Source organism: Bradyrhizobium sp., assembly GCF_047605465.1.
In the GTDB taxonomy this organism is placed as follows: Bacteria; Pseudomonadota; Alphaproteobacteria; order Rhizobiales; family Xanthobacteraceae; genus Bradyrhizobium.
The window spans coordinates 1-55495 of record NZ_JASGFS010000032.1; the positions used below are offsets into that span (position 1 = coordinate 1).

The following is a 55495-nucleotide window of genomic DNA, read 5'->3' on the forward strand; positions in this document are numbered from 1 at the left end:
TCCTGGACCATGCCGGCGACCATCGAGGACCCCAAGGTGCTGGACGAGATCGGCGAGGCGCTGAAGGGAAGGGTGTGAGGTCCGGTGGCGGCAAGGCGCGACGACGCCTCGCGCTCTCAGGCTGTCATCGCCCGCGCAGGGCGGGCGATCCAGTATTGCGCGGCAGTCATCTGTTGCACGATCCTCCCCGTGGCGTGCTGGATGTCCCGCCTTCGCGGGGCATGACCGCGGGAGAAAACCGGGCCTTGTCGACTTACATTCTCCTCATTCCGCGCTAAACAGGGACGATCAACAGGGGATTTCGTATGCCACTCGCCGCCGCGCCGCGTTTGCTTGCAGCCGTACTGCTTGCCATCGCTCTCTCGGCCTGCTCCGCGCGTTACCAGACTCCGGTGGCGATGGGCAGTGACGATGACGATGCGGTCTGCCAGAGCCGTGGCTACGCGCAGGGCTCGCCGGAATACGTGGCCTGCCGCAAGGACCGCGATGTGCAGCGCAACGCGGCCACGGCCCGCTCCGACCGTAGGCAGCGCGATCTCGGCGAATACATGCTGAACAATCCCGTGCGCCCGTGACGCGCGGGCGCGGAATTATCCTGCTGCGCCACTCGCATCTGCTGCACGTTTCTCGTGACACATCTGCAACGCCGCCGCCAAATCGTGGCGCGCTGGTCCTGATTTGATCGGCGTCAAATCCTTCACCATCCCCTTTCTGCTCTGACGCAGATGCCACGCAAATTTTGCGCGGACATGGCTGAAGGGGAATGCAATGGACGGAACGACAAGACACCCGGCGCGATTGGCGACGCTCGGCATGATACTCGGTGCGATGCTCGCAGGGACCGTTACTTCCGCGCTGGCCGCGGATCTGCCGGTCTACAAGAAGGCGCCGCCGCCGGCAGAGGCGTTCAATCCCTGGATGGTGCGCCTGCGCGTGCTCGGCGTCCTGCCTGACGCCGGCGGCAGCACGGTCAATGTTGCGGGCGTGCCCTCGCTGTCGTCGTCGAACTCCGGCCTGTCGATCAGCAATCAGGCCGTGCCCGAGCTCGACATCAGCTACTTCTTCACGAAGAACGTCGCGGCCGAGCTGATCCTCGGTGTCACCAGGCACTCGATCAGCGGCACCGGCTCGCTCGCGAACTTGCCGATCGGCAAGACCACGCTGCTGCCGCCGACACTGACGCTGCAATATCACTTCGACAATTTCGGTGCGTTCAAGCCCTATGTCGGCGCCGGCGTGAACTACACGGTGTTCTTCAACAATTCCGCGGCCAACGTTCCGGCCGCCATCGCCGGGCCGCCCGCGATCGTTGCCGGCGCCACGAGCTTGCACGTCAGCAACCAGTGGGGCGCTGCGGTTCAGTTCGGCTTCGACTACATGCTCGACCGGCACTGGGGCCTCAACGTCGACGTCAAGAAGCTCTGGCTGCGTCCGGACTACAGCGCGATCGTCGGCGGACTGCCGGTCAGCGGCACCGCGCATATCGATCCGTGGCTGGTCGGCGGCGGTGTGACATACAAGTTCTGAGAGGGGCGAGGTGCGGGACGCGCAACTGCTTAGGTTGCGTCGTCCTGGCGCAAGCCAGGACCCATATCGCGTGATCCATCGATTGGGCGCGGTCGGAATACCGGCTGATCCGTCGTCGCCAGATTGCTCCCGGGGGTAACGGGTCCTGGCTTGCGCCAGGACGATGCCGGGCAGATCACGACACAAACAAAAAACGCGGCGGGATTTCCGCCGCGTCTTGATTCCGTTCGATAGCGGGAAAGAGAGGACTACTCCTCCTCTTCGTCCTGCTTCTTGCCGCCGAGCGTCTTGAGCTTGGCGAACACGGCGTCGACGTTGAGGTCGTCGCTCGACTTCTCCGCCGGCTCGAACTCGTCCTTCCGGGTGGTCTCGGAGGCCGGCAGCAGGGTGGCGCCGCCATAGGCCGCGTCGATCGGCTTTTCCTTTGCCGCGCGCGCGACTTCGAAATCGAGCTCGATCTGCGAGCAGAGGCCGAGCGTGACCGGGTCGATCGGGGTCAACTGGGACGTGTTCCAGTGGGTGCGGTCGCGCACGCTGGCGATCGTGCTCTTGGTTGTTCCGACCAGGCGCATGACCTGGGCGTCCTTGAGCTCGGGATGGCTGCGCAGCAGCCACAGAATGGCGCTGGGGCGCTCATGCCGGCGCGAGACCGGGGTATAGCGCGGGCCCTTTCGCTTGGGCTGGGGCGGCAGCACCACTTTGCTCTCCTGGAGGCGGAGGCGGTAGTCCGGGTTCTTTTCGGCCTTTTCGATCTCCTCACGGGTCAGCTGGCCGTTGGAAATCGGGTCCATGCCCTTGATGCCCTGGGCAGCGTCACCATCGGCGATCGCCCGGATCTCCAGGGGATGCATCTTGGTGAAATCGGCGACCTGGTCGAAGGTCAGCGCCGTGTTATCGAGCAGCCAGACGGCGGTCGCCTTGGGCATCAGAGGTGCGTTGCTCATGGCAAATCTCCTTTGTGCTTCGCCCACCCCTTTGGAGGCGAAGCCGGTGGTCATCAGCGATGACTGGGAATTCGCGCTATATAAGCCCTGAGGGGGTAGCCACGCAATGGTTCTGCTATAGATAGTGCCTTGACAGCGCCCGAAAGGGGGCCCAATTCCTAGCCAACAGGCCCAGCCCATCAATCGACCGATCCCGCCCATTTGGCGAGGTGATTCGGTCCCGAGACCGCTCAATGTCAGCCAAACCAGACCTTAAGATCGTGCTTTGTTCTCCCCGCGGCTTCTGTGCCGGGGTGGTCCGGGCTATCGACACCGTGGAGCGAGCGCTCGATAAATACGGCGCGCCCGTCTATGTTCGCCACGAGATTGTGCACAACAAGTACGTCGTCGACGGGTTGAAGAAGAAGGGTGCCATTTTCGTCGAGGAACTGGCCGAGATCCCGGAAAACACCACCGCTCCGGTGGTATTCTCGGCCCATGGCGTGCCGAAATCGGTTCCGGCGGACGCCCAGTCGCGCAACCTGTTCTCCCTGGATGCGACCTGCCCGCTGGTGACCAAGGTGCACCGCGAGGCCGCGATCCACTTCAAGCGCGGCCGCGAGATCTTCCTGATCGGCCACTCCCACCACCCCGAGGTGGTCGGCACCCTCGGCCAGCTTCCGGTCGGCGCCGTGACCCTGATCGAGACCGCCGAGGACGCCAAGACCATCAATCCGAAGGACCCGAACAACCTGGCCTTCGTGACCCAGACCACGCTGTCGATCGACGACACCGCTGAGATCGTTGCGCTGCTGAAGGAGCGCTTCCCGAACATCAACGGTCCCCACAAGGAAGACATCTGCTACGCCACCACCAACCGCCAGCTTGCGGTGAAGAAGGTGGCGCCGGTGGTCGATGCCCTGATCGTGGTCGGCGCGCCGAACTCGTCGAACTCGCAGCGTCTGCGCGAGGTCGCCGAGCGCGAGGGTTGCAGGATCGCGGTGCTGGCCCAGCGTGCGACCGATATCGACTGGGACAAGTTCGGCAACATCTCGAGCCTCGGCATCACCGCGGGTGCGTCCGCGCCGGAAGTGATCGTCGAGGAGATCATGGACGCGTTCGCCGAGCGCTACACGCTGCATGTGGAGACGGTCTCGGCCGCGGAAGAGAACGAGTTCTTCCCGCTGCCGCGCTCGGTGCGCCCCGAAGCCGCCGCCGAGTAGACCTTTATGGCGGTCTACACCGACGTCGCCGCCGACGAGCTTGCGGATTTCCTGAAGCAGTACGACCTCGGCGAGCTGTTGTCCTACAAGGGCATCGCCGAGGGCGTCGAAAACTCCAACTTCCTGCTGCACACGAGCACGGGCTCGTTCATCCTCACGCTCTACGAGAAGCGCGTGGCGAAGAACGATTTGCCGTTCTTCCTGGCGCTCATGACGCATCTGGCCGAGCACGGCATCAGCTGCCCGCTGCCTGTGAAGGCGAGAGACGGCGAGGCGTTGCGCGAGCTGTCGGGGCGGCCTGCCGCGATCATCACCTTTCTCGAAGGCATCTGGCCGCGCAAGCCGAACGCTGCGCATTGCGCCGGCGTCGGTGAAGCCCTGGCAAAGATGCATCTGGCGGGCGCGAATTTCGCGATCCGGCGCGCCAATGCGCTGTCCGTCTCGGGCTGGCGGCCGCTGTTCGATGCGGCGGCGGGTCGCGCCGACGAGGTGCAGCCGGGCCTGCGCGCGTTTCTCGCCGCCGAGCTCGATCATCTCTCGAGCGGCGTCTGGCCGAACAACCTGCCCGAGGGCGTGATCCACGCCGATCTCTTCAACGACAACGTCTTCTTCCTCGGCGACCGGCTCTCCGGGATCATCGACTTCACCTTCGCCTGCAACGACATGCTGGCCTATGACGTCGCGATCTGCCTGAACGCCTGGTGCTTCGAGCCGGATCATTCCTTCAACGTCACCAAGGCGCGCGCCTTCCTCAATGCCTATGGTCGCGTGCGCAAGCTGACCGAAGCCGAAGAGACCGCGCTGCCGCTGCTGGCGCGCGGCGCCGCGATCCGTTTCCTGCTGACGCGACTGGTCGACTGGCTCAACGTGCCGCCCGGTGCCCTCGTCCGCCCGAAGGATCCGCTGGAATATGTCCGCAAGCTGCGCTTCCACCAGAGCGTCGCGAGCGCACGGGATTACGGGATGATGCCGTCGGGACTGGTCGCGTGAGCGAGCGTCCCAACGTCACGATCTATACGGACGGTGCCTGCTCCGGAAATCCCGGACCCGGCGGCTGGGGCGCGATCCTGAAGTTCGGCGACAAGGAGAAGGAGCTGAACGGCGGCGAACGCCACACCACCAACAACCAGATGGAGTTGATGGCGGCGATCTCCGCGCTCGAAGCGCTGAAGAAGCCGTGCGTCGTCGATCTCTACACCGACAGCCAGTATGTGCGGCAGGGCATCACCGGCTGGATCCATGGCTGGAAGCGCAACGGCTGGCGCACCGCTGATAAGAAGCCGGTGAAGAATGTCGAGCTATGGCAGCGCCTCGATGCCGCGCTGAAATCGCACGAGGTCCGCTGGCACTGGGTCAAGGGCCACGCCGGGCATCCCGAGAACGAGCGCGCCGATCAGCTCGCGCGCGACGGGATCGTGAAGGCAAGGACGCAGCAGCGGGTGGGGGAATAGGGGGCGCAGCGTCTTCAGCGGCGCCGCTTCATTCTCCACTGAATCGCCCGGCTTGACCGGGCGATTCAGGATTCCCTTGACCGGGCGATTCAGGATTCCAGAGACGGTCGTGATTGAGCCGGGAGGCCTCGGGGTACTGGATGCCCCGCCTTCGCGGGGCATGACAGTTGTGGTGAGGCTTGAGGCCGATGCGCCTTACAGCTGCCCGAGCAGCGTATCGCCGCCGGAGACCTCGACCTTGCCGGGCATGGCTTCGAGGTTCAGCTGCTTCACAACGCCGTCCTCGACCAGCATCGAATAGCGCTTGGAGCGGATGCCGAGGCCGTTGCCGGAGGCATCGAGCTCCATGCCGATCGCCTTGGTGAAGTCGGCATTGCCGTCGGCGAGGAAGGTCGCCTCGTCGCGCTGGTCGGTGTCGCGCTTCCAGGCGTTCATGACGAACGCATCGTTGACGGAGACGATGGCGATGGTGTCGACGCCCTTGCCCTTGATGGCGTAGGCGTTGAGGAAGATGCTCGGCAGATGCATCTTGTGGCAGGTGCCGGTGTAGGCGCCGGGCACCGCGAACAGCGCCACTTTCTTGCCCTTGAAGATGTCGTCGGTGGTCTTCACCTGCGGGCCTTCCGCCGTCATCACGCGGAATTTCGCCTCGGGCAGCTTGTCGCCAGTCTGGATTGCCATCGTCAGTCTCCCTGAAAATCGGTCCCGCTTTTTAGACCGTGACGCGGACGTGCACAATATTGCCGGAGGGGGGTGTCGCGAGCGCGGCGGCTTTTCACCGTTATGTCATCAACCGGCGAAGCCGCCGCTGTCGAGGAAGCTCTGCTCTTCCCTGGTGCTTTCGCGGCCGAGGACACGGTTGCGGTGGGGAAAGCGGCCGAACCTGCGGATGATGTCGGCGTGCTCCCGGGCGTATTTCAGGTTCTCGGCATTGGGGCCGTCTTCGAAAAGCGCGACACAGCGCAACTGGTCGGACATGTGCTCCGAATGCATGAACGGCATGTAGAGGAATTCGAGCAGGACGGGATCCACCCTGCGGTCTGCGCCCCTGTCGATCGCTCGGCGGGCGACGTCGCGCGCGAGCGGGTCGCTCGCGAAGGCTTCCGGCGAACCGCGAAACATGTTGCGGGGAAACTGGTCGAGCACGATGACGAGCGCGAGCGCCCCTTCGTCGCTGGCTTCCCACGCCGCAAGGTCGCCGGCCGCCGCCTTCTGCCACAATGCGAGAAAGCGGCGCCGCACCTCCGCGTCGAAATCGTCGCTGGGCTTGTACCAGCGGTCATCGCCGGCCTCGCGCCAGAACGCGAGAATGCCGGCCGGGCTGATGCCGCTGGCGTCAGCCACCGACGAACGGCCCGCCTTATGCCGCCTCGGCCTTCTTTTCGTCGCGGAGCTGCCGGCGCAGGATCTTGCCGACATTGGTCTTCGGCAGGTCGTTGCGGAATTCGATGTGCTTGGGCACCTTGTACCCGGTGAGCTGCTGCTGGCAGAACTTGATGACGTCTTCGGCTGTGAGGTTCGGGTCCTTCTTCACGACGAAGGCCTTCACCGCTTCGCCCGACTTCGAATCGGGGATGCCGATCACGGCGCATTCCAGCACGCCCGGATGGCTCGCGATCACTTCCTCGATCTCGTTCGGATAGACGTTGAAGCCGGAGACCAGGATCATGTCCTTCTTGCGGTCGACGATCTTGGTGTAGCCCTTGTCGTCCATCACGCCGATGTCGCCGGTGCGGAAATAGCCGTCCGCCGTCATCACCTTGGCGGTCTCCTCAGGCCTGTTCCAGTAGCCTGTCATCACCTGCGGGCCCTTGGCGCAGATTTCGCCGGGCTGGCCGAGCGGCACCTCGTTGCCGTCGTCGTCGCGGATCGAGATCCAGGTCGAGGGCACGGGGATGCCGATGGTGCCGTTGAACTCGGCATTCGTCGCGGTGTTGCAGGTCAGCGTCGGCGCCGTTTCCGAGAGGCCGTAGCCTTCCGCGATCGAGCATCCCGTGATCGCCTTCCACTGCTCGGCGACCGGACGCTGGACCGCCATGCCGCCGCCGTTGGAGATCTTCAGCTTGGAGAAGTCGAGCTTCTTGAAATCGGGATGATGCATCAGGCCGTTGTAGAGCGTGTTCACGGCCGGGAAGCTGTTGACCTGGTACTTCGCCAGCTCCTTGATGAAGCCGGGGATGTCGCGCGGATTGGGGATCAGGAGATTGCAGCCGCCGGCGCGCACCGCGAGCAGGTAGCACGCGGTCAGCGCGAAGATGTGGTAGAGCGGCAGCGCGCAGACGATCATGAGCTGGTCGACATGCGGCGGCGCGGCCAGTGCCGGCTGCAGCCAGGCATCGTTCTGCAGGACGTTGGCGACGATGTTGCGGTGGAGCAGGGTGGCGCCCTTGGAGACGCCGGTGGTGCCGCCGGTATATTGCAGGAAGGCGACGTCGCCCGGCGACAGCTTCGGCTTGTTGAAGGTCATGCCGCGACCTGCCGACACCGCGTCGTTGAACGACACCGCGCCGGGCAGCGACCAGGCCGGCACCATCTTCTTGACGCGGCGGACCACGAGATTGACGATCACGCCCTTGAAGCCGAGCAGGTCGCCCATGCTGCCGACGATGACGTGCTTCACCGCCGTCTTGGCGATGACCTGCTCGACGGTGCGCGCGAAATTCTCCAGCACGATGATGGCTTCGGCGCCGGAATCCTTGAGCTGGTGCTCGAGTTCCCGCGGCGTGTAGAGCGGGTTGACGTTGACCACGGCGAAACCGGCACGCAGCACGGCGGCGGTGGCGACCGGATATTGCAGCACGTTCGGCATCATGATCGCGACGCGGGCGCCGCGCTGCAGGCCACGTCCCTGCAGATAGGCACCGAGCGCAGTCGACATCTGGTCGAGGTCGCGGTAGCTGATCGACTTGTCCATGCAGATGAACGCCTTGCGGTCGGCGAACTTGGTGAAGCTCTCCTCCAGGAGGTCGACCAGCGAGGCGTATTGCGTCGGCTCGATATCAGCGGGCACGCCGGGCGGATATTGCTTGAGCCAGATACGCTCCATGGAAACTCCCCTCTCTTGGACCAGAGCCCGCTGTGTCGCGGGCTTGCCTCATTGCCGGCAGTATCGAGCCTGCCGGAACGGGTGGCAAGCCGTCGAGGCTTAGGGCAAAGGTCGGGGCGTAGCTACTGGAATCGTCGCAAACCGCGCTGCCGCAGGTGCGAAGCGCGGACGCGTCTTGCGCGGCAGCGGTTCGTCAACTGTTGTTGGGCGCGGGCTTCGCTGGCGGCTTGGTGGCGGCCTTTGGCTTGGCCGGCTTCGCGGCCTGATCGCCGCTCGCGGCCGGCTTGTCAGCGGATTTTGCCGATGCGTCGGGCTTGACGGCGGCGTGCTTGATCGGCTTCGGCTTCGCCGCGGTCTTCGTATCACCCTTGCCGTCGGGCTTGGCGTCTGGCTTGGCACCGGGCTTCGCCGCTGCGGTCTTGGTATCCTTGCCCGCGTCCTTTGGCTTGTCGGCCGCATCGGGTTTCTTGGCGACACGCGACTTCTTGCCACGCGCCTTCGGAGGCGTCTGCTGGTCGGCGTCAGCCGCCACCGCCGCGATCAGGGCCGTGCCGGTGCGCGTGGGGCCGGTATAGACCGGCACCGGCTCGGTGGCTGCGGCAGCCGAGGCCATCAGATCGGAAGCCTTCATCAGGGGCGGCTGAAGGCCCGCCGTGAAGAAGGTCACCTGGGCTTCGCCGCCCGTGGCCGAGGCCGACCCGGAGGCGCCGTTGGTGGCGATCAAAGCGTCGTCATCGTCGCTCGCGGGCCGCTTGCGATGACCGCCGCACATTTCTTCGCGCAGGTTCGGCGGCGAGGCGTCGACCGGCACGAGGTTCTCGACGGTGCCGAGCGAGGGTCGCAGCCACGACAGATTGTCCTGGCTGAAGCCGCGCTCGAGAAGCTGCGCCGCCTTCACCGCGCGCGCGGTGCCGGAATTGGCGCCGAGCACCACTGCGATCAGCCGGCGCCCGTTGCGGGTGGCCGATGCCACCAGATTGTAGCCGGAAGCGCAGATGAAGCCGGTCTTGAAACCATCGGCGCCGGGATAGCGGCCGATCAGCTTGTTGAAGTTCGGGGTGATGCGCTTGCCGAACCGGATCGCCGGGATGTGCACGAAATATTCGTATTCCGGCAGGTCGCGCAGGAACGAGCGCGCGAGAATGCCGAGGTCGCGGGCCGAGGTGATCTGGCCGTCGGCGGGCAGGCCGTTGGGATTGACGTAGCTCGTCTGGGTCATGCCGAGCTTCTGCGCGGTCTGGTTCATCATCGCGGAGAAGCCGTCGATCGAGCCGCCGACGCCTTCGGCGAGGACCACGGCCATGTCGTTCGCCGACTTGACCAGCATCATCTTCAGTGCGTTGTCGACGGTGAGCTGTGTTCCCGGACGGAACCCCATCTTCGACGGCGACTGCGAGGCAGCCGTCGGCGACACCGTGAGCAGCGTGTCGAGCGTGATCTTGCCGTCCTTGACCGCCTTCAGCGTCACATAGGCGGTCATGATCTTGGTGACGGACGCGGGATACCAGGGAATGGTCGCGTTGTCGGCCTGCAGCACCTTGCCGCTGTCGGCTTCGATCAGCAGAAGCGCCTCGGCGCTCGCTGCGCGCGGCGCAAGCAGCGCCGCCAACGCGATGGCTACAGCGGACAGGTGGAACAAAGAGAAGCGAAGCAGCGGGCGAAGGGCGTGCACTATCCGATTCCGGTCCTTGGAGAGCCGTCGCGTCCTGACGGTTCTCATGATCTGAGCTTCGGGTTTGAAATCCGGCGCCGCCGCTTGCGGCGTCGCAAACCTATACCGGCTCGTGCGTCGAGAACAGGGGTTTCCCCGGGGTATTCAGCGATGAAATAGGCTGAATTTCGACGGTGCTATGGGGACTTGGCCGCCGAGGCCGCGGCTTCCGCCGTCACCGCTCCGGGCCGCGCGCTCGCCTGTGCCTGATCCTGCACCATGAACTGCGCCCTGGCGAGCTCGGCGAAATGGCCGCCTTTGGCCACGAGTTCATCGAAAGTTCCGCTTTCGATCACCCGGCCGTTCTCGAACACCAGGATCCGCGTGGCGTTGCGGATAGTGGAGAGGCGATGGGCGATCACGAAGGTGGTGCGGCCCTTCATCACTTCATCGAGAGCGGCATTCACCTTGGCCTCTGTGACGGCGTCCAGCGCGCTCGTGGCTTCGTCCAGGATCAGGATCGGCGGGTCCTTGAGCAGTGCGCGCGCGATCGAGAGCCGCTGCCGCTCGCCGCCGGAGAGCATGCGGCCGCGTTCGCCGGCATTGGTCTCGAAGCCGCCGCTGCGCTCGATGAATTCGAGCGCCTGCGCGCGCTCGGCGGCCTTGCGCATCTCCGCCTCGGTCGCATCCGGCTTGCCGACGCGCAGATTCTCCGCGATCGAGCGGTTGAACAGCAGTGCCTCCTGGAACACCACGCCGATGTTCCGCCGCAGCGACGTCAGCGTCACGCCGCGCACGTCCATGCCGTCGATCTTGATGAAGCCGGATTGCGGATCGAAGGCACGATGCAGCAGCGCGATCGCGGTCGATTTGCCGGCGCCGGTCGGGCCGACCAGCGCGATGGTCTGCCCCGGCAGCGCGGTGAAGGACAGGTCCTCGATCGCCGGCCGCTTGCCGTCATAGGAGAATGTGACGTCGTTGAACTCGACGAGGCCGGACAGCCGTCCCGCGTCGATGGCGTCGGGCCGGTCGTGAACGGCGGGGACGGCGTCGAGCACGTTGAAGAATTCGCGCAGGCGCGGGGCTTCCATGAACACGTTGTTGATGAAGCTCACGACCTGCTCAAGCTTCTGGATCAGGAGAGTGGCGAAGCTCACGAACATCACGATGTCGCCGACCGAGGTGAGGCCCTGGTCGTGCAGCGCGATGCCGAGCGTGAAGATCGCCAGCACCGTGATGGTGGTGGAGGCCCGCGTGATCACGGTGACGAGCGCCCACCACGACAGCACCGGCATTTGCGCCGCGAGCAGCTGGTTGGCGACCGAGCGCAGGCCCTGCACCTCGGACTCGACGCGGACGAAGCTCTGCACCAGCGCGACGTTGCCGAGCGCGTCGGAGGCGCGCGCGGACAGTTCGCTGTAATGCTCCTCGACCGCCATCTGCATGCCGAAGGTCCGGCGCACGACGAAGGTCGTCAGCGCGGTGAAGACGATGCAGAGCACGAACAGCAGGATGGCGAGCCGCCAGTTCAGGTAGAGCGACAGCGGCAGCAGCACCAGGACGGAGAGGATCGCGGCAAAATGCTCGCGGAAGAAGCCGAGCCACAGCCGCCACAGCGCATCGGTGCCGTTCAGCATCACCTTCATCAGCCGGCCCGAATGGGTGCCGGAGTGGAAGGTCAGCGGAAGCTGCAGGATGTGCTCGAAATAGCTCGTCAGCACCGCCTGGCGCTGGCGATGCGCGAGCCGGTCGGCGTGCAGGGCCACGAGCGCGCTGCAGGCGATGGTGAACAGTCCGAACGCCACCCACGCCAGCAGAAACGGCCATGCCGAGTTCGAGCCCGCGACCGTCTTGCCGGACAGCACATCGACGATGCGGCCGAACAGCACGGGCTCGGCGAACTGCGAGCCCGCGAGCAGGAGATTGGCGACCGCGAGCAGCCAGCCGAGCCGCGCCTCCTTGCCGAGCAATTCGAGAACGCGGGTGTAGAGGCGGAGAATGGACATGAGGGCGAGGAACTCGGGCGGATCACGGAGCCCTCATTCTAATCCGGGATCGCCCGCGAGATACAGCGGAAGCTGCCGGTTTTGCTCAATTGATGAGCCGCCCCTCGACCGGGGGCAGGAAGCGGCCGTCGAAGACGTCGCTGGCCGCGGGCCGTTTGCGGAATTTGAAGTCCTGCGCGATCTGGTCGATCGACCGCTCCAGGCGCGCAGGATCGACGCCGCCGAGGCCGTTGCGCTTGACCTCTTCGGTCAGGACGTTGTCGGCGAGCACGGTGCGCAGGCGCAGGCGCTCGAGCTCGAGCTCGCCATCGTCCTTGCGGCTCATCACCTCGTCCACCGCGCGCGCAGGATCCCGGACGGTGGCGTTGATGCCGGCGATCAGGGCGCGCACGAAGCCCTTCACGGCATCCGGTTTGGCTGCGGCGAATGCGGGATTGGCCACCACGGCAAAGCCGTAGGCCTCGCATCCGTAATCGGCGAAGCGCAGCACCGTGAGATCGCTCGCCGGAACGCCGCGGTCGCGCAGGTTCACCGCCGAGAGATAAGTGAAACCGGTGATCGCGTCGACCTGCCCCGCGGAGAGGATCGGTTCACGCACCGCCGCGCTGATGCCGTGGAATTTCACGCGCGAGGTGTCGATCCTGTTCTGCTGCGCCAGCGCCGGCCACAGCCGGATCGACAGATCGCCGTCGGCGACGCCGACGGTCTTGCCGTCGAGATCGGACAGCAGGTGGATGCCGCGGCTCCTGCGGGCGATGATGGCGTAGGGCGCGCGGTTGAACAGCACGAAGACCGCCTTGATCGGCGCCGCATCGGCCTTGTCGCGAAAGCGGATCAGTTCGTTGATGTCGACGAGCGCGAGTTCGCTCTCGCCCCTGGCGACACGTGCCAGCGCCTCGGGTGAGCCGGCCGCAGTCTTGAACGACACGGCGAGATGCTCGCCGCCGAAGCTGCCGTTCTTCGCCGCGACGAAGAACGGCGCCATGCTGGCGTCGAGCGGACGATCGAAGGTGAGCTGGACCGGGACGGACGGCGTCGCCGTCTCGGCCGCGTCGCATGCCATCGGCGCGCAGTGCCAGATCGAAAGCGCGAGCAGGCCGCGGATGGCGATCGTCTTGAATCCGAACATCGCGCCGGTCCCGCTCTTTTGTGGTTTCGTGACGCGTGCTGCGCCGGCAGGAAGCCATTTTGTTCCCGCCAAGATGAACCTTCGATGAGCGGGGTTGCGGCATGATCACGCAACCCCGTTCAGCTTCTGTTGGGGTTGAGGAACCCAACATGGGATGCGCGTGTTTGAGAGACATGAGCTTGTCTCAAGGCACCAATGAAGGTCCCAAGGAGGGTCCAAGCAATGTTTGACCGATTTTCGAAATTCGCGGGCCGCAAGGCCGTTCTCGCCACCGCAGCGGTGCTGGCGCTGACCACCGTCGCCCCCACGGCATCGTTCGCGGGCGGCCGCCACTGGCATGGCGGCGGCGGCGCGGCCTTTGCCGGCGCAGCCATCGCCGGCGCCATCGGAACTGGCCTTGCGATCGCGGCGACCCGCGATGCCTACGCCTATGACGCCCCGGCCTATTACGGTGGCGGCCCCGTCTACTACGATGAAGGCCCGGTCTATTACGGCGGCGACTCCTATATCGGTCCGCGCCCGTTCCACCGCTGCGGCGGCCCTTATCAATCCGCGCAAGGCGGGCAGGGCTACGCTTCGAGCTGCTACTGAGCCCGGCTACGAATGATTGACCAAAATAGGCCGTCGCGCTTGCCGCGGCGGCCTATTTCGCTTTTTATCGTCGCGCGTTAACACGCTTGCCATTGCTTTAGAGTAATTTTGAGTACCATGAGTGATTCGCTTGAGCGGCTATATCTGGCTGTGCTCGCGGCCAGGGACCTTGATCCGGCTATATCGCGCACCGCGCGATTGTTTCAGCGCGGACCGTCCAAAATGGCGAAAAAACTGGCCGAAGAGGCCATCGAGGTCGTGATCGACGCGGTCAACGGCGATAGCGAGGCCGTGGTCCGGGAAAGTGCCGATCTGCTCTACAATCTCACCGTGCTCTGGGCCTCGGCCGGGGTGCGTCCCGAGGACGTCTGGCGCGAGATGACGCGGCGGGAAGACATGCTCGGCATCGCCGAGAAGCTGCCGAAATCGCCGATGAAACTGCCCAAAGTCGCCACGCCGCGCATGTCTGCCCGGCGGCCAATTGTCGCGCTCGAAGGCCGCGCGGCGCGCAAGCGCCACTAGAAGCCGCCCAATCCGGCGTCACAAATCGCTTAAAAACTGGCGATGGACAAATCCGCCCCATGGTGCTTCATCGCGGCGCCATGCTGAAACGTATCTACGATTGGTGCATCGACGCCGCCCACAAGCCTTACGCGCTCTGGATCATGGGCGCCGTGGCTTTCGCCGAAAGCTCCTTCTTTCCGGTCCCCCCGGACGTGATGCTGATTCCGATGTCGCTGGCGCGCCCGCAGCGCGCCTGGGTCTATGCGACGGTCTGCACCGTCACCTCGGTGCTCGGCGGCCTGTTGGGTTATGCCATCGGCGCGTTGTTGTTCGACTCGGTCGGTCATTGGCTGATCCAGGTCTACGGCCTCGGCGACAAGGTGGACGCCTTCCGGGCCTCCTACGCCGAGTGGGGCGCGGTGATCATCCTGCTCAAGGGGCTGACGCCGATTCCCTACAAGCTCGTCACCATCACGTCGGGCTTCGCGGGCTACAACATCGGATTGTTCATCCTGTGCTCGATCGTCGCGCGCGGCGGGCGCTTCTTCATCGCGGCGATCCTGCTCAATCGTTACGGCGACTGGATCCGCGTCAGGATCGAACGTCATCTCGGATTGTGGGTTGCGCTCGGCGCCGCCGTGCTGGTGCTCGGCTTCGTGGTGGCCATCAAGCTGATCTAAATCGCGGCGCTTTGCCGCTGCACCGGCTTCGGTTACGGTTGGTGTCATGATGGCTCGATCCGGCAATCCGGTCATGCGCTTGGGGACGCTGGTTTCGGCGGTGCTGGTGCTCCTGCTCGGCGGGGGCGCGACCGGATGGCCGCAGTCGAGCGCGCCCGCGCTCGGAATGCAGGAGCAGGGATCGCAGGCCGCGCCGCTGCCGCCTGCGACGCCCGCCTCGCCGGCGCCCTCGGCGGGCGAGGAGAATCCCGGGCTGATCAACGAGATGGGCAAGCTGTTCGGCAAGCTGCCCACGATCCTGCCGCCGCTCAAAAGTCCCAGCGAGACGATGAACGACCTGTCGCGGCTGGCGAAGCCCTCCACCATGATCTCGGGCCGCATGGCCTGTCCGGTTTCGTCCAACGGTGCGCCCGACTGCAAGCAGGCCGCGAACCAGCTCTGCCAGAGCAAGGGCTATCGCGAAGGCAAGAGCCTGAACGCCGACTCCGCCGAGAAATGCTCGGCCAAGGTTCTGATCCCGGGACGGCAGCGCAAGCCGGACGACTGCCGCACCGACACGTTCGTCACCAGCGCGCTGTGCCAGAACTGATTGACGGAGCAGACGCGAGCATCATCAAGGAGCGCCCATGAGCCGTACGGAGCAGGACTTCCTCGGACCGCGTGAGATCGCCGACGACATCTACTACGGCGTCCAGACCATCCGCGGGAAGGAGAACTTCCACATCACCGGCATCCCGATGAGCCAGGAGCCCTACTTCGTGAAGGCGCTCGGCTACGTCAAGAAAGCCGCCGCCATGGCCAACCGCGACCTCGGCGCGCTCGATGCGAAGGTCGCCGATGCGATCATCCTCGGCTGCGACCGCGTCATCGCCGGCGACATGATGGATCAGTTCGTGACCGACTTCATCCAGGGCGGCGCCGGCACCTCCACCAACATGAACGCCAACGAGGTGATCGCCAATCTCGCGCTGGAATCGCTCGGCTTCGCCAAGGGCGATTATCAGCACGTCAGCCCGAACGACCATGTCAATTACGGCCAGTCGACCAACGACACCTATCCGACCGCCTTCCGCCTCGCGCTGATCCTGCGGCTCGAAAGCTACATGACGGCGCTGCGCCAGCTTCAAGAGGCCTTCTTCACCAAGGGTCGCGAGTTCGACCGCGTGCTGAAGATGGGACGGACCCATCTGCAGGATGCCGTGCCGATGTCGCTCGGCGCCGAATTCCGCGGCTGGGGCACCACGATCGGCGAGGAGGTGGACCGCATCTCCGAAGCCCGCGCGCTGCTGCGGGAGATCAATCTCGGCGCGACCGCGATCGGCACCTCCGTCACGGCAGCGGTGGGTTACCCCAAGCTCGCGGTCCGCCATCTGAGCGCGCTGACCGGAGTTGATTTCGTGCTGGCGGGCGATCTCGTCGAGGCGACCTCGGATACCGGCGCCTATGTGCAGCTCTCCGGCGTGCTCAAGCGCACCGCGAGCAAGCTCACCAAGATCTGCAACGACATCCGTTTGCTCGCCTCCGGCCCGCGCGCCGGCTTCAACGAGATCAACCTGCCTCAACTGCAGCCGGGCTCATCGATCATGCCGGGCAAGGTCAATCCCGTGATTCCCGAAGTCGTCAACCAGACCAGCTTCCTCGTCATCGGCCTGGACACCACGGTGACGCTGGCGGCAAGCGCCGGCCAGCTCCAGCTCAACGTGATGGAGCCCGTGATCTCGTTCGCGCTGTTCTTCTCGATCCGCACCATGGAGCGCGCCGTCAACAGCCTGCGCGAGAACTGCGTGCTCGGCATCACCGCCAACGAGGAGCACACCCGCAACATGGTGCTCAACTCGCTCGGCATCGTCACGGTGCTGAAACCGCTGCTCGGCTACAGGCAATGCGCCGAGATCGCGCGCGAAGGCTACAAGAGCGGCAAGTCGCTGCATCAGATCGTCGTCGTCGAGCGTCAATTGCTGACGCAGGAGAAATGGGACGAGATGTTCTCGTTCGAGCGGCTGATCAATCCCGATCTCATCGGATAGGCGCGGGTTTCTCCTCCCGTCATTCCGGGGCGCGAACCCGGAATCCATCTCACCATTCGCGCTGCGGCCCGGTGGATTCCGGGCTCGACGCGGCGCGTCGCCCCGGAATGACGAAGCAAGGAATTCCGTGCGTTGGAATTGCGGCGGAGCGCGATCGGCGGCGTGCAAACGCAATACTTGACAGTGGAAAGATTGCCTTGTTGGTATGGTCTCCAACCTTCGATGTGACTGCCAATAGAGGATCGTTCCGCGATGTCCATGCCTGCCTTGTTCAAGGGGCGCCTGTCGATCCCCGTGATCGGCTCTCCGCTCTTCATCATCTCCGTGCCCGATCTCGTGATCGCACAGTGCAAGGCGGGTGTGGTCGGCTCGTTCCCGTCGCTGAACGCGCGGCCGCCGGAGCTGCTCGACGAGTGGCTGGCGCGCATCACCGAGGAGCTCGCCGCCTACGACCGCGCGCATCCCGACAAGCCGTCGGCGCCGTTCGCGGTCAACCAGATCGTGCACAAGTCGAACAACCGGCTCGACCACGACATGCAGCTCTGCGCCAAGTACAAGGTGCCGATGATCATCTCCTCGCTCGGCGCGCGCGAGGAGCTCAATCAGGCCGTGCACGGCTGGGGCGGCATCGTCTTCCACGACGTGATCAACCAGAAGTTCGCGCACAAGGCGATCGAGAAGGGCGCCGACGGCCTGATCCTGGTCGCCGCCGGCGCCGGCGGCCATGCCGGCACCATCTCGCCGCTCGCCTTCGTGGCGGAAACGCGCAAATGGTTCGACGGCCCGATCGCGCTGTCGGGTGCCATCGGCAACGGCAAGGCGATCCGCGCCGCGCGCATTCTCGGCGCCGACTTCGCCTATATCGGCTCGGCCTTCATCGCGACGAAGGAAGCCAATGCGGTCGAGAAGTACAAGGAGATGATCGCAGGCTCGACGGCCGACGACATCGTCTATTCCAACCTCTTCACCGGCGTGCACGGCAATTATCTGAAGCCGTCGATCGTTGCCGCCGGCATGGATCCCGAAAACCTGCCGACCTCCGATCCCTCGAAGATGAACTTCGGCACCGACGCCTCCGGCGAACGCGCCAAGCCGAAAGCCTGGAAGGAGATCTGGGGCTCGGGCCAGGGCATCGGCAGCGTCGAGGGCATCTTGCCCGCCGCCGAGTTGATCGCGCGCTTCAAGAAGGAATACGACGAAGCGATCGATCCGCCGCTGTGATGATTGTTGTGTCCCGGACGCGCGGCAGAGGGCAACATGGCTGCGCTGTGCCGGGATCCATCGCCGCAACACGGGCCCCGGATCGGTATCGCACCGCGCACGCGTTGCGCCGCATCCTGGGAACGCCAACCGAGACTGTTCGAGCATGACCTCCATCTACCGCGTCGACGGCAACCGCGTCGTCACCAGTCCGGACGCCGCGGGTCCGTGGGACCGGCGCATGCAGCACGGCTCGGCGCCGTCTTCTCTGGTGACATGGGCGGCGGAGCGCATCCCGACGCCGGTGCCGATGGAGATCGCGCGCGTCACCATCGACCTGATGCGGCCGGTGCCGGTGGCGCCGCTCACGATCGAGACCGAAGTCCTGCGTGAGGGCCGCAAGATCCAGCTCTGCCAGCTCAGGTTGCTTGCCGACGGCGTGCAGGTCGTCGGCGCCACCGTGCTGAAGATCAAGCGCCAGGCGCTGACGCTGCCGGACGACGTCAAAGAGCTGCCGGTCACGTTGCCGTCGCCGGAGGATTCCCTGGTCGAGGACGGCCACGCCGCCACCAGCCCCTTCGCGGGAATGGTCTCGATGCGCGCCGCGCGCGGCCGCTTCGGCAAGGCTGGAGCCGGCGCGATCTGGTTTCGCGTCGACCATCCCCTGGTCGAGGGCGAGGCGATTTCGCAGGCGATGCGCGCTCTCGCTGCCGCCGACTTTTCCAACGGCACCGCCTCGTCGCTCGATTTCCGTGCCTGGACCTACATCAACGCCGATCTCAACGTGAACTTCTCGCGCCAGCCGGTGGGCGAATGGATCCTGGTCGACGGCGAATCCTGGATCGGCCCCGATGGCGCCGGCCTCGCGATGTCGCGGCTGGCGGACAGGCAGGGCTATTTCGGCCGCGCGGTGCAAAGCCTGGTGATCGAGAAGCGCTGAGGCGTACTCCTGGCCGTCATGCCACCGCCGAAAGCGGGGCATCCAGTACGTCGCGGTCTCTCGGTGATCCCGGTCCTCTCGAAATACCGGATCGCCCGATCAAGCCGGGCGACGACACCGATCGTGTGTTTGCTTCACCGATAGAACATCGACGGCGGAATACCGAAATGCCGGCGGAACATCGCGGTGAAGGCGCTCTGGCTGGCGTAGCCGCAATCGAAGGCGACATCGATGATCTTCTCACCGGAGGCGATGCGGCGCAGTGCGTGCAGCAGCCGCGCCTGTTGCCGCCATTGCGCGAAGCTCATCCCCGTCTGTTTCGCGAACAGGCGGTGAATCGTCTTTGCGGTGACGCCGACGCGCTCCGCCCAGTCCTCGGCGGTCGAACTGGCCGAGGGATTGTCCACGATGGCTTCGCAGATCGTCCTGAGCCGGGCGTCGTCCGGGAACGGAAGGTGGAGCGGCAATACGTCCGACACGCGGAGTTCATCGAGCAGGAGCCGCATCAGGCGTCCGTCGCGACCCGTATCGTCATAGTCGACCGGAATGCGCGTGGCCGCGACGATCAGCTCGCGCAGCAGCGGCGATACGGCGATGACGCAATTTTTCTCGGGAAGGTGGGTCGCCGCGCGTGGATCGACGAAGACGGTGCGGATGCGCACCCGTCCTGACATCACCGTCTCATGGTTGAGATCGGGCACCAGCCACACCGCCCGGTTCGGCGGCACGACCCACGTGCCGGCGGCTGACCGCACCACCATGACGCCCTCGATGGCATGGAGAAGTTGCGCGGTCGGATGCGCATGCACGCCGGTGGACGCACCGTCGGGATAGTCGATCTCCATCGCGATCAGGGCGCGATCGGTGGCGTGAAACGCCAGGTGGCGGGTCGTGAGCTCGTCGAGCATGTCTCAATCTCGATAGTTTCGGTCATTCTAGAGCGATACGGACGCGTCCGGAAGCGATACGTCCGGGCTTCATCACTCGAGATCCACGGTTGAAGCCATGACCAACAAGGCCGCTTTGCTCTATCCCTTCTTCGCCATCGTGCTCTGGGCAGGAAACGTCATCGTCTCGCGACTTTCCGCCCACACGATCGGGCCCGAGGCGATCACGTTCTATCGCCTGCTGCTTGCGGTCGCATTGATGAGCCTCTTCGTCGCCGGGCCGGCCTGGCGCAACCGCGCGGTGATCTGGCCGCATCTCGGCCAGTTCGCCATTCTCGGCTTCCTCGCGATGTGCCTGTTCCAGAGCCTGTCCTATCTCGCGGCGGAAACCACCACCGCGACCAACATGGCCGTCTTCACCGCCCTGACGCCGCTGCTCACGGTGCTGTTGAGCGCGGTCCTGCTGCGGGAGACGCCGACCGTGGGCATGATCGGCGGCGGCGTGCTGTCGCTCGCAGGTCTCGTCTATCTCGTCAGCGCCGGCGATCCGGCCGCATTGCTGCGCAACGGCGTCCATCTCGGCGATCCCCTGATGTTCGTTGCGGCCCTGGTCTATGCGCTCTACGGCGTCCTGCTGAAGCGCTGGGACCTGCCTGTCGCAAGCTGGCAATCGACCTATATGCAGGCGCTCTGCGCGCTCACGATCATGTTTCCCGCCTTCCTGGCGACGCCGGCGCCGATGCGGGCGCTGAACGCGGAGACGCTGCCGCTCATCGCCTATGCCGGCGGACTTGCCTCGATCGTGTTGCCGTTCTTCTGGGTTCGCGGGGTGCAGATCCTCGGTCCCAACCGCTGCGCGGTCTTCATGAACCTGCTGCCGGTGTTCACCGCGCTCGGTGCCATCGTACTGCTCGGCGAGCCCGTTCGCGCCTTCCACATCGTCGGTGGCGGTGTCACGCTTGCCGGCGTCGCCTGCGCCGCGATCTTCCGACGGCCGCTATGGGCAGCCTCGTCGTCGCCAGTCGCGATTCGGAGTTGAAAGGCAGGCTTCCGCCGCCGCGGAAGGGATGCTTGGTCGTGAGCCTCTTCTCGTCGGAGGCCTCTTGTTCGACGCAGGCATCCTGCCTGTTCAAATGCCGTAGAAGATCTTGATCTCCCACAGCAGGACGACGATAGCCGTGATCAACGTGACCGCAGCCAATGCACTTTCAGAGGAAGCGACTCTCATTTCACACTCCGCTTCCAGCCCCGTCAGCGGTCTAGTTGATTCCCCGATTCGCCGGCAATTGCGCGGCCGGCGTTGACGCTCACTCCGTCGCGCGTTGTTGTTCGGGAGCCACAATGACACCGTAAAACCCCGGGGATTTTCACCCCACCATGCGGTCCCGCCCGCTCCAGAAGCTCGCGCGCAGCACCTTCTTGTCGACCTTGCCGACGCCGGTCATCGGCAATTCCTTGACGAACTGGATCTGCTTCGGCGTATGCGCCGAGCCCTTTCGCGTCTTCACGAGGTTGATCAGCTCGTCGGGGTCGGGCTGGGCGCCCGCGCGCGGCACGATGATCGCCGTGACGGCCTCGCCCCATTTCTCATCGGGGATGCCGACGACCGCGACCATCGCGACGTCTGCATGCTGCGACAGCACGTCCTCGACCTCGCGCGGAAATATATTGAAACCGCCGGTAACGATCATGTCCTTCTTGCGATCGAGGATGAACATGTAGCCGCGCTCGTCCTTGCGCGCGATGTCGCCGGTGTGGACCCAGCCGTTCTTCAAGGTCTCGGCGGTGATGTCCGGGCGCTTCCAATATTCCGCCATCACGTGCGGCGCGCGCACGCAGATCTCGCCGGCATCACCCGTCTTCACTTCCTGATCATTGTCGTCGAGAATCCTGACCTCGCAGGCCGAGACCGGGAAGCCGCAGGACAGGAACAGTTCCGGCGTCTTGGGATCGTGATCCGCCTTGCGCAGCACCGAGATCGGATAGCATTCGGTCTGACCGTAGAGCTGCGAGAACACCGGCCCGATGCGTTCGATGCCCTCGATCAGCCGGCTCGGCGACATCGCGGAGGCACCGTAGAGCACGAGCTCGAGCGAGGAGAGGTCGGTCTTGCCCAGCGCGGGATGATCGAGCAGCACGTAGATCATGGTCGGCACGAACAGCGTGAAGTTGATGCGTTCGCGCGCGATCGTCGCCAGCACGGCTTCGGGATCGAAGCCTTTCAGCATGTGCACGGTGCCGCCGCGCATCAGCGTCGGCAGCACCTTCGTGCCGGCGACGTGACTGATCGGTGCGACGGTGAGGTAGCGCGCGGCCTCCGGAATCTCGAAATCGGCAAGGATGACACCGGCCGCGCCGGCGTTTTCGCGATGATGGCGAAGCGCGCCCTTGGACTTGCCCGTCGTGCCGCCCGTGTAGTTCAGCGTGGCGAGATCGTCGAGGCTGGCGAGACACACCGCGCTGGCGTGGCCTCCGGTCTCGATCGCCTGCAGGAGATCGACGCCGTAGTCGGCTGGTCCCATGGTGAAGACCGACTTCAGCCCGGCCGCCTTCGCGGCGAGTTCGGCGCCGCGATCGCGGAAGGCGGCCACATCGACCACCAGCAATTCGGCTTCGGAATCCTCGAGCTGGAACAGCTGATCCGCCTGCGATCCCAGCGGATGCAGCCAGGTGTTGCAGAACCGCGATAATTGCGCGGCGACACCGGCGCACCATGTGTCGGCGCGGTTCGCGGTGAGGAAGGCGACGCGCGCTTCGGGTTGCAGTCCGAGACGCATGAACACGCGTTGGATGCGTCCGATCAGGTCGATGGTGCCCTCATAGCTGAGCGATCCGCCGGGCCATGCGAACGCGGTGCGGCCGGGATAGCGCGACAGTGCCTGCAGCGTCTGCGCGCAAGCCGGGGACGATGCGTGGAGCAGATCGGGCATATGTTTCCTCGTTGCTTTGTCATCGGCTTCTGGCGTGCCAATGTTTGCCCGTAACGCTAGCACAGAGAATACGGGATGGAACGACAAAGCCCGTGCAGGGAGGCAGATGTGATGTCCGATCGGCTGCAACATCTTCGCGATCGTCTCGCTTTGCCGCTGATCGCGGCGCCGATGTTTCTGGTGTCTGGCGTCGAGCTCATGGTCGCGGCCTGCCGCAACGGCGTGATCGGCAGCTTTCCCACGGTGAATTGCCGCAGCACGGAACAGCTCGACGCATGGCTCACCGAGATCGAGACGCGGCTGCGCCAGCACGCGGATCAAACCGGCCGCAAGGCGGCGCCGCTCTGTCCGAACCTGATCGTGCATCGTTCCAACGCGCGGCTGGAGCAGGATCTCGCCGTGCTGCTGCGGCACAAGCCGGAGATCGTCATCACCTCGGTCGGCTCGCCCGCGCCGGTCTTGAAGCCGCTGCATGACGCAGGCGCGCTGGTGCTGGCGGATGTCGCCTCGATCCGCCATGCCGAGCGTGCGGCGCACGCGGGCGCGGACGGACTGGTGCTGCTCACCGCGGGGGCCGGCGGTCAGACCGGCTGGCTCAATCCGTTCGCCTTCGTGCGTGCGGTGCGCGCGTTCTTCGACGGCATCATCGTGCTCGCCGGAGGCATCAGCGATGGCCGCGCGCTGCATGCCGCCGAGGTGCTCGGCTGCGATCTCGGCTACATGGGCACGAAATTCATCGCCACGCGCGAGAGCATGGCCGACGAGCGCCACAAGCGGATGCTGGTCGACAGCAGCGCCGATGACGTCCTGCTGACCACCGCGTTCACGGGGTTGCAGACCAGCATGCTGAAGCCGTCGATCGTGGCCGCGGGTCTCGATCCCGACGATCTGCCGGCGCGCGGGGCGATCGACATCGGCAAGGACATCGACATCGCCGCGCGCGAAAGTCGCCCGAAGCGCTGGCGCGATATCTGGAGCGGGGGGCACTCGACATCGGGCGTCACGGACGTGCCGGCCGTGGACGATCTCGTCGCGCGGACGCTGGCCGAATATCGCGGGGCGGGCGGCCGGTAGGCGCGGTCCCGGCGCGGGCCGGGACGTCCGCCTCCCGATCACGGTTAATCCCGCATGCCTGCTGACCTCCGCACTTAACGGCAGATTAACCATCGCCCGCCAAGAATTCCCTCGCGGCCGCCAATCGGGGCCGAGAGGGACAGGCGATGGACTTCGAATTTCTCAACTCCAAGACGGCAGCGACCCTGGATGAAATCCGCGTCCGCGTGGCGCATGCGCTGGCGCGTCATCCGCTGTGCCGCGGCGTGCGCTTCGACATCGTCAGCGTTCCCCGCACCCGCCGGGGCGGCAACTGGACCGTGACGCTGCAATCGGTCGAGCCGCGTGCGGTCTGGGAGGCCTCCGAGATCGTCGCCGACATCCAGGACGCCTACGATCTGGCGATAGCTGCCTGATTTCGTTAGGTTTTCCGGGACATGTCGCCGCAGTCCGAGCGATTGCCGCCGCGCTGGCATGGTTAGGCCTTATTTACCGCCCAGTTTCCGGGCAGTGATCACGTGGACTTGAAGTCGGACGCGGAGAGACGTTTGTCCAAAGCCATCACCATCACCGTGCTGACATGCATCCTCGTGCTGGGTGCGGCCACGACCGCCATTCTCGGCCGTGACAGCGTACCCAGCGTCAGCGCGGAGATGATTACCCAGGCACCGCCGCCCAAAGCGCTCGCCGCCAACCGCGCCGCCAAGGCCGACCGCCTGGTCCCGACCCTGGCGCTGGCCTCGGCCGCGATCGACCCGGTGGAAGTGCCGGCCGACCGGCTCGCGCAGGCGCCGGTGCTGACCGAGCCGCTGCGTCAGGCCTTTGCCGCCGCAACCCCGTCCGATTTCCCGATGCCCAAGCCGAGCACGCACGAGGCGCCCGCCGCCGCGGAAGCGCCCGCTGCCGTCGAAGCTCCGGCCAAGCCGAAGGTGGTCGCCAAGCCGCAGCCGCAGAAATCCTATTCGCTGCTCTCCGACGTGCAGATCGCCGGCATCAAGGATCGCCTGAAGCTGTCGTCGTCGCAGGAATATTACTGGCCCTCGGTCGAGTCCGCGCTGCGCAACGTCGTCCGCAAGATCTCGGCCAACAAGCTCTCCAATCCGAACGCGCCGGGCGTTCCGATCGATCCGAATTGCGACGAGGTCCAGCAGTTGAAGTCGGCTGCGATGCCGCTGCTGTTCCAGTTGCGTGACGACCAGAAGGAAGAAGTCCGTAAGCTCGCCCGCATCATCGGGCTGGAGAAGGTCGCGCAGCAGATCTGACGCCGGCCTCCCGCGGCCGCGCCGCGACCGTCACGAAGATCATCCCCGAACGTCATCCGCTTCCATGTCGGAAGCGGACCCCATCGACATCGCACGCCGGTCGCTTGCTCAAGGCGGCGGTGGCGAGGCCGGAATTCGCTGCACCGTGATCCGCGCCGTGCCGCTGTTGTTGGCGTAGAACTGACCCCTCGGCCCCTGCACGGGAACGAGCCAGGACGGCGTGAATCTCCACGGGATCAGCCGCGGGAAGATCTGCACGGCGTCGTTGACGTAGAAGAACAGCTCGCCGGACTCGGGCGCCACGAACTCCGCGACCAGCAGCTCGGACAATCCCTGGCCGCGCCAGAGATCGCGCGCCGCGGGGAGAGCCTCCGGCGGGATCGGCTCGAATGGTCCGAACGAGCGCCAGGCACGCTTCAGCGCGCTGCCCGCATCCTTGAACTCCGCGGAATCGTCGAGACGGATCGGGTAGTTCTTCCCGCTGTTGTCTTCGTAGGCGGGGATCGTCGTGTTGAGATGACGCGGCAGCGCGTCGGCCGGCATCACATTCACGGCCTGCAGCGGCAGGTCGTATGATCCTTTCCTGCCGATGCGCACCACCGGCTGGAACCAGTCCGCCCCGCTCAGGCGCAGCATCGGCACCGCCGAGCGGTGGGTCGCATCCGGCGGGGTCGTGAAGCCGTTCACGCCGGTCATGATGGTGCGGTCGAACCAGGGATCGACCATCTGGATCCAGACGCGGTACTTGCGCCCCTTCTCCGCCGCGAGATGGCTCGCCCAGCAGAAGTCGCTGACGCTGAACAACTCGCCCTGCGGCGCCGCGTTGCCCATGCCGGCCACGACCGGCACGTCGCCGACCGCGCGCGTGGCATCGTTGCTCGCACAGAGGCTGCCGGTGCCCATGCGCCAGTTGAAATAGCTGCGAGACACCAGCAGCAAGCCGGATCCGAATATCGCGAACAGGAAAACGCCGGGCAGCAGCACGTTGGTGAACGCCATGCGCACCGGCCAGGCATGCAGCCGCATCCAGCGTCCGATCGCGAGCGTCCAGCCCGACCTGCTGACCCGGCGCCTGCTGGCAAATCGGTCGGGCCTGTTCCAGGCCAGCCGTGCGCGCTCCTGAATGCTGTCGCGCAGCGCTGCATTCCTATTCCAGGCGACCAGCGCGACAATCACGAGCACGATCGTGAGGAAAGGATAATAGGGCGCGATGTCCAGCCACGGCTTCGCATAGGACGGCAGGAAGTTCGCGATGAGATCGACAAAAGGCTGGGCGACCGGTCCCGCGCCGTTGTCGAAATTCGTGATCCATCCGAGCACGGAGGTGTGTTCGAGCCCGTGGTCCTTCGACGTGCCCACCACCCAGCGCGCGATCCAGGGCCACGCGACCAGGATGCACAGCGAGATCACCAGCGCGAAATAGGCGACGCGGCGCCACCACACGGTGTCGAGCACCTGCCTGGCCATTTCGGCATCGGGCGGGCTCATGGCCGTGAAGGCGTCGGCCTCGGCCGCCTTCTGCCGGTCCCCGGCTCTCGCCGCATAGGCGGACTTCATGGCCTTGCGCGTCTCGTCCTTGGTAAGCGGCAGGACCTCGCCGTCCGGCAGCAGCACCCTGGCGTTCGCCGGCAGCATCAGCGGCGCGTAATTGTCGCATCCGTGCAGCATGCGTTCGACGACGGCAAAGTGAACCACCGGCGGCCCGCCATCCTCCTTGCCGTCACCGATCGGCCGCGGGCCGTAGCGATAGAGCACCCCGGCGCCGCTGCGCGAATCGTGCATCGGCCCGATCGCCGATTGATAGTCGCGAAAATGCGCGATGGTGCCGTCCTGAAAGCGGAGCCGGTCGCCGAGCTGCTCTGCCATCCAGACCAGCGGCACGAACGACAGCGTGCAATCCGGATAGCCGCCGCCGATGTCGGAATGGACGCCCGCGAACCACACCTCCTTGACGACCTGTCCGGCCGGCAGTTTGCGCTGATCGATCCGCAGGGGATGGAAGGTGGTGCGCTCGTCGTCGAGCGCGAGCGCATGGCAGGCCTGCTTCACCTTGTTCGAAAGCCGGTGATTGCGGAAGGAGATCGGCCAGATCGCCCAATCGATGGCGATGCGAAGCTCCTCGACCGGAACGCCGAACGCCTCGACCGTGTCGAACAGCCCGAGGAATTCGATCTTGACGTTCTTGCGGCCATCCATCGCCTCGCGGACTTTCGCGTAGGAGCGATGCCCGAGCAGCAAATGGTAGAGGTAGAGCAGGACGTCGCGAATCCAGCGCGCGAACCAGATCGTCGGCAGGCTCCAGTATCCGACCGAGTGCTTCCGGTACTCGCGCCACGCGGCCATCGTGTTGCGCTGCATTTCGGTATGCGACACCGGCGTCTCGTCGATCACGGCGGGGACGAGACCCTGGCTGGAGATCATCGCCGCCAGCGTGCGCGCGGTGAATGCGCCGCGGCTGAAGCCGAAGATGTAGATCTCGTCGCCGGGGCGCCAGTTCCAGCACAGGAAGCGGTAGAGCTTGCGTACGTTGGCGGGCACGCCGATGCCGGTGGCGCCGTCGAGCGCGGCGAACGGTGCCCAGCCCGCGGTGCCAACGCCCTTGATGTAGTACGCGATCTGGTCGGGCTGGGTGTGGTCGAGCGCCTCGTAGAGCCGCCACACGCTGGATTCCTGGGTGGTGAACGCATTGCCCGTGCCGTCGGCGAACAGCACCAGCTTGCGTCCCCGCGGTGGAGTTGCGGGCGCCGTGTCGGCACGGGTCTCGTTGTGCGGGTTGTCCGCTCCGGCGAGCTCGCTATTCGGCGCGCCATTGTGATGCGGCATGGACCCCCCTCCGACAATTCAGCCGGAGACGCTTTGGGCCCCGTTCGGGTGGCATCTTCCGGATTCAATCAATGATCGCGGCATGAAAATTCGGATGCATTCTGTGCATGATCCCGTTGAGGTTGCAAGCGGGAACGCCCCCTCTCGCCGTGACGTTGCGCGGCGGAATGGCTGCGGGAGATGTGCGGTGTTCGCGTGCCGACCGATGCGGCGCTGGTCCTGAAAAGACGTATCAAATTTGAACCTCTCCCCGGGAAACGGGGAGAGGCCTGCGTTGATGCATTATCTGCCATTGCCGCGGCAGGCGCCGCCGGGGCCGATATGATAGCCGCGTGGACAGGCATGCGCGCCGGGGTTCGCGTAATTCCGCAGACAACCGCCATAGGGGCCGCGGTGCCAGCCGGCACCGCAGCCGCCGGCGACAGCGACGACGTCGCCATTCGCGCTCGCAACGAGCGGCGCAAGCGGCATGGCCTGGACCGAAGTGGTGATCGCGCCGAAAGCGACCGCCGCGGCAAATACGATTCGGATCATGTTCTGGGCTCCGGATGCTTGCGCTAATGGGTGGCGGCGAACTCGATCCCGGCGCGCACCTCGGCGACCGCCTGATCGATCAGACCCATCGCCCGCTCGCGATGGCCGCCCTTGTTCGCCTCGGCCTTGCTGAGCTCGGCACGGGCCGATTGCAGGATCGCGATGGCTTCGTCCATGTGCGGCTGTGCGCCGAGCGCATAGCCGATCGAGAGGCTGGCCGCGATGACGCCACCGAGCACGAGGCTGCGGGGTAGAGAGCTTCGCATGTCGTTTTCTCCTCCAGCGGGCGTCAGGCCGGGGCCGCCCGGTTGCCCGGACGCGGGCAGCAGACAAGGCTCGCGTCCGCCGCCTGCATAGGGCCGGTTCGTGAGAGTCGTCTTGGACTGTCCAGCGTCGTCGGGATTGCGGCTTGGACTGACCGGCGCTGCTTGAATCACCCCGCCGTGCTGATAACTTGCGGCGGGCGGCCCGGCGCAGGCCTGCATCTCCGGCTCGCAAGGTTCGATCGACGTTGCGCGAGCGCGTTAAACGACGCCTCTTCAAAGACTTTTCTCCCGGATATTCTCCTCGAAAGTTCTTTCGATGCCCGTCGTCAGGAAGTCGCTCTCGACCGACTTGCTTCCGCAAGACCTGTCCGACCGGCAGCGATTCATCCGGTTCGCCGAACTGTTCGAGCATTTCTCCAACACCGGCGAGCTCGATCCCGCCTCCGACGTGCCGTTTCGCGCCGCGATGAACTCCATTCATGTCGGCACCACGATGCTCGGGCGTTGTGACGGCAGCTTCGTCACGGTCAGGCGGGAGAAACGCCAGGTGCTCGAAACCGGCGACGATCGTTTCTGCCTCGCGCGCAACACGGGCGATCGTCCTTCGCAGGTGATCCATCGTGGGCGTGAATTCACCATGCGGCCTGGATCGATGGTGCTGCTGCAGCTCGACGAGCCGTTCTTCGTGGCGGATGGCGCCAACCACAAGCGCTTCACCAATGTGCACCTGCCGGTCGACACGTTGCGGGCGATGGTGCCCGATGTCGACGATCTCGTCGGCTGCGAACTCGAGCCGGGTGGGGCGCTGTCGCTTGCGATGGATTACAGCGATCTCCTGCTCCGCCATCCCACCGCCGCCGACCAGGCCGGCATGCTCATTGCCGCGCATCTGCTGGATCTCGCCGCGATCGGGTTGGGGGCGCGCAGCGAGGTCGCCGTCGGGGCGCAGCGCCGGGGTCTGCGGGCCGTGCGGCTCAAGGCCGTGCTGTCGGTTCTGGAGGCGCGCTTCCACGAGCCGGATTTCTCCGCACAGAAGCTTGCCGCCGCCGCAGGCCTCTCCGAGCGCTATGTCAACGAACTCCTGTTCGAGGCCGGGGCGAGCTTCACCACCCGCTTGACCGAGTTGCGCCTCCGCAGGGCCGCGGACCTCCTCACCCATGACGGTGGCCGCATCAGCGACGTCGCGTTTGCCTGCGGGTTCAACGACCTGTCGTATTTCAACCGCTGCTTCCGCCGGCGCTTCGGGCTGACGCCGACGGCGGCGCGGGGCAGGTGAGGCGCTGCGCCCCGCCGGGGGCTCCTACGACGCCTCTTCCCTGGGCGGCGGATATCGCCGCATCAGCATCGACAGCGACAGGTGCCGCTCGTCCTCCGGCAGTTCGATCCAGGCCAGCACCTGCGGCCGTTTCCAGTCGCCGATGCCGAAGTCCATCGCGATCCATTTCTGCGGCTCGGGGCCGTCAAGCCCGCGCACCCAGACGAAGAAGCGCGGGACATCGTCGGCTTCCGTTTCCGTCACGCGTCTCCTGGCCATCAGGCTGCTCGCTGCATCGACATCGGCTCCCGCGGGGCTGAAGGTATGGCCCAGGGCGATGGGAGTCCATGCAGCGCTGCCCTCGCTACTGCCAGAGCCGGCTCTCCGCCACGCGGTTGATGTCGGCGAGCCGCCGGCTGGCATCGGCGCCGAGGTCGAGGCTGCCGACCAGCGCCAGGAGGCGGTGATAGGCCCCATCGGCGACTTCGACCGGCAGCGGGGCTTCATCGAAAGCCTCGACATAACTGCCGACGAGACCGCTCAACAAACGGCACAAGCCGCGCTGCCCGGGATCGTCCCGGCCGAGCGTTTCGAGTTTCTGCTGGAAGTTACGGAAGGTCCGCAGACCGTGGTGCTGCTCTGAGAGCCAAGCGTGCAGGTCGTTCATATGAGCCTCTTCGGTAAGTGAAGAAGCTACCGGCTTATACAGTGTGGATGTGACAATTGCTAGGGGCCGGGAATTGCGCCGGAATGCAGCCGGTCCTGCCGTGGGGTTCGGCGCAGAACCATTGTGCCTTCCCAATAGGGAGGCTTTGGTCGTTGGTTGGCACGGGTCCTTCAGTCGATCCAATTCGCTCAGCGAGCGGAATCCGTTCGCAGGAATCCGGCATTGAGGGTCGAGAACAACGTCTTCCCTTTCTTCACCAGATCATACTTGCGCCCATACAGCAGCCAGACCGCGGTGACCTGGCACATGCCGCCCATCATGAGGGACATGGCGCTGTAGGGATCGAGATTCCTTCGGTAACTGCCTGCGCGCACGGCCTGCTTGACCAGTTGGACGTAGCGCATCGCGTATTTGTCCACGGCGATCTTGATCTGCGGTTCGGATGCAATGACGCTCGGCCAGATCTCGAGAAAGAAGACCCGTCCCCAGCCGGGGTTCTCGGCGATGTACTCGAAATTGGCGTTGAAGATGATCCGGAGCTGCTCGACGGCGTCGACGCCCTTCATGAGCAACGGTTCGGTCTTTTGATAGAGCGCTTCGAAATTGCGTTCGGGCACTTCCAGCACGAGCGCGCGCTTGTCTTCGAAATAGTCGTAGATGCTCGGGAGAGGCACCTTCGCGGCGCCGGCGATATCGGTCAGCGAGGTTCGGTCGATCCCTTTCTCCCCGAACAATTTCGTCGCGGCTGCCAGTATCTGCTCGCGCCGCTCACGGCTGCGTTGCTGCTTCAGTTTGAGTGTCGTTCCGGACGGCAAAGGTTCTCTCCTCGCGATCCGCTGACACTAGGGCAGTGCCGGGCGGAGACCAAGAGCCTGATCAAGATTTCGAAGAATATTCGAAATATCTTGACGGCCGTCCGGAGGCCTGTCAGAACGTCGCCGACGCCCGGAGAGGCGCGGGAGGCAGGTCATGAACGAACACCGTGTATCGCGACGTAATATCCTCAAGTCGGCGGCAGCCATCGCGGCTGGCGTCTATGGCGCGCCCGCGATTTTGCGGCCGTCTTTCGCGGCCGAGGAATTCTCGATCTGCGGCGCGTGGGAAATGACCGCGCCCGGCATCGCCAACACGGCGACGCTCTGCGATCGCGGCTCTAAGCTGGCCGTCGATACGCTCTCGAAGACTCTGGATCTCGCTTGCAGCTATACGACCGTCGACAGCGAGGGCGATCCGGGCAAGGGCGTGCGCAAGGTCGCCGAGCAGGTCAGCCAGCGTAACGCGAAGTTCTTCGTGGGCGGTGCTTCGTCCGCGGTCGCTCTCGCCGTCAGCAAGGAAGTCGGCAAGTCCGGCGGCATCTACGTGACGACCGGCGGCGCGGACGAGTTGACCGGATCGGAGTGCGCGAAATCCACCTTCCGCTGGCCGGTTGCCACCTATGGCGCGGTCGAGGGGACGGTGCGGCCCCTCCGGCAGAAGCTTCCGCAAGCCAAGCGCTGGTTCACCATCACGCCGAAATACGTGTTCGGCGACGCCTTGCTCCGCAACACCCAGCGCGTGCTGGCGGAGACCGGGGCCGAGCATGTCGGCAACGCCTATCACGGGCTGGCCGAGCGGGAATTCTCAGGCTATCTGACCGAGGCGCTGGCGGCCAAGCCCGATGTCCTGTGCCTGCACAGCTTCAGCGGCCAGACCATCGACGTGCTGCGCCAGGCAGCCGAGTTCGGCCTCAAGGAGAAGATGACTATCCTCATCGTCTGGTCGGCGGGACTCGACCAATACCGCGCGATGGGCGCCGATCTGCTCAATGGCGTCTATGTCGGAGCTCAGTACTGGCACGGCATCGATACGCCGGCGAACCGCGAACTCGTTCCGCTGTTCCGCAAGACCTTCAACGCCCCGCCGACCTACTCGGAGATCTCCGGCTACATGCTGTCGCGCCTGATCATGGAAGGCGTGGCCAAGGCGAAGTCGAAGGATCCCGCCAAGGTCATCGCCGCGATGGAGGGCTTGCGCTACGAAGGGCCGACCGGGCCGGAGGAGATCCGCGCCTTCGATCACCAGTGCATCAAGGACTACTATCTGCTGCGCGGCAAGCCGGCCAAGTCGATGGCGGATGCGGACGATTTCCTCGAAATGCTTTCCGCAAGCAAGGCGTTCCAGGATCGCGACAAAGCGGGCTGCACCGCGATCTGAGATGCAGCTCTTCGTATCGCAGATCCTGAACGGCATCGGACTGGGAATGATCTACTTCCTGGTCGCGGTCGGTCTGACGCTCATCTTCGGCGTCATGCGCTTCGTCAACTTTGCGCACGGAGTGTTCTACCTGCTGGGTGCCTATGGCGTGCTGACGCTGTCGGAGCAGGGCGTCGGCTTCGTCGTGGCGATTCTCCTGAGCGTCGTGGCCGTGATGGCCTTTGCCGGGGTGCTGGAACGGGTGGTGCTGTCGCGGGTCTACGACCTGCCGCCCTTCTTCCACATCCTGTCGACGTTCGGGATCACCCTCATGGTCGAGGAAGCGGTCAGGATGATCTGGACTGCAGCGCCGCACCGCGTCCTGATTCCGCCGGTGGTGCGTGGGCTGACCACGTTCGGGCCGTTCTTCTACCCGAACTACCGGATCGTCGTCATCGCGGTTGCGGCCGTTTGCGCGATCTGCCTCTGGCTGTTCCTCGAGCGGACGCGATACGGCGCAACCATACGCGCCGGCTCCGAGCATCGTGAAGTGGTGCGCCTGCTGGGTATCGATATCGCGCGCTTGTTCAGTTTCAATTTCGTGCTCGGCGCGGGGCTCGCGGCATTGGCCGGCGCGCTGGTGTCGCCGATCCGCGGTGTCGATCCGAACATGGGTCTGGAGGCGCTTGCAATCGCGTTCGTTATTTGCGTCGTCGGCGGGCTGGGAAGCTTTCGGGGCGCGCTGGTCGGCGCATTGCTAATCGGAATACTGCAGAGCCTCGCCACGTCGGTGTGGGGCAGCGGTGCGGGCCTTGTCGCTTACCTCGCGATGGCCGCCGTGTTGCTGGTCAGGCCGCAAGGACTGTTTCCCGGGCCCGGTGGGAGCGCGCGATGATGCCAGGTCGTTTGCCCGGTTCCTCCACCCTGATCGTCTACCTCGCTGTCCTGCTGTTGCTGCCGATCGTCGTTCCGTCGGTGCCGCTCGCCACGGAGATCGCGATCATGACGCTGGCGACACTGAGCTGCCATCTGCTCCTTGTCTATGGTCCGCTCCTGTCGTTCGGGCAGGGGGCCTTCTTTGGCATTGGCGCCTATCTCGGCGGGCTCTACGCGATCGGGGTTGGACCGGCAGCGCCATTCGGCGCAGTGATCGCAATTCTGGTCGGTGGTCTCGGTGCGGCCGTCGCGGCCCTGTTGGTCGGCATGGTTGCGCTCCGCAGGATCGCGGGACTTGGCGGACATGGCGCCGGCGGCGTCACGTTCCTGATGCTGACCTTCGCGGTGGCCCAGGTTGCCTATTTCGTCGCATACAACGCCCCGCAACTGACGGGTGGCGAGAACGGGCTGCTGAACATCCCGCGGCTGTCCGCCGGTCTTTCGGCGTCCGATTTCACCCTGACGGATCCGACGCGCTTCTACGTGTTCTGCGCGGTCGTTGTCGGCGTCGTGGTCGTGCTCGTCGATCGCTTCATCAATTCCACCGCCGGTCAGGCTTTCCGGGCCGTCGGAGAGAATGAGCGGCGAGCGTCGGCGATCGGATATGACGTCTTCACCCTTCGCCTGACGCTGTTCGTCGCGGCGGGCGCGATCGCCGGAATCTCCGGGGCACTTTATGCGATGTTTCTGGGGCTCGTGCCGCTCTCGGCGATCGACCTGATACAGAGCGAGCGCATCGTCATCATGACGGCGCTCGGCGGCACCGGTTCGATCCTGGGCGCCATCGTCGGCACGATCTGCTTCGTGCTGGGCTCCGATCTGTTGTCGCGCGTATGGCCGCATTGGCCGTTCGCGCTCGGTGCGGCCATCGTGATCGTCGTTTTCTTCGCGCGCGGTGGTGTGCTTGGCCTCATCGAGAACGTTCTGCGCGCGTTGCGAGGATCGCGCCAGCAGTCGGAAACAGTCGAATGATCGCGCAGGCGCCTGATCAGGTCGGGGAACGGCCGTCGATCTCCGCGCGCGGAGACGCCCAACTCGCCGCGCGGGGGCTCGGCAAATCATTCGGCGGGTTTCGTGCCGTTGACAACGTATCGCTCACGATCGCCCGAAACGAAGTCAAGGCCGTGATCGGACCGAACGGCGCAGGCAAGAGCACGCTGTTCTCCTGCCTGGCGGGGACGCTTCGTCCGAGCGACGGGCAAATCCTGCTCGACGGCGACGACGTGACGTCATTGCCGGTCCATCGCCGGGTGCAGCGCGGCCTCGTCAAATCGTTCCAGACGACATCGATCTTCCAGGCAATGACCGTTGCCGACAATCTCATGACGTCGGTGGCCGCGGTCTGCCGCTGGTCGCTTCGCGACATCTTCGGCTCGCCATGGCGCCGGGCGGACGTCCGCGAGCGCGTGGACCAGGCGATGGAGCTTGTCGGCCTCGACGATCGGCGCAACGTCGTGGCGGCCACGCTTTCCCATGGTGATCAGCGCAAGCTCGAGATCGGCCTCGCGCTGGCTTGCGGCGCGCGCATCCTGCTGCTCGACGAGCCGACCGCCGGAATGGGGATCGACGACGTCAAGGCGTTCTGCGAACTCGTGGAACGTTTGCGCTCCACCTGCGGCATTCTGCTGGTCGAGCACAACATGGACATCGTGCTTCGGGTCAGCGACCGCATCACCGTCCTCGCGCAGGGGCAGACGATCTGCGAGGGAACGCCCGACGAGGTGCGCCGGGACGATGCGGTGCGGAAGGCCTATCTCGGCCGCCGGGAGATCTGAGATGCTCGATGTGGAAGCGCTCGATGCCTATTACGGCAAGAGCCATGTGCTCGAGGCAGTCAGCCTGTCGGTCGGTGGCGGCGAGATCGTCGGCCTGCTCGGACGCAACGGTGCCGGCAAGACGACGGCGCTGCGCTCGTTGGCCGGGCTGGTCCAGACTCGCGCGGCGCGCCTCGCTTTCGACGGCGCGGACATTCGAGGCCTTGCCCCGGACCGGATTTCGCGAGCGGGACTGGTGCTTGTCCCGGACTACCGGGGCGTGCTCGCGGGACTGACCGTCGAGGAGAATCTTCGGATTGCCGCGCGTGCGCGGTCGCCATTCGGCCTGGACGAGGCCTACCAGATGTTTCCGCGCCTCGAGCAGAGGCGCGCCAATTCCGGCGCCGCGCTTTCCGGTGGCGAGCAGCAGATGCTCGCGATCGCGCGCGGTCTGATGTGCGATCCGAAGCTCCTGATGCTGGACGAGCCGACCGAAGGCCTGGCGCCGATCATCGTCGACGAGATCGTCGACGCGCTGAAGCTGATCCGCGACCGCGGCACCGGCCTCTCGGTCCTGATCGTCGATCAGAATCTAGACGTTTGCCTGGCCATCGCGAGCCGGCACTACATTCTCGAGCAGGGCCGCATCGTGCACGCCGCGACGTCGTCTGAATTGAGCGTGGCAACCGAGATCCAGCAACGCTTCCTGGGCGTCGACGCGGCCTGACATGCCGCTATCGATGGTCTAGTCGAAGCAGGGTTGCCTTATCGGCTTGCGGCCATTCCTAGAGACGTCTGCTGCGGCAGGGCGGCGGGACTAGGACTCGCTTCATAACGAGATCATGGACGGACGAGGAGCTACACAAAGCGGGCGTCTCGAGCGCGCGCGGGTCGAGCGCGCTCTTCAATCCGCGACCGCCATAGGCGATAGCCCGGCAATCCGCGGAGCGCCATGTTTTGCGCTCCGCGGCTCTTCCGATGATCGTCAGACCGCCGTGTTGCGGCGCTCATGGGTCCGGAACGTGTTCCGGGCGATGATCTGCCGCATGATTTCCGACGTTCCGTCGAGGATGCGCACGACGCGGGTTTCCCGCCAGATGCGTTCGATCGGCAGATCCTTGGAATATCCGGAACCGCCGAACAATTGCAGCGTGGTATCGGCGATGCGCGACACCATGTCGGCGCCGGTATATTTGGACAAGGCCGCTGCGGCCGTCCGCGCCGCCGCATCACCCTGATCGTAGCGCCACGCGGCTTCATAGGCGACGAGGCGCGCGGCATGCAGCGCGCTCGCCATGTCTGCGATCTGCCACTCGACGCCCTGGTGATCGCGCAGCCGGCGTCCGAACACTTCGCGTTTGGAGACGTGGTCAAGGGCGTATTCGAGGAGCTGACTGGCGGCGCCGACGCAATAGGCGCCCCAATGCGTGCGCCCGGCATCGAGGCAGCGCATCGCGATGGCAAATCCCTCGCCTTCCTGTCCCAGCAGATTGTCGCGGTGAACACGGCAATCCTGGAACAGCAACTCGGAATGTTCCGAGCCGCGGCCGGCCGCCATCTCGACCACGCGGCCGATCGAGAGGCCCGGCGTCTTGGCGTCGACGGCGAAGGCGCAGATGCCCTTCGCGCCGGCGGACGGATCGAGTGTCGCGAACACCGTGAATACGCCCGCGGCGGGAGCGTTGGTGATGTATGTCTTCCGGCCGTCGATCACGTAGTGATCGCCGTCGCGCCGGGCGATGGTCTGGATGCGGGCCGCATCGGAGCCGGCATCCGGCTCCGTCAGGGCAAATGCGCCGATGACGCGGCCGCTCGCCAGTTCGGGCAGCCATTTGTCTCGGATGTCGGGCTTCGCGAAGAATTCGATCGCCTTCGATCCGATGTGAACGTTGACACCACTCAGATAGTAGAAGGCGGTATGAGCCTTTGCCAATTCCTCGATCGCGATGCAGCTGCCGAGCATCGACAGGCCAAGTCCGCCCCACTGCTTCGGCGTGTTGGTGCCGAACAGCCCCATCTTGCGCAAGCCCGCCATCGCGCTCTCCGGCACGTTGCCGGTTTCCTCGATCTGAGCGTCGTGCGGTTGCAACTCCGTGCGCACGAACTCGCGGACGCGGTTCTGCAGCAGGCGGAGATCATCGGGAAGCTCGAACTGCATCGGGTCACCAAAATTCGAATAATCTTCGAAAAACGTTGCGCCGACGCTTTGGCGATGTCAAGATTTAATGGAAGAGTTTTGGAGAAAAGTGGATGTTGGCCGGATTGATGCAGCAGGTGCCGCTCACCTTGAATCTCGTGAGGGAGCGGGTCCTGGATCTCTACCCGAACAAGACCGTGACGACGCGGTTTCGCGGCGGGATGCACGTCATCGCCTATCGCGATCTCCTCGCCCGCGCGGGGCGTCTCGCCAATTTCCTCAGCGAGGCCGGTGTCGGCCGCGGCGCGCGGGTCGCGACGCTTGCGTGGAATTCGCACCGGCATCTCGAATTGTATCTCGCCGTGCCCTGCATGGGCGCGGTGCTGCACACGATCAATGCGCGGCTGCTCGCCCCCGACGTCGCGCGCCTGCTTGCCCACGCCGACGACCAGATCCTGTTCGTGGACTGGTCCATCTGGCGGACCATGGGCCGCGAGATCGAGCTGCCCCCTGCGGTCCGGCATGTCGTGGTCATGGAGGACGAGCCGGTGACGCCGTCCGATCTGGCGATGGCCGCCGGCGTCGCCGGCCATGCCTACGAGCAGGCGATCGGCGGATACGATGCGGCCTTTTCATGGCCTGATCTGGACGAAAACGAAGCCGCGGGCCTCTGCTACACCTCCGGCACCACCGGCGATCCGAAAGGGGTTCTCTACAGCCACCGTTCGACCACGCTTCATACGTTGGCGTGCCTGTTTGCGGACGGCATCGCGATGCGGGAGCGCGACGTTTGCCTGCCTGCCGTCCCGATGTTTCACGCGAATGCCTGGGGCTTTCCTTACGCCGCGCTCATGGCCGGCGCGAGCCTCGCGTTGCCCTGCCGCGAAACTGATCCCGCAAGCCTCATTGAATTGATCGAGACAGCGCAGGTGACGATGGCGACCGCTGTCCCCACCGTCTGGATCGCCTTCCTTGATCATCTCAGGTCGAACCCGGATTCGGCCGATCGCATCGCGTCCTTGAAACGGCTTCCGGTCGGAGGCGCGGCGATCGGAAAGTCCTTCATCGACGATTTCGCGCGCCATGGGATCGAGGTGATGCATTGCTGGGGCATGACCGAAATCTCTCCGCTCGGATTGACCAACGTGGCGCGCTCGGACCTCGACGCACAACAGACCGCCGCCACGCGAAGCGCGCAGGGTCTGCCGATCCCGGGCTGCCGGCTGCGGATCGTCGATGCCGACGGCATTCGCTGTGAGATGGACGGCAGGACACCGGGCGAGTTGCAGATCAGCAGCCCTTGGGCGGCGGCGTCGTACTATGGGGGATTGGATGGCGCGTCGAAACCGTCCGATTCCTTCGTCGCCGACGAAGGGCGCATCTGGCTCAAGACCGGGGACATCGCGACAGTCGATCCGCACGGCTATGTCCGTATCGTGGATCGCGCCAAGGATCTGATCAAGTCGGGCGGAGAATGGATTTCCAGCCAGTCCCTCGAATTGCAGATCATGAGCCGCACGGATGTCCGCGAAGCCGCGGCGATCGCCAGGCCAGATCCGAAATGGCAGGAGCGCCCGGTCATATGCGTCGCGCTTCGCTCCGACACGGAGCAAGATCGAAAGCGCTTCGAGCAGAACTATCGTTCTTATCTCTCTCGCTCGTTTCCGAAATGGCAGATTCCCGAGGATGTCGTGTTCTATGCCGAGCTCCCGAAGGGCAAGACCGGCAAAGTCGACAAGGTCGCGCTGCGGCGCATGATCACCGGCGAGAATGGCCCAGACGATCCGAAATAGTGAGCCAGGGGGGCGGTCTGCTGCGACGTCACTTGACCAGTCAAAATGGTGCCCCTGGCCGGAATCGAACCAGCACTCCTTACGGAACTCGATTTTGAGTCGAGCGCGTCTACCAGTTCCGCCACAGGGGCCCTCGGTCGGCCCTGAAAGCGGAGCGTCGCGAAGCGGGCGGACTATAGCCACGGAACAGACGGGGTCAACCCGCGCCAAAGTGATCCCCGCCGTTCTCGACAGCCGTGTGGGCCGGGGTTAGAGGCTGAGACCGCGACCCATGTGAAAGAGGCTGCCGTGACCACCCAGAGTGCCGCAATGCCCGCGTTCAACCCGGCGACCACCGGCCCCGCGCTGACCGCCTCGCTCGCGGTTACCCTGATCGCGGCGGCGACGATCGCGGGGGCCTGGTTCTTCCAGCTCGTGCTGGAGATACTGCCTTGTCCGCTCTGCCTCGAGCAGCGCTATGCCTATTATCTCGCGATCCCGGTTGGCCTGCTGACCACCCTTGCGGCGAGGGGCAGCGCACCGCGTCCTCTGCTGCTCGCGGGCCTGGCGATCCTCGCGCTCGCGGCGCTCGCCAATGCCGGCCTTGGGGCTTACCACTCCGGCGTCGAATGGGGATTCTGGAAGGGGCCGACCGACTGCTCGGGCCCCGTGGTCAATCTCGGCAGCGCCACCGATCTCCTCTCGCGGCTCGACACCGTCAAGGTGGTCCGCTGCGACGAGGTGCAGTGGCGGTTTCTCGGCCTGTCGCTCGCCGGCTACAACGTGCTGATCTCCCTGCTCATGGCCGCGATCGCGGCCTGGGGATTTGCGGCGACGGCGAAGCGCTGATGCTCACGGCAGCGAGCGCCGCCTAATCGTCCACATCGTCCTGGGTGCGACCGAACAGGTGCACGATACCGGGCGTCGCGATCGTCACGAACACGAAGCGCGACAGATGATGGGCGCCGACGAAGATCGGGTCGATGTGCAGCGTCAGGGCGAGTGCCAGCATGGCGTCCATCGCGCCCGGCGCGAAGGCGACGACGACGTCTGAAAACTTCACCTGCGTCGTCAGCGCCACGAGCGCCACGAAGATCGCGGAAACGGCGATCGCGACCGCGAACGAGCCCAGCGCCGCATTGATATGGCCGGCCAGTGTCTTGATCCGCATCCGCGCGAAGCGGCTCCCGATCAGCGCCCCGATGCCGACAAGCGCGACGCCGCGTACCCAGTTCGGCAGGCCACCCTCGACCCATCCGGCGCCGTGCAGTACACTGGAGGCGATCATCGCGCCGAACATCCAGCTTGCCGGAAACTTGACCAGCCGCAGGAGCAGCGACGCCGCCAGGGAGACGACAGCCAGCAACAGTAGGTCGAGCGGCGAGGCAATGGCCGTCGTCAGCGACGGTGCGACGGACGGGGCGACGCCGGCGAACGCCAGCACCAGCGGCAGGGCCGCGGTGAGGATGATGACGCGCATGGTCTGCACCACCGCGATCCCCGGCAGATCGGCGCCGCGTTCGACCGCCAGGATCGTGATCTGCGACAGCGCGCCGGGGCTGCCGGCGAGAAAGGCCGACGTGCGGTCCCAGCCATGAATGCGCTGGAGGTAATAGCTCGAGCCGAAGGTCGAGCAGAACGTCGCGAGCGCCAACAGGCCGATGGTCAGCGGATAGGCACTGACCTGCTGGATCAGGTGGCGTGAGACGACCGACCCCAGCGAAATGCCGAGCAGCACCAGCACCGTCTGGGTCAGGATCGGGGGGACCGAAAGCTGGCGTCCGGCGATGGCGGCGATTCCGACCGCGATCATCGATCCCGAGATCAACCCGCCGGGCAGGCCCGCAACCAGAAATACCAGGCCGCCGGCGGAGCCGATGACGAGTGTCTCCACCGTGCTCAAGACCTTGGCACGGCTCGGCCATTCGAACGGTAGGGAGGCGGTGATTTGCTTCACGCCGCCTTATCGCAAATCGGCGAAAGGCGCACAATTGCGGCCATGTCATGCCGCAATGCGCGCGCCTTTCGCCAATGCCTCGGGACGGCCGATTGTGACGGATTTACTTCTTGTCGGCAGCGGCGGGGGCGGCGCCGGTGCTGCCGGCCTTCGCGGTCTTGATGCACTCAGAGCGGAATTTCTTGCGCTCCTTGCCGTGCAGGCCCTTGGCGTCGGCCTGCTTCGAGCATTCGAGGGATTCGGCCGAATGCTCCTTCGGAGCCTTCTTGTCGGTGGTGGTGGCGGTATCGGTCTTGGCCGCCGGCGCGGCGGTCTGCGCGAAAGCGGTGCCGGTTGCGAGTACGGAGGCGAGAACGACGACGGCGAGGCGCGAGGCGAGGGTCATGGCGTTTGCACTCTTGGTTGCAAGTTTGCGAGGGGCGCGAACGTCGGCCTGCGTTGCTGAACGCAACATGAATAATCCGAGACGGGAGATCACTATATTTTGGGCGGTGACGGCGCCGCCTCCTTGTCGCAAGCCGCGGGCTCGCTAGGATAGCAATCCTCGTTTCGCTTTTCCCTCAGGGAGACCAAGGATGACCATTCAATCAAAATTGTTGTGTGCTGTTGCGGTGACGGGATTTACTGCGCTGGCGGCGAGCGCTCCGGCGCAGGCGCTGACCACGCAGGAGTGCAGTGCGAAATACCAGGCCGCCAAGAAGGACGGCTCGCTCGGCACCATGAAATGGAACGACTTCCGCAAGGCCCAGTGCGGCGCCGATGCAACGCCTGCCGCAGCGTCGACCGCGGCTGCTCCGGCCGCGCCCCCTGCCGCCGAGCCGAAGGCTGCCGCGAAGAAGGAGGCGGCTCCCGCTGCCGCCCCGGCACCGACCCTGCCGGTCGGCAACGCCGTCTTCCCGAACGCGGTCGATCCGAAATACGCCAAGGAGACCGCCGGCAAGGCCCGCCTCCACACCTGCGTCGACCAGTACAATGCCAACAAGACCACCAACGGCAACGGCGGTCTGAAGTGGATCGAGAAGGGCGGCGGCTACTACAGCGAATGCAACAAGAAGCTCAAGGGCGCCGCCTGAGACCTGAATCGACACGATGGCCGGAGCACAGCTCCGGCCATTTCGTTTGGTGCGCGCGTACCGATAGGTCTTCGCCTGCCGCTCGGCTCCGGCCGGACGTCAGGCAGCGTGCTTCCTAGTAGCGGCCGGCGCCGGTGCCGCCGAAGTGGTAATCGATCCGCGCTGTAACGAGGTCGATATCCTGGCTGATGTCCTCGTTTCGGGTGTTGACGCCGAGGTTGCCCGGCGCGACGCCGGTGAACGCGCTGTTGTTGGTCCCCATGAAGAGATGGTCGTATTCGAGACCGACGGACCAATTCGGCGCAAAGCCGTAGGCGAAGCCGACGCCGACCGCGCCGCCCCATCGCGTATCGTTGGCCGAGCTCAATTCATTTCCGGTCAGGTTCGAAATGCTGGAATAGCGGTTGTCCGTCACCGCCGCGCCGCCCTTCACATAGAGTAGCGCGTTATTCCAGGCGTAACCGACCTGGCCGGTGAACAAGCCGTATGCGTCGACCTTGCTCTGGTTGGTGATGTTGGGAAACACGAGGCTCTGATTGGATCCGGAGAAGTCGGCCCAGTTGCCTTGCGCTTCGAGGCCGAACACCCACGAGGCCGCCTGCCAGCGATAGCCGATTTGACCACCGACCGTGCCGCCCGAGCCGGTGCCGCAGCCCTCGGCCGCGCTCGGGGTCACCGCGGTGCCGAAAAAGCTCGTGTTGCTCCAGCAGTTTCGATTCCATCCCCCGCCGCCATCGAGACCTACGTAGAATCCACTCCAGTCATACGCAGGCGAAGCCATCGGCGGGGCCTTCGTCGGCATGTATGTGCGCGCAGGCAGATCAGCCGCAAGCGCCGGCCCACCGATCGCGGCGAGACCAGCAACACCGAGAAACAGTCTCTTCATGTTCGAATCCCCTATCCATTGAGTGTCGACACGCGTGAGCTTAGGGAGATCTTCGCCGATGTATCGTGAAATTCCGGCAAGCTCGATGAACGCAAAATTTGCCATCGCTTTTCCTTGGCATTCAGATCGCTGCTCATTTCGGTCCGACGCCTGCGCGTCGTCAGTCCGCTGTCAGGATTGAGTTGCCGAACACGAGAGTTTGATATGTCGCCGGCACCGCCGATGACGCTTGCGCGCTGTGTTTTGCGCATTTGCGAAGACGTCGCGATCGACCTCTCCGGAAACGCTGTGAAACGAAGGGCGTGATGTTCCTGATGAGGCAGCCAAGCTGTGGGGGTGTGGCCGAGATGGCCTCGGTGTCTCCCAGGCTCGCACCTTCGCTCCTGTCGTCACGCTTGAATGGGACGGCTTCGCGTCTTGGCCGGTGCTCGCTATGCCTGTCGCAGAAAAGGGGCCGCTGCCTGGAGCCGCGGCCCCTCCCGGGTTGCAACGAATGCGGACTGAAATGCTTTATTTCGCCCGGAAACCGCAGCGTACCGCCGAAAGTGTAGGAAGGATCTATTTATATTATTTCGGCTGGTGTCTGCTCGGCGCCGACGTCGACCCGACGCTCAGCCACGACGCGGATGTGACGTCGTCGCATCGCAACGCGCTGCGATGAGCCTGCGGCCGCTCTCCTTGCATCCGTTCACTTGGTGTCAACGACGCGGTGCTTCTGCACCGACGAGCGCAGACTCAACGACCAGCAGCTCTTCGGCGGATTGCGCCGTGAGCCGCAGTCGCTTCCAAACCCCATTCGACGCCGCCGATGGCGCAGCGCTCCCGCATGGTGATCGCGCACGAGCCGCGCAAATCTCACGCGTGGTGTAGCGATTGACAAGGCGGCCATCGCATTCCTTGATGCGGTCGTCATGCTCGCAAGTCTCGGTCTCATCCTGCTCTGTCAATTGATCGGCGAAGCCGTCGTGCGCAGTCTCGGCCTGCCTTTGCCGGGACCCGTGCTCGGCCTGTTGTTGCTGTTGCTCCTGCTGCTCTCGCGCGACCGCGTTGCCCTCCTCGCGTGCGGGCCGCTGCGAAATGACGGTGTGGAGACCGCGAGCAAGGGCCTGCTTGCCCATCTGTCGCTCCTGTTCGTGCCCGCCGGCGTCGGCGTCGTCCAGAAGCTCGATCTGCTCGCATCCCATGGCCTTGCGATCGTCCTGGTGCTCGCGCTCTCGGTGGTCGTCACCCTGCTCGTGACGGTCCTCACCTTCCGCCTCGTCAGCCGCCTGTTGCGGCAGCAGGACGCGAGATGAAGGACAATCCGTTCTCGCTGTGGGTCTATCTCTCGCAGTCGCCGCTGCTCTGGCTGACGGTGACGCTCCTCGTCTATGCAGCGACGGACGCGGTGTCGCTGGCGACCCGGCGTCATCCGCTGGCCAATCCCGTACTCCATGCCATGTGGATCATCGGCGCGTTCCTGCTCGTGACTGGGACCTCCTACACGACTTATTTCGCCGGCGCGCAGTTCGTGCACTTCCTGCTGGGACCCGCGACCGTCGCGCTCGCGGTGCCGCTTTACGAGAATCGCGCACGCGTGGCCGCCTCCGTCGTGCCGATGCTGGCGGCACTGGCCGCCGGTTCGGTTACGGCGGTGGTGTCGGTCGTGTTGCTGGCCGAACTCGCCGGCCTGCCGCGCGACGTGGTGCTGTCGCTGGCGCCGAAATCGGTCACGGCCGGCGTTGCCATGGGCATCAGCGAATCCCTGAACGCCGATCCATCGCTGACGGCGGTCGCCGTCATCCTGACCGGCATCATGGGGGCGATCATCGTCACGCCTTTGATGGACCGCACCGGCATCACCGATTTCCGGGCGCGCGGTTTTGCCGCCGGTCTCGCGGCGCACGGCATCGGGACCGCCCGCGCGTTCCAGGTCGATGAGATTGCCGGCGTGTTTTCCGGCATCGCCATGAGCCTGAACGCCTTGGTGACCTCCTTCCTGGTGCCCCTGGTGATCACGCTGCTGGTGCGATGACATTGCGGCCGCGACGCTCTATATGAGGCGTAACAATTCCCGGTTCCGAACCGTATTTGCGGCGATGGGACCGAAACAGGACAAGATATGACCGGATTCAGGAATAGGGGCTTCGTGCCGACGCGTCGTGCGGCTTTGACGCTGATCGGGGCGGGCGCCCTCGCGATGGGTGGGACCACCCTTGCGCGCGCGGCCGTCGACGATGAGGAGGTGCTGACCGAAGCCAAGGTGCTCCGCGATCCGGATACGCCGGTTGCCGGCAATCCCGACGGCAACATCAGCATCGTCGAATGGTCGGACTACAATTGCCCCTATTGCCGCAAACTCGAGCCTGAACTGCGCCAGGTCATTCAGGACGATGGCAAGGTGCGGCTGGTCCTGAAGGATTGGCCGATCCTCGGGCCGGTTTCGGTCACGGCGGCGCGGATCGCCCTCGCGGCGAAATTCCAGGACAAATATCATCCGGCCCATGACGCCATGATGGGCGTCAGTTCGCGTCTGACCGAACCCCGCATCAACGAGCTGCTTGCCGCGGCCGGCGTCGACATGGACCGCCTGAAGCGCGACCTAGGGGATCATGCCAAGGACATCGACGCCATCCTCAAGCGCAACAACGAGCAGGCCGAAGCCTTCGGCTTCCGCGGCACGCCGGCCTTCATCGTCGGCAAGTATCGCGTTCCCGGCGTGCTCAGCATGAAGGAGTTCGAGCAGGTCATCGCCGATGCCCGCAAGGCCAAGATGAACTGAGGCCGGCCGGCTTCATCATGCCAACACAAAGGCGCCGCCGCGGACCCGCGACGGCGCCTTGTTCATGGTTGGTGTATCGCGGCTACTTCGACGAGATACGGACTCAGTCCTTGTGCGCGCGGTCGCGCAGCAGGTCCCAATCGGCCTTCGCGACATCCCAGTTCACGATGGTACGATTGGTGGTCGCGACCTCGCCGTTGGCGACCGACGAGGTCTGCATGGAGTCATAGACGTAGACGCCGCATGCGAGCAGCAGCGCGCCCAGGATCATTCCGAAAAAAGTCTGCATGGCGAACCTCCGGTGACGGCAGATAACGTCGGGCCGAATTGATGGTTCCGCGACCCTTCGGCGCAGACAGTGTCGGCCGGTTCATCCACCGTTCAGCCAGGACAGCAGCTCCGCGTTGATCTCGCGCGGATAGGTATGGCTGAGATCGTCGATCTCGCGATAGGTCACGGCCGCGCCCGCAGCCGAGAGCGCGGCCTGGGTCTGGCGCGCGGTCTGCACCGGAAACATCCAGTCGAGCTTGCCGTGGGTGATGAAGATCGGCAGGCCCTGCATGCGCGTGGCATCCGCCATCTCGGCCATCAGCGGATGAAAGGTCGCCGAGACCGGCGCAAGGTGGGTGAACGGCGAGGCGCCGTCGAGGCCAGTGACGTAGCAGAAGGTGCCGCCGTCGCTCATGCCCGTCAACAGCAGGCGCGAGGCGTCGACGGTCCAGCGGCTGCGGACCGTCTCGAGGATGCGCATCAGGTTGGGCGTGTCGCCGTCATCGCCCATCAGCGCCCAGGTCGGTCCGGTCGCAGTCGGCGCCACCAGGATCGCGCCCAGGCTGCGGGCATCACGCAGCCAGCTCCACAGGAAGCCGCGGCCGTTGCCGCTGCCGCCGTGCAGCGCCATCACCAGCGGCATGGCTCGGTCCGGAGTGTAATATTCGGGGACATAGACGGAGAAGCCGCCGCGGCTGCCGGGTTCGTTGTGATCGTGGAAGATGCCGGTGTGCTCACCGGCGCCCGTCTCCAGTTGCGCGAGCAGGGCGTCATTCTCGCGATTTGCGGTGTTGAGGAAGAAGCTGCTTACCGGCGGAAACTGGACGGCCAGCGGATAAAGTGCCTCCATCGCGCGCGGTGTGTGGCGCAGCGCGCGGAAGACGGCGACGAGATCGCCATTGCCGCGCTCGACCTCGCGGATGCCGGCAAAGGCCGCGAGAGTCTCGTCGCAGGCGCGATCAAGCCGTTCGCGGAGCCCGGCAAACTGCTCCGGCCAGTTACCGATCGCCGCGCGCGCTGTCCGCAGCATCTCGTCCGGTGCACCGATGGCATTCATCACGGAGGCGAAGGCCGGCGGATGCAAATGCCGCTGAAAGAAGCCGAGCGCTTCCAGCGCGTTCAGCAGCGGCGGCAGTACGGCCACGATGTCGTCGACCACAGCCTCGCTCATCGCGCTTCCTTGAGCTTGGGATCAGTGCAGCTTCGGCGCCTTCAGCAGCTTGAAGCGATCGGTCGAGGTCACCGTGACGTCGAAGGTGACGCCCTCATGATGCACGGTCAGCGGCACGTCGACGCCGGCGGCGCCGAGCGCCCACATCTTCTTGTAGAAGCCGGTCTGGCTCGTGACCTTCTCGCCGTCGACGGCGAGGATGACGTCGCCGGTCTTCAACTCGGCGCGCGCGGCGGGACCGTTGGCGGAGATTCCGATCACGACGACGCGGTTGTCGATCTCGGTCGAATAGAGCCCGAGCCACGGCCGCGCGGGCTTGTTGACGCGGCCGAATTTGCGCAGATCGTCCAGGACCGGCTTCAACAGATCGATCGGCACGATCATGTTGACGTGCTCGGCCTTGCCGTCGCGTTCGCGTTCGAGCTGCAGCGAGCCGATGCCGATCAACTCACCGCGCTCGTTGAGCAGTGCGGTGCCGCCCCAGTTCGGGTGCGCGGGATAGGTGAACACGGCTTCGTCGAGCAGATATTCCCAATAGCCGGCGAACTCCTGCTTGGCCACGATCTGGCTCGCGACCGATCGCGTGCGGCCGCCGGCGCCGCCGACCACGACGCGGTCGCCGATCCGGGTTTCCGCCGAGATGCCGAGCGGCAGCGGTTCGACGTCGAGCTGGCCGAGTGCCTGCACCAGACCAAAGCCGGTGACGGAATCGAAGCCCAGCGCATGCCCCTCCACCACGCGCCCGTCGGCGAGGTGCAGCCATACCGATTCCGCTTCGGTGATGAGATAGCCGATGGTAAGCACCAGTCCGTTGTCGATTACGACGCCGTTGCCGGCACGTTCGGTGCCCAGCGTCTCGGCGCTGAAGGCATCAGGCGGAACGATCGCATGCAGGCCGACGACGGACGCGAGCGCGCGGTCGAGATCGAAGCCGTAGTCGCTCGCACGCGGCTGGTTGGCCGGCGGCACTCTCCATTCGGTCAAAGCGGGCATGGAGTTCTCCTGATCTGCGAGCGCCCTACGCCGCGACGAGGTCATCGCGCACGAAGCATGCGCAATCTAAGCCGGGGGCGGCTGTCTTGAAAGACTTGACCCCCAACTATTCCGGACGCCTTACGTGGAATTTCCGGAGATGACAGGAACTGCCGTTCGATATCGGCGGAAGGTCGTCGACCCGGCCCCGCCCGCATGGCTGATGTCCAACCAGCCGCTGGTTGTCCCCGCGTGAAGCTGCTAACCATTCCCGCTTCGTTTGACCAAGAGATCATGGATCGAAACATGGACAACCGCAGCGACATCTGGCGTGGCATCGACACGATCAAGGCACGTTTCATCGACCTCAGCGACAAGGTCTGGGGCATGCCCGAGGTCTGCTACACCGAGGCGCGGTCGTCGGCGGAGCACCTCGCCGAGTTGCGTCACCAGGGTTTCCGGATCACCGAGAACGTCGCGGGCATCCCGACCGCGCTGATGGGCGAATGGGGCGAGGGCGGTCCGCTCATCGCCTTCATGGGCGAATATGACGCGCTGCCGGGGCTCAGCCAGGAGGCCGGCGTCGCCGAGCATCGCCCGGTCGAGAACGGGGGGCACGGCCATGGCTGCGGTCACAACCTGCTCGGCTCGGCGGCGCTGCTCGCCGCGACCGCGGTCAAGGACTGGCTCGCCGAGAACAAGGTGCCCGGCCGTGTGCGCTATTACGGTTGTCCGGCGGAAGAAGGTGGCGCCGCCAAGGCCTTCATGGTGCGTTCCGGCGCGTTCGAGGATGCCGACATCGCCATCACCTGGCACCCGCACAGCTTCTGGGAAGTGGCGGTGACGCCGTCGCTCGCGAATACCCGCGCCGATTTCATCTTCACCGGCCGCACCTCGCACGCGGCCGCCTCGCCGCATCTCGGTCGTTCTGCGCTCGACGCGGTGGAGCTAATGAATGTCGGCGTGAACTACATGCGCGAGCACATGCCGAGCGACGCCCGCGTGCATTATGCGCTGCTCGACACCGGCGGCATCGCGCCCAACGTGGTGCAGGCCCACGCGCGCGTGCGCTATTCCATTCGTGCCCGCGATCTGCCCGGCATGACCGAACTGGTCGAGCGCGTCAGCAAGATCGCGCAGGGCGCGGCGCTGATGACCGAGACCAAGGTCGAGATGAAGATCATCTCCGCGGTCTCGAACATTCTGCCGAACGCGCCGCTCGAGCACGCGTTGCATCGTGTCATGGAAGAGCTTGGGCCGCCGCATTTCGACGACGCGGACAAGAGCTTTGCCAGTCAGATCCGCGCGACCCTGAGCGACAAGGATATTTCGTCGGTCTACTACGCGATCGGCATGGACCCGACCGACCGGCCGCTCGCCGACTTCCTGGTCCCGCTCGATGCCAAGCGCAATCCGCTGATCGGCTCGACCGACGTGGGTGATGTGAGCTGGGTGGTGCCGACCGTGCAGGTCCACGCCCCGACGGTCGCGATCGGAACGCCGTTCCATACCTGGCAGGTGGTGGCGCAGGGCAAGAGCGGTCACGCTCACAAGGCCATGGTGCAGGCGGCCAAGGCGATGGCCGGCCTCGGTATCAAGGCGTTGACGGATCCGGAGCTGATCAAGGCCGCGAAGGCGGACCTCAAGAAGCGAACGGCGAAGACACCCTATGTCTGCCCGCTGCCGGACAACGTCGCGCCGCCGCTCACTATGTCCGTGGCGTAGAATTCCGCCTCGATACTTCGTCTGATGCTGCGAACAAATTTTCCGCAGTGCAAAAGGGATTTCTGCGCGTTTTGACGCAGGAATGCCGAGCGCTTGGGCTGCGGATCGCGGTTTTGCCCAAGAGACAGCCAGAACACCGTTAGCATACACACGGTCGCAGTTGACGCGCGGCCTATTCGGTGTGCCATCTACCGCCAGCGGAAACCCGGCGGTCGCCTTGCGGCTGCCTGCATCCAAACGGGAACCAGACGGGGGACAACGATGCTGGATAAAGAACTGCGTTCGATGATCGGCAAGGTGGCGGACGGCAAGATGGATCGCCGTGCCTTCATCAAGCGCATGGCCGCCGTCGGTCTGACGGCTCCCCTGGCCAACCAGATCCTCGCGCTCGGCGGCGTCGCCATGGCCGAAGGCGCCTCCCCCTACAAGCCGACCAAGCGCGGCGGCGGCGGTCCGCTCAAGCTGCTGTGGTGGCAGGGGCCGACCTTGCTCAATCCGCATTTCGCGACCGGCACCAAGGACCAGGATGGCTCGCGCCTGTTCTACGAGCCGCTCGCCTGCTGGGATCCGGACGGCAACATGAAGCTGGTTCTGGCGGCCGAGATTCCCTCGACCCAAAACGGCCTGCTCGCCGCCGACGGCACCTCGGTGACGTGGAAGCTGAAGCCCGGCGTGAAATGGCACGACGGCAAACCGTTCTCGGCCGACGACGTCGTCTTCACCTGGGAATATACCAAGGACCCCGCCACGGCGACCGTCACCGCCGGCGTCTATCGCGACCTCAAGGTCGAGAAGATCGACGACCTCACGGTCAAGATCACCTTCTCGCAGCCGACCCCGTTCTGGGCTGATGCGTTCGTCGGCGCCGGTGCCGGCCAGATCCTGCCGAAGCATCTGTTTGCCGACTATATCGGCTCGAAATCCCGCGAAGCTCCGACCAACCTCTCGCCGGTCGGCACCGGTCCCTACAAGTTCGTCGAGTTCAAGCCCGGCGATCTCATCCGCGGCGTGATCAATCCCGACTATCACATGGCGAACCGTCCGCATTTCGATTCGATCGAGATGAAGGGTGGCGGCGACGCCGTGTCGGCTGCACGCGCCGTGATCCAGACCGGCGAATATGATTTCGGATGGAACATCCAGGTCGAGGACGACGTCCTGCTGCGCCTCGAGAAGGGCGGCAAGGGCAAGACCGTCTATGCCGTGGGCGGCGACACCGAGTTCATCGCGCTCAACTTCACCGATCCCAATGTCGAGGTCGACGGCGAGCGCTCCTCGATGAAGACCAAGCATCCGTTGTTCTCCGATCCGGCCGTGCGCAAGGCGCTCTCGATGCTGGTCGATCGCGAGTCCATCAAGAAGGCGATCTACGGCCGCGCCGGCCGCACCACCGCCAACTTCCTCAACGGTCCGGAGAAGTTCGTCTCCAAGAACACCACCTGGGAATTCAGCATCGAGAAGGCTTCGAAGGTGCTCGATGACGCGGGCTGGAAACCCGGCGCGGACGGTATCCGCGAGAAGGACGGCAAGAAGCTGAAGCTTCTGTACCAGACCTCGATCAACGGTCCGCGCCAGAAGACCCAGGCGATCGTGAAACAGGCCTGTCAGAAGGCTGGCATCGACGTCGAACTGAAATCGGTCGTCGCCTCCGTGTTCTTCTCTTCCGACGTCGCCAACCCCGACACCTATCCGAAGTTCTACGCCGACCTCGAGATGTTCCAGATCCCGCTGAGCCAGCCGGATCCGGCCCAGCACATGCGCCGCTATCACTCGCGCTACATCGCGAGCAAGGAGAACAAGTGGCAGGGCACGAACTTCCCGCGCTGGGTCAACAAGGACTATGACGCGGCGATCGACGCGGCGGACAAGGAGATGGATCCGGTCAAGCGCGCCGCCCTCTACGTCAAGTGCAACGATCTGATGTGGCAGGACACCGTCTTCATTCCCGCGATGCATCGCCTCAAGGTCGAGGCGGCTTCCAACACGCTGCGGCCGGTGATCTCCGGCTGGGCCAACGAAACCGACAACATCTTCGACTGGTATCGCGAGGAATGATCCCCCAGCTCTAGACGGGATCTTTCCCACATGAGTCAGTACGTCCTGCGTCGCCTGCTGATCGCGATTCCGAGCCTGCTCGGAATCTCGGTCGTGCTGTTCGTCGTGCTGGCGCTCGCGCCTGGCGATCCGTTCTCGGAACTGGCGACCAACCCGAACGTACCGCCCGAAGTGCAGGCAGCGCTTCGGGCCAAGTTCGGCCTCGACGATCCGATCTACCTCCGCTACCTGCACTGGCTCTCCGCCATGGCGCATGGCGACTGGGGCTTCTCCTTCGTCAGCCGCATGAACGTCGATACGCTGATCCTGCAGCGCCTGCCGGCCACTCTGTATGTGATCGGCTCGGCGCAGATCCTGGCACTCCTGATCGCGATTCCGGTCGGCGTCTATGCAGCCACCAAGCCCTATTCGCTGTTCGACCAGATCGCGAACACGTTCGCCTTCATCGGCTTCTCGCTGCCGACGTTCTTTACCGGCCTGCTGTTCATCCTGATCTTCTCGGTGACGCTGGACTGGCTTCCCTTCGTCTACTCGACCGACATCAAGGCGACCGGCATCCACTGGGTGCTCGAGATGATCCGGCAGGCGATCATGCCGGTCGCCGTGCTCGGCCTGTTCCAGGCGGCGTCGATGACACGCTTCGTGCGCTCGGCGATGCTGGACGTGATTCGGCTCGACTACGTCACCACGGCGCGCGCCAAGGGGCTCGGTCAGGCCAAGGTCATCGTCAAGCACGTCATGCGCAACGCGATGATCCCGGTCGTCACGCTGATCGCGCTGCAGATGCCGGCCGTGTTCGGCGGCGCCATCGTCACCGAGCAGATCTTCCGCATCCCCGGCATCGGCTCGCTTCTCATCTCCTCCATCCTGTCCAACGATACCCCGGTGGTGATGGCCGTCACCTTCGTCTTTGCGTGCCTCGTCGTGCTGTTCAATCTCATCGCGGACGTCCTGTATGGCTGGCTTGACCCTCGCATCTCCCTCCGCTGAGCGGCGCGCCTACTCGCCCTGGCGCGAGACGTGGCGGCGTTACAGCCGCCACAAGCTCGCGGTGGTCAGCGCTTTCCTGCTGCTCATCCTGGTCCTGGCCGTGGTGATCGGCCCGTTCGTGTGGCGCGTGAAGATCAACGACATCGACATCGTCGCGGGCCTGCAGGGGCCTTCGTTCGCCCATCCCTTCGGCACCGACGACCTCGGCCAGGACATCCTGGCGCGCATGATCTATGGCGGGCGCATCTCGCTCGCGGTCGGGCTCGCCGCGATGCTGGTCTCGGTCTTCGTCGGCACGCTGATCGGCGCGCTCGCCGGCATGTCGCGGGGCGCGCTCGGTCACGGCCTGATGTGGCTCACCGATCTGTTCCTGTCGCTGCCGCAACTGCCGCTGCTGCTGCTGCTGATCTATCTTTTCCGCGATGGGCTTAAGCAGGTGTTCGGCCCCGAAGGCGGCATCTTCGTCCTGATCGTGCTCGTCATCGGCGGCTTGCGCTGGATGCCGGTGGCGCGCCTGGTGCGCGCGCAGTTCCTGTCGATCCGCGAAAAGGAGTTCGTCGAGGCCGCGCGCGCGCTCGGCGCAAGCCCGGTGCGGCAGGTGGTGCGCCACATCCTGCCCAATGCGCTCGGACCGGTGATCATCGCCGGCACCATCGACGTCGCCGCCGCCATCATCGCGGAATCGACGCTGTCCTTCCTCGGCCTGGGCTTCCCGCCGGACACGCCGACCTGGGGCCGGCTGCTGTACGACGCCAAGGATTTTCTCGACATCGGTCCGCACTGGGCGCTGTTTCCCGGCGGCGCGATCTTCATCGCCGTGGTCGCCATCAACTTCATCGGCGACGGTCTGCGTGATGCGCTCGATGCGCGACGGGTGATCTGATGGCGCCGCTGCTCGAGATCAAGGGCCTGAAAACCCACTTCTCCACGGACGATGGCATCCTGCAGGCCGTCGACGGCGTCGACATCTCCATCAACAAGGGCGAGACGCTCTGCGTCGTCGGAGAATCCGGCTGCGGCAAGACCGTGACCGCGATGTCTATCCTCAAGCTGATCGCGATGCCGCCGGGCCGCATCGCTGCCGGCGAGATCATCTTCGAGGGACGCGACCTGGTGCCGCTGACGAGCCAGCAGCTCGACGAGATCAGGGCCAAGGAGATCGGCTTCATCTTCCAGGAGCCGATGACCTCCCTCAATCCGGTGCTCACCGTCGGCGAGCAGATCGCCGAAAGCCTGCGCCGCCACGAAGCCGTGACCCGGAAGCAGGCGCTCGAGCGTACGATCGAGATGCTCAAGCTGGTGCAGATCCCCAATGCCGAAGGCCGCGTGCACAACTATCCGCACCAGTTTTCGGGCGGCATGCGCCAGCGCGTGATGATCGCGATGGCGCTCGCCTGCAGGCCGAAGCTGATCATCGCCGACGAGCCGACCACCGCGCTCGACGTCACCATCCAGGCGCAGATCCTCGACCTCCTGCAGGACATGAAGGAACGCTTCGGCATGGCGGTGATGCTGATCACCCACGCCATGGGCGTCGTCGCCGAAACCGCGCAACGCGTCGTCGTGATGTATGCCGGCAAGGTGGTGGAGGAGGCCGGCGTCGACGATCTCTTTGCCGATCCCCGCCATCCCTATACGCAGGGCCTGATCCGTTCGATCCCGCGCATCGACCTCGACAGCGAGCACAAGACGCGGCTGGAGGCGATCGGCGGCTCGGTACCGATCCTGATCAATCCCCCGGTCGGCTGTCGCTTCGCTCCGCGTTGCCGCCACGCCATGAGCGTCTGCACCGAGAAGGAACCGCTGCTGCGCGAGGTCTCGTCCGGCCACCGCATGGCCTGCCACCTCGGGGATACGCAGTTGGGAGGCGTGGCATGAGCGAACCCTTGCTGCGTGTCAGCGGCCTGAAGAAACATTTCCCCGTGCTCGGCGGCCTGTTGTCGCGGCAGGTCGGCAGCGTCTACGCGGTCGACGGCGTGTCGTTCTCGGTCAATCGCGGCGAAACGCTCGGCCTCGTCGGCGAGTCCGGTTGCGGCAAATCCACTACAGGCCGCTGCGTGCTGCGCCTGATCGAACCGACCGAGGGCGAGGTCGTGTTCGACGGTCAGGACGTCCGCCAGCTCGGTGGCAACGATCTGCGCGCGATGCGCAGGAACATGCAGCTCGTATTCCAGGATCCTTTCGCGTCCCTCAATCCGCGCATGACGGTCGGGGCGATCCTCGGCGAAGCCTTCACCATCCACAATCTCGCATCCTCCGCCAGCGAGCGCGAGGAGCGCGTCGCGGGAC

Annotated in this window: 56 protein-coding genes and 1 tRNA gene (1 of these 57 cut by a window edge); 34 read left to right on the forward strand and 23 right to left on the reverse strand. The window is 65.1% G+C overall.

Annotated features, from left to right (window positions below; translation table 11 throughout):
• The first annotated feature begins 305 nt into the window (after positions 1-305).
• Together QM712_RS21970 and QM712_RS21975 are read left to right on the forward strand one after the other, a co-directional pair.
• Complete coding sequence (locus tag QM712_RS21970; protein ID WP_415025236.1) at positions 306-575, forward strand: hypothetical protein; 270 nt, start codon at positions 306-308, stop codon at positions 573-575.
• Positions 576-768: 193 nt separating this feature from the next.
• Positions 769-1527 carry an OmpW/AlkL family protein gene (locus QM712_RS21975; protein WP_415025237.1) on the forward strand — a complete coding sequence of 253 codons (759 nt, stop codon included), beginning with the start codon at positions 769-771 and terminating at the stop codon, positions 1525-1527.
• A 248-nt stretch (positions 1528-1775) separates the two neighbouring features.
• Here the strand turns inward: QM712_RS21975 and QM712_RS21980 are convergent, their stop codons facing one another.
• Positions 1776-2471 carry a DUF1013 domain-containing protein gene (locus QM712_RS21980; protein WP_415025238.1) on the reverse strand — a complete coding sequence of 232 codons (696 nt, stop codon included), beginning with the start codon at positions 2469-2471 and terminating at the stop codon, positions 1776-1778.
• A 233-nt stretch (positions 2472-2704) separates the two neighbouring features.
• Here QM712_RS21980 and ispH point away from each other — a divergent pair, with 233 nt between their 5' ends.
• The 3 genes from ispH to rnhA are packed head-to-tail and all read left to right on the forward strand — an operon-like array spanning position 2705 to position 5124.
• Positions 2705-3673 carry a 4-hydroxy-3-methylbut-2-enyl diphosphate reductase gene (gene ispH, locus QM712_RS21985; RefSeq protein ID WP_415025239.1) on the forward strand — a complete coding sequence of 323 codons (969 nt, stop codon included), beginning with the start codon at positions 2705-2707 and terminating at the stop codon, positions 3671-3673.
• A 6-nt stretch (positions 3674-3679) separates the two neighbouring features.
• Positions 3680-4663: a homoserine kinase gene (locus QM712_RS21990; protein ID WP_415025240.1), complete on the forward strand. Its 984-nt coding sequence runs from the start codon at positions 3680-3682 to the stop codon at positions 4661-4663.
• Positions 4660-5124, forward strand: coding sequence for a ribonuclease HI (gene rnhA / locus QM712_RS21995; RefSeq protein ID WP_415025241.1), 465 nt, complete (start codon positions 4660-4662; stop codon positions 5122-5124). The genes QM712_RS21990 and rnhA overlap by 4 nt, the downstream gene beginning before the upstream one ends.
• 195 nt (positions 5125-5319) lie before the next feature.
• Here the strand turns inward: rnhA and QM712_RS22000 are convergent, their stop codons facing one another.
• From QM712_RS22000 to QM712_RS22025, 6 genes are all read right to left on the reverse strand, one after another.
• The gene (locus QM712_RS22000) at positions 5320-5805 is read right to left on the reverse strand and encodes a peroxiredoxin (protein ID WP_415025242.1); all 486 of its coding nucleotides are present in this window, start codon (positions 5803-5805) and stop codon (positions 5320-5322) included.
• Positions 5806-5913: 108 nt separating this feature from the next.
• The gene (locus QM712_RS22005; protein ID WP_415025243.1) at positions 5914-6468 is read right to left on the reverse strand and encodes a DUF924 family protein; all 555 of its coding nucleotides are present in this window, start codon (positions 6466-6468) and stop codon (positions 5914-5916) included.
• A gap of 16 nt (positions 6469-6484) precedes the next feature.
• Positions 6485-8170, reverse strand: a complete 1686-nt coding sequence (locus QM712_RS22010; protein WP_415025244.1) for a long-chain fatty acid--CoA ligase — start codon at positions 8168-8170, stop codon at positions 6485-6487.
• A 193-nt stretch (positions 8171-8363) separates the two neighbouring features.
• Positions 8364-9842, reverse strand: a complete 1479-nt coding sequence (locus QM712_RS22015; RefSeq protein ID WP_415025245.1) for a serine hydrolase — start codon at positions 9840-9842, stop codon at positions 8364-8366.
• Between the two features lie 176 nt (positions 9843-10018).
• Positions 10019-11827 carry a glucan ABC transporter ATP-binding protein/ permease gene (locus tag QM712_RS22020; RefSeq protein ID WP_415025246.1) on the reverse strand — a complete coding sequence of 603 codons (1809 nt, stop codon included), beginning with the start codon at positions 11825-11827 and terminating at the stop codon, positions 10019-10021.
• An 85-nt stretch (positions 11828-11912) separates the two neighbouring features.
• Positions 11913-12956 (reverse strand): ABC transporter substrate-binding protein, encoded by a 1044-nt coding sequence (locus QM712_RS22025; RefSeq protein ID WP_415025247.1) that lies wholly within the window; start codon positions 12954-12956, stop codon positions 11913-11915.
• A gap of 222 nt (positions 12957-13178) precedes the next feature.
• Between QM712_RS22025 and QM712_RS22030 the strand changes: the two genes are divergently transcribed.
• The 7 genes from QM712_RS22030 (at position 13179) to QM712_RS22060 (ending at position 18898) form a co-directional block, all read left to right on the forward strand.
• Positions 13179-13547, forward strand: a complete 369-nt coding sequence (locus tag QM712_RS22030; RefSeq protein ID WP_415025248.1) for a hypothetical protein — start codon at positions 13179-13181, stop codon at positions 13545-13547.
• A gap of 117 nt (positions 13548-13664) precedes the next feature.
• Entirely contained in the window at positions 13665-14069 is a 405-nt protein-coding gene (hisE, locus tag QM712_RS22035; RefSeq protein WP_415025249.1) for a phosphoribosyl-ATP diphosphatase, read from the forward strand.
• A 59-nt stretch (positions 14070-14128) separates the two neighbouring features.
• Complete coding sequence (locus QM712_RS22040; protein ID WP_415025250.1) at positions 14129-14731, forward strand: YqaA family protein; 603 nt, start codon at positions 14129-14131, stop codon at positions 14729-14731.
• Positions 14732-14777: 46 nt separating this feature from the next.
• Positions 14778-15320: a hypothetical protein gene (locus QM712_RS22045; protein ID WP_415025251.1), complete on the forward strand. Its 543-nt coding sequence runs from the start codon at positions 14778-14780 to the stop codon at positions 15318-15320.
• 37 nt (positions 15321-15357) lie between these two features.
• Positions 15358-16758, forward strand: coding sequence for an aspartate ammonia-lyase (locus tag QM712_RS22050; RefSeq protein ID WP_415025252.1), 1401 nt, complete (start codon positions 15358-15360; stop codon positions 16756-16758).
• A gap of 252 nt (positions 16759-17010) precedes the next feature.
• Positions 17011-17979 (forward strand): NAD(P)H-dependent flavin oxidoreductase, encoded by a 969-nt coding sequence (locus QM712_RS22055; protein ID WP_415025253.1) that lies wholly within the window; start codon positions 17011-17013, stop codon positions 17977-17979.
• A 145-nt stretch (positions 17980-18124) separates the two neighbouring features.
• The gene (locus QM712_RS22060; RefSeq protein ID WP_415025254.1) at positions 18125-18898 is read left to right on the forward strand and encodes a thioesterase family protein; all 774 of its coding nucleotides are present in this window, start codon (positions 18125-18127) and stop codon (positions 18896-18898) included.
• A gap of 134 nt (positions 18899-19032) precedes the next feature.
• Here QM712_RS22060 and QM712_RS22065 read toward each other — a convergent pair whose 3' ends face one another.
• Entirely contained in the window at positions 19033-19806 is a 774-nt protein-coding gene (locus tag QM712_RS22065) for an AraC family transcriptional regulator (RefSeq protein ID WP_415025255.1), read from the reverse strand.
• Positions 19807-19903: 97 nt separating this feature from the next.
• Here QM712_RS22065 and QM712_RS22070 point away from each other — a divergent pair, with 97 nt between their 5' ends.
• Entirely contained in the window at positions 19904-20824 is a 921-nt protein-coding gene (locus QM712_RS22070) for a DMT family transporter (RefSeq protein WP_415025256.1), read from the forward strand.
• Between the two features lie 328 nt (positions 20825-21152).
• Here QM712_RS22070 and QM712_RS22075 read toward each other — a convergent pair whose 3' ends face one another.
• Positions 21153-22715 (reverse strand): AMP-binding protein, encoded by a 1563-nt coding sequence (locus tag QM712_RS22075; RefSeq protein ID WP_415025257.1) that lies wholly within the window; start codon positions 22713-22715, stop codon positions 21153-21155.
• A gap of 108 nt (positions 22716-22823) precedes the next feature.
• On the opposite strand from QM712_RS22075, the gene QM712_RS22080 reads away from it, so the two are divergent.
• The 3 genes from QM712_RS22080 to QM712_RS22090 all read left to right on the forward strand — a co-directional run bounded on the left by QM712_RS22080 (position 22824) and on the right by QM712_RS22090 (position 25030).
• Positions 22824-23789: an NAD(P)H-dependent flavin oxidoreductase gene (locus tag QM712_RS22080; RefSeq protein WP_415025258.1), complete on the forward strand. Its 966-nt coding sequence runs from the start codon at positions 22824-22826 to the stop codon at positions 23787-23789.
• Between the two features lie 146 nt (positions 23790-23935).
• Positions 23936-24184, forward strand: coding sequence for a hypothetical protein (locus QM712_RS22085; RefSeq protein ID WP_415025259.1), 249 nt, complete (start codon positions 23936-23938; stop codon positions 24182-24184).
• Positions 24185-24316: 132 nt separating this feature from the next.
• Complete coding sequence (locus QM712_RS22090; protein WP_415025260.1) at positions 24317-25030, forward strand: hypothetical protein; 714 nt, start codon at positions 24317-24319, stop codon at positions 25028-25030.
• A 108-nt stretch (positions 25031-25138) separates the two neighbouring features.
• Here QM712_RS22090 and QM712_RS22095 read toward each other — a convergent pair whose 3' ends face one another.
• The 3 genes from QM712_RS22095 to QM712_RS22105 all read right to left on the reverse strand — a co-directional run bounded on the left by QM712_RS22095 (position 25139) and on the right by QM712_RS22105 (position 28653).
• Positions 25139-27853, reverse strand: coding sequence for a DUF2235 domain-containing protein (locus tag QM712_RS22095; protein WP_415025261.1), 2715 nt, complete (start codon positions 27851-27853; stop codon positions 25139-25141).
• A gap of 282 nt (positions 27854-28135) precedes the next feature.
• Positions 28136-28387, reverse strand: coding sequence for a GCG_CRPN prefix-to-repeats domain-containing protein (locus tag QM712_RS22100; protein ID WP_415025262.1), 252 nt, complete (start codon positions 28385-28387; stop codon positions 28136-28138).
• Between the two features lie 23 nt (positions 28388-28410).
• Positions 28411-28653 (reverse strand): hypothetical protein, encoded by a 243-nt coding sequence (locus QM712_RS22105; RefSeq protein ID WP_415025263.1) that lies wholly within the window; start codon positions 28651-28653, stop codon positions 28411-28413.
• Between the two features lie 316 nt (positions 28654-28969).
• On the opposite strand from QM712_RS22105, the gene QM712_RS22110 reads away from it, so the two are divergent.
• Positions 28970-29929, forward strand: coding sequence for an AraC family transcriptional regulator (locus tag QM712_RS22110; RefSeq protein ID WP_415025264.1), 960 nt, complete (start codon positions 28970-28972; stop codon positions 29927-29929).
• Positions 29930-29953: 24 nt separating this feature from the next.
• Here the strand turns inward: QM712_RS22110 and QM712_RS22115 are convergent, their stop codons facing one another.
• The 3 genes from QM712_RS22115 to QM712_RS22125 form a co-directional block, all read right to left on the reverse strand.
• Positions 29954-30187 (reverse strand): hypothetical protein, encoded by a 234-nt coding sequence (locus tag QM712_RS22115; RefSeq protein ID WP_415025265.1) that lies wholly within the window; start codon positions 30185-30187, stop codon positions 29954-29956.
• Positions 30188-30272: 85 nt separating this feature from the next.
• Positions 30273-30575 (reverse strand): hypothetical protein, encoded by a 303-nt coding sequence (locus tag QM712_RS22120; protein WP_415025266.1) that lies wholly within the window; start codon positions 30573-30575, stop codon positions 30273-30275.
• A 188-nt stretch (positions 30576-30763) separates the two neighbouring features.
• Positions 30764-31390, reverse strand: coding sequence for a TetR/AcrR family transcriptional regulator (locus QM712_RS22125; RefSeq protein ID WP_415025267.1), 627 nt, complete (start codon positions 31388-31390; stop codon positions 30764-30766).
• 154 nt (positions 31391-31544) lie between these two features.
• Here QM712_RS22125 and QM712_RS22130 point away from each other — a divergent pair, with 154 nt between their 5' ends.
• From QM712_RS22130 to QM712_RS22150, 5 genes are read left to right on the forward strand one after another with little or no spacing between them, the layout of a single operon-like run.
• Positions 31545-32768 carry an ABC transporter substrate-binding protein gene (locus QM712_RS22130; protein ID WP_415025268.1) on the forward strand — a complete coding sequence of 408 codons (1224 nt, stop codon included), beginning with the start codon at positions 31545-31547 and terminating at the stop codon, positions 32766-32768.
• A gap of 1 nt (position 32769) precedes the next feature.
• Positions 32770-33642: a branched-chain amino acid ABC transporter permease gene (locus QM712_RS22135; RefSeq protein ID WP_415025269.1), complete on the forward strand. Its 873-nt coding sequence runs from the start codon at positions 32770-32772 to the stop codon at positions 33640-33642.
• Complete coding sequence (locus tag QM712_RS22140; RefSeq protein ID WP_415025270.1) at positions 33639-34655, forward strand: branched-chain amino acid ABC transporter permease; 1017 nt, start codon at positions 33639-33641, stop codon at positions 34653-34655. The genes QM712_RS22135 and QM712_RS22140 overlap by 4 nt, the downstream gene beginning before the upstream one ends.
• A complete protein-coding gene (locus QM712_RS22145) occupies positions 34652-35458 on the forward strand; it encodes an ABC transporter ATP-binding protein (RefSeq protein ID WP_415025271.1) in 807 nt (268 codons plus the stop codon). Before QM712_RS22140 ends, QM712_RS22145 begins: the two co-directional genes overlap by 4 nt.
• Before the next feature lies 1 nt (position 35459).
• On the forward strand, positions 35460-36164 hold the full coding sequence (locus tag QM712_RS22150; protein WP_415025272.1) for an ABC transporter ATP-binding protein: 705 nt from the start codon (positions 35460-35462) through the stop codon (positions 36162-36164).
• A 258-nt stretch (positions 36165-36422) separates the two neighbouring features.
• On the opposite strand, the gene QM712_RS22155 is transcribed toward QM712_RS22150, so the two are convergent.
• Positions 36423-37595 carry an acyl-CoA dehydrogenase family protein gene (locus QM712_RS22155; protein WP_415025273.1) on the reverse strand — a complete coding sequence of 391 codons (1173 nt, stop codon included), beginning with the start codon at positions 37593-37595 and terminating at the stop codon, positions 36423-36425.
• Between the two features lie 92 nt (positions 37596-37687).
• On the opposite strand from QM712_RS22155, the gene QM712_RS22160 reads away from it, so the two are divergent.
• Positions 37688-39367, forward strand: a complete 1680-nt coding sequence (locus QM712_RS22160) for a long-chain-fatty-acid--CoA ligase (RefSeq protein ID WP_415025274.1) — start codon at positions 37688-37690, stop codon at positions 39365-39367.
• Between the two features lie 46 nt (positions 39368-39413).
• On the opposite strand, the gene QM712_RS22165 is transcribed toward QM712_RS22160, so the two are convergent.
• Positions 39414-39498: transfer RNA gene (locus tag QM712_RS22165), tRNA-Leu, on the reverse strand.
• Between the two features lie 157 nt (positions 39499-39655).
• Here QM712_RS22165 and QM712_RS22170 point away from each other — a divergent pair.
• A complete protein-coding gene (locus QM712_RS22170; RefSeq protein WP_415025275.1) occupies positions 39656-40195 on the forward strand; it encodes a disulfide bond formation protein B in 540 nt (179 codons plus the stop codon).
• Positions 40196-40217: 22 nt separating this feature from the next.
• Here QM712_RS22170 and QM712_RS22175 read toward each other — a convergent pair whose 3' ends face one another.
• A complete protein-coding gene (locus QM712_RS22175) occupies positions 40218-41303 on the reverse strand; it encodes an AbrB family transcriptional regulator (RefSeq protein WP_415025276.1) in 1086 nt (361 codons plus the stop codon).
• Positions 41304-41406: 103 nt separating this feature from the next.
• On the reverse strand, positions 41407-41688 hold the full coding sequence (locus QM712_RS22180) for a PsiF family protein (RefSeq protein WP_415025277.1): 282 nt from the start codon (positions 41686-41688) through the stop codon (positions 41407-41409).
• Between the two features lie 190 nt (positions 41689-41878).
• Here QM712_RS22180 and QM712_RS22185 point away from each other — a divergent pair, with 190 nt between their 5' ends.
• The gene (locus QM712_RS22185; RefSeq protein WP_415025278.1) at positions 41879-42376 is read left to right on the forward strand and encodes a hypothetical protein; all 498 of its coding nucleotides are present in this window, start codon (positions 41879-41881) and stop codon (positions 42374-42376) included.
• Between the two features lie 115 nt (positions 42377-42491).
• Here QM712_RS22185 and QM712_RS22190 read toward each other — a convergent pair whose 3' ends face one another.
• The gene (locus QM712_RS22190) at positions 42492-43262 is read right to left on the reverse strand and encodes an outer membrane protein (RefSeq protein WP_415025279.1); all 771 of its coding nucleotides are present in this window, start codon (positions 43260-43262) and stop codon (positions 42492-42494) included.
• Positions 43263-44173: 911 nt separating this feature from the next.
• Between QM712_RS22190 and QM712_RS22195 the strand changes: the two genes are divergently transcribed.
• The 3 genes from QM712_RS22195 (at position 44174) to QM712_RS22205 (ending at position 46023) form a co-directional block, all read left to right on the forward strand.
• Positions 44174-44557, forward strand: coding sequence for a CidA/LrgA family protein (locus tag QM712_RS22195; protein WP_415025280.1), 384 nt, complete (start codon positions 44174-44176; stop codon positions 44555-44557).
• Positions 44554-45276, forward strand: a complete 723-nt coding sequence (locus tag QM712_RS22200; RefSeq protein WP_415025281.1) for an LrgB family protein — start codon at positions 44554-44556, stop codon at positions 45274-45276. The genes QM712_RS22195 and QM712_RS22200 overlap by 4 nt, the downstream gene beginning before the upstream one ends.
• Before the next feature lie 87 nt (positions 45277-45363).
• Complete coding sequence (locus QM712_RS22205) at positions 45364-46023, forward strand: DsbA family protein (protein ID WP_415025282.1); 660 nt, start codon at positions 45364-45366, stop codon at positions 46021-46023.
• 103 nt (positions 46024-46126) lie between these two features.
• Here the strand turns inward: QM712_RS22205 and QM712_RS22210 are convergent, their stop codons facing one another.
• The 3 genes from QM712_RS22210 to QM712_RS22220 all read right to left on the reverse strand — a co-directional run bounded on the left by QM712_RS22210 (position 46127) and on the right by QM712_RS22220 (position 48457).
• Positions 46127-46312, reverse strand: a complete 186-nt coding sequence (locus QM712_RS22210) for a hypothetical protein (protein WP_415025283.1) — start codon at positions 46310-46312, stop codon at positions 46127-46129.
• A gap of 81 nt (positions 46313-46393) precedes the next feature.
• The gene (locus tag QM712_RS22215; protein ID WP_415025284.1) at positions 46394-47464 is read right to left on the reverse strand and encodes a phospholipase; all 1071 of its coding nucleotides are present in this window, start codon (positions 47462-47464) and stop codon (positions 46394-46396) included.
• Between the two features lie 21 nt (positions 47465-47485).
• Positions 47486-48457 carry a S1C family serine protease gene (locus tag QM712_RS22220; RefSeq protein WP_415025285.1) on the reverse strand — a complete coding sequence of 324 codons (972 nt, stop codon included), beginning with the start codon at positions 48455-48457 and terminating at the stop codon, positions 47486-47488.
• A gap of 285 nt (positions 48458-48742) precedes the next feature.
• Between QM712_RS22220 and QM712_RS22225 the strand changes: the two genes are divergently transcribed.
• The 6 genes from QM712_RS22225 to QM712_RS22250 form a co-directional block, all read left to right on the forward strand.
• Positions 48743-50161, forward strand: a complete 1419-nt coding sequence (locus QM712_RS22225) for a M20 family metallopeptidase (protein WP_415025286.1) — start codon at positions 48743-48745, stop codon at positions 50159-50161.
• Positions 50162-50422: 261 nt separating this feature from the next.
• Positions 50423-52216: a peptide ABC transporter substrate-binding protein gene (locus QM712_RS22230; RefSeq protein WP_415025287.1), complete on the forward strand. Its 1794-nt coding sequence runs from the start codon at positions 50423-50425 to the stop codon at positions 52214-52216.
• 30 nt (positions 52217-52246) lie between these two features.
• On the forward strand, positions 52247-53206 hold the full coding sequence (locus tag QM712_RS22235; protein ID WP_415025288.1) for an ABC transporter permease: 960 nt from the start codon (positions 52247-52249) through the stop codon (positions 53204-53206).
• Positions 53172-54089 (forward strand): ABC transporter permease, encoded by a 918-nt coding sequence (locus tag QM712_RS22240; RefSeq protein WP_415025289.1) that lies wholly within the window; start codon positions 53172-53174, stop codon positions 54087-54089. Before QM712_RS22235 ends, QM712_RS22240 begins: the two co-directional genes overlap by 35 nt.
• The gene (locus tag QM712_RS22245; protein WP_415025290.1) at positions 54089-55084 is read left to right on the forward strand and encodes an ABC transporter ATP-binding protein; all 996 of its coding nucleotides are present in this window, start codon (positions 54089-54091) and stop codon (positions 55082-55084) included. Before QM712_RS22240 ends, QM712_RS22245 begins: the two co-directional genes overlap by 1 nt.
• Positions 55081-55495: the beginning of an ABC transporter ATP-binding protein gene (locus QM712_RS22250; RefSeq protein ID WP_415025291.1), read on the forward strand. It continues 554 nt past the right edge of the window; the window shows 415 of its 969 coding nt (coding positions 1-415); it begins with the start codon at positions 55081-55083; its stop codon lies off the right edge, out of view. Before QM712_RS22245 ends, QM712_RS22250 begins: the two co-directional genes overlap by 4 nt.

Excerpts from the sequence above, each read along its gene's own strand:
- QM712_RS21970 (WP_415025236.1), top strand. The coding sequence starts at position 306 with ATGCCACTCGCCGCCGCGCCGCGTTTGCTTGCAGCCGTACTGCTTGCC.
- QM712_RS21975 (WP_415025237.1), top strand. The coding sequence starts at position 769 with ATGGACGGAACGACAAGACACCCGGCGCGATTGGCGACGCTCGGCATG.
- QM712_RS21980 (WP_415025238.1), bottom strand. The coding sequence starts at position 2,471 with ATGAGCAACGCACCTCTGATGCCCAAGGCGACCGCCGTCTGGCTGCTC.
- ispH (WP_415025239.1), top strand. The coding sequence starts at position 2,705 with ATGTCAGCCAAACCAGACCTTAAGATCGTGCTTTGTTCTCCCCGCGGC.
- QM712_RS21990 (WP_415025240.1), top strand. The coding sequence starts at position 3,680 with ATGGCGGTCTACACCGACGTCGCCGCCGACGAGCTTGCGGATTTCCTG.
- QM712_RS22000 (WP_415025242.1), bottom strand. The coding sequence starts at position 5,805 with ATGGCAATCCAGACTGGCGACAAGCTGCCCGAGGCGAAATTCCGCGTG.
- QM712_RS22010 (WP_415025244.1), bottom strand. The coding sequence starts at position 8,170 with ATGGAGCGTATCTGGCTCAAGCAATATCCGCCCGGCGTGCCCGCTGAT.
- QM712_RS22020 (WP_415025246.1), bottom strand. The coding sequence starts at position 11,827 with ATGTCCATTCTCCGCCTCTACACCCGCGTTCTCGAATTGCTCGGCAAG.
- QM712_RS22025 (WP_415025247.1), bottom strand. The coding sequence starts at position 12,956 with ATGTTCGGATTCAAGACGATCGCCATCCGCGGCCTGCTCGCGCTTTCG.
- QM712_RS22030 (WP_415025248.1), top strand. The coding sequence starts at position 13,179 with ATGTTTGACCGATTTTCGAAATTCGCGGGCCGCAAGGCCGTTCTCGCC.
- hisE (WP_415025249.1), top strand. The coding sequence starts at position 13,665 with ATGAGTGATTCGCTTGAGCGGCTATATCTGGCTGTGCTCGCGGCCAGG.
- QM712_RS22040 (WP_415025250.1), top strand. The coding sequence starts at position 14,129 with ATGGTGCTTCATCGCGGCGCCATGCTGAAACGTATCTACGATTGGTGC.
- QM712_RS22045 (WP_415025251.1), top strand. The coding sequence starts at position 14,778 with ATGATGGCTCGATCCGGCAATCCGGTCATGCGCTTGGGGACGCTGGTT.
- QM712_RS22050 (WP_415025252.1), top strand. The coding sequence starts at position 15,358 with ATGAGCCGTACGGAGCAGGACTTCCTCGGACCGCGTGAGATCGCCGAC.
- QM712_RS22055 (WP_415025253.1), top strand. The coding sequence starts at position 17,011 with ATGTCCATGCCTGCCTTGTTCAAGGGGCGCCTGTCGATCCCCGTGATC.
- QM712_RS22060 (WP_415025254.1), top strand. The coding sequence starts at position 18,125 with ATGACCTCCATCTACCGCGTCGACGGCAACCGCGTCGTCACCAGTCCG.
- QM712_RS22065 (WP_415025255.1), bottom strand. The coding sequence starts at position 19,806 with ATGCTCGACGAGCTCACGACCCGCCACCTGGCGTTTCACGCCACCGAT.
- QM712_RS22070 (WP_415025256.1), top strand. The coding sequence starts at position 19,904 with ATGACCAACAAGGCCGCTTTGCTCTATCCCTTCTTCGCCATCGTGCTC.
- QM712_RS22075 (WP_415025257.1), bottom strand. The coding sequence starts at position 22,715 with ATGCCCGATCTGCTCCACGCATCGTCCCCGGCTTGCGCGCAGACGCTG.
- QM712_RS22085 (WP_415025259.1), top strand. The coding sequence starts at position 23,936 with ATGGACTTCGAATTTCTCAACTCCAAGACGGCAGCGACCCTGGATGAA.
- QM712_RS22095 (WP_415025261.1), bottom strand. The coding sequence starts at position 27,853 with ATGCCGCATCACAATGGCGCGCCGAATAGCGAGCTCGCCGGAGCGGAC.
- QM712_RS22100 (WP_415025262.1), bottom strand. The coding sequence starts at position 28,387 with ATGATCCGAATCGTATTTGCCGCGGCGGTCGCTTTCGGCGCGATCACC.
- QM712_RS22105 (WP_415025263.1), bottom strand. The coding sequence starts at position 28,653 with ATGCGAAGCTCTCTACCCCGCAGCCTCGTGCTCGGTGGCGTCATCGCG.
- QM712_RS22110 (WP_415025264.1), top strand. The coding sequence starts at position 28,970 with ATGCCCGTCGTCAGGAAGTCGCTCTCGACCGACTTGCTTCCGCAAGAC.
- QM712_RS22115 (WP_415025265.1), bottom strand. The coding sequence starts at position 30,187 with ATGGCCAGGAGACGCGTGACGGAAACGGAAGCCGACGATGTCCCGCGC.
- QM712_RS22120 (WP_415025266.1), bottom strand. The coding sequence starts at position 30,575 with ATGAACGACCTGCACGCTTGGCTCTCAGAGCAGCACCACGGTCTGCGG.
- QM712_RS22130 (WP_415025268.1), top strand. The coding sequence starts at position 31,545 with ATGAACGAACACCGTGTATCGCGACGTAATATCCTCAAGTCGGCGGCA.
- QM712_RS22135 (WP_415025269.1), top strand. The coding sequence starts at position 32,770 with ATGCAGCTCTTCGTATCGCAGATCCTGAACGGCATCGGACTGGGAATG.
- QM712_RS22140 (WP_415025270.1), top strand. The coding sequence starts at position 33,639 with ATGATGCCAGGTCGTTTGCCCGGTTCCTCCACCCTGATCGTCTACCTC.
- QM712_RS22145 (WP_415025271.1), top strand. The coding sequence starts at position 34,652 with ATGATCGCGCAGGCGCCTGATCAGGTCGGGGAACGGCCGTCGATCTCC.
- QM712_RS22150 (WP_415025272.1), top strand. The coding sequence starts at position 35,460 with ATGCTCGATGTGGAAGCGCTCGATGCCTATTACGGCAAGAGCCATGTG.
- QM712_RS22155 (WP_415025273.1), bottom strand. The coding sequence starts at position 37,595 with ATGCAGTTCGAGCTTCCCGATGATCTCCGCCTGCTGCAGAACCGCGTC.
- QM712_RS22160 (WP_415025274.1), top strand. The coding sequence starts at position 37,688 with ATGTTGGCCGGATTGATGCAGCAGGTGCCGCTCACCTTGAATCTCGTG.
- QM712_RS22180 (WP_415025277.1), bottom strand. The coding sequence starts at position 41,688 with ATGACCCTCGCCTCGCGCCTCGCCGTCGTCGTTCTCGCCTCCGTACTC.
- QM712_RS22185 (WP_415025278.1), top strand. The coding sequence starts at position 41,879 with ATGACCATTCAATCAAAATTGTTGTGTGCTGTTGCGGTGACGGGATTT.
- QM712_RS22190 (WP_415025279.1), bottom strand. The coding sequence starts at position 43,262 with ATGAAGAGACTGTTTCTCGGTGTTGCTGGTCTCGCCGCGATCGGTGGG.
- QM712_RS22195 (WP_415025280.1), top strand. The coding sequence starts at position 44,174 with ATGCTCGCAAGTCTCGGTCTCATCCTGCTCTGTCAATTGATCGGCGAA.
- QM712_RS22200 (WP_415025281.1), top strand. The coding sequence starts at position 44,554 with ATGAAGGACAATCCGTTCTCGCTGTGGGTCTATCTCTCGCAGTCGCCG.
- QM712_RS22205 (WP_415025282.1), top strand. The coding sequence starts at position 45,364 with ATGACCGGATTCAGGAATAGGGGCTTCGTGCCGACGCGTCGTGCGGCT.
- QM712_RS22210 (WP_415025283.1), bottom strand. The coding sequence starts at position 46,312 with ATGCAGACTTTTTTCGGAATGATCCTGGGCGCGCTGCTGCTCGCATGC.
- QM712_RS22215 (WP_415025284.1), bottom strand. The coding sequence starts at position 47,464 with ATGAGCGAGGCTGTGGTCGACGACATCGTGGCCGTACTGCCGCCGCTG.
- QM712_RS22220 (WP_415025285.1), bottom strand. The coding sequence starts at position 48,457 with ATGCCCGCTTTGACCGAATGGAGAGTGCCGCCGGCCAACCAGCCGCGT.
- QM712_RS22225 (WP_415025286.1), top strand. The coding sequence starts at position 48,743 with ATGGACAACCGCAGCGACATCTGGCGTGGCATCGACACGATCAAGGCA.
- QM712_RS22230 (WP_415025287.1), top strand. The coding sequence starts at position 50,423 with ATGCTGGATAAAGAACTGCGTTCGATGATCGGCAAGGTGGCGGACGGC.
- QM712_RS22235 (WP_415025288.1), top strand. The coding sequence starts at position 52,247 with ATGAGTCAGTACGTCCTGCGTCGCCTGCTGATCGCGATTCCGAGCCTG.
- QM712_RS22240 (WP_415025289.1), top strand. The coding sequence starts at position 53,172 with ATGGCTGGCTTGACCCTCGCATCTCCCTCCGCTGAGCGGCGCGCCTAC.
- QM712_RS22245 (WP_415025290.1), top strand. The coding sequence starts at position 54,089 with ATGGCGCCGCTGCTCGAGATCAAGGGCCTGAAAACCCACTTCTCCACG.